This is a genomic window from Pseudomonas sp. S2_B07, from assembly GCF_054668435.1.
The window spans coordinates 112,851-167,978 of the sequence record NZ_CP162769.1 but is presented as its reverse complement, the minus strand read 5'-3'; the positions used below and the strand labels follow the sequence as shown (position 1 = coordinate 167,978).

The 55,128-nt window shown below is 57.3% G+C and carries 63 protein-coding genes, 1 tRNA gene and 1 pseudogene (2 of these 65 running past the window's edge); 14 read left to right on the top strand and 51 right to left on the bottom strand.

Going from position 1 to position 55,128, the window contains the following annotated elements; genetic code table 11:
- Window positions 1-233 carry the 5' portion of a hypothetical protein gene (locus AB4N43_RS00870; RefSeq protein ID WP_027922974.1) on the bottom strand. Its footprint begins 145 nt before the window's first position, so the window shows 233 of its 378 coding nt (coding positions 1-233); the start codon lies at window positions 231-233; the stop codon falls past the left edge of the window.
- 642 nt (window positions 234-875) lie between these two features.
- On the opposite strand from AB4N43_RS00870, the gene AB4N43_RS00865 reads away from it, so the two are divergent.
- Complete coding sequence (locus AB4N43_RS00865) at window positions 876-1,085, top strand: hypothetical protein (protein ID WP_027923854.1); 210 nt, start codon at window positions 876-878, stop codon at window positions 1,083-1,085.
- 225 nt (window positions 1,086-1,310) lie between these two features.
- Here the strand turns inward: AB4N43_RS00865 and arsN2 are convergent, their stop codons facing one another.
- The 9 genes from arsN2 to AB4N43_RS00820 all read right to left on the bottom strand — a co-directional run bounded on the left by arsN2 (window position 1,311) and on the right by AB4N43_RS00820 (window position 9,520).
- On the bottom strand, window positions 1,311-1,757 hold the full coding sequence (gene arsN2, locus AB4N43_RS00860) for an arsenic resistance N-acetyltransferase ArsN2 (RefSeq protein WP_081743961.1): 447 nt from the start codon (window positions 1,755-1,757) through the stop codon (window positions 1,311-1,313).
- Between the two features lie 160 nt (window positions 1,758-1,917).
- Window positions 1,918-2,664: a 2-keto-4-pentenoate hydratase gene (locus tag AB4N43_RS00855; protein WP_027923852.1), complete on the bottom strand. Its 747-nt coding sequence runs from the start codon at window positions 2,662-2,664 to the stop codon at window positions 1,918-1,920.
- Complete coding sequence (hydA, locus tag AB4N43_RS00850; protein WP_027923851.1) at window positions 2,661-4,097, bottom strand: dihydropyrimidinase; 1,437 nt, start codon at window positions 4,095-4,097, stop codon at window positions 2,661-2,663. Before hydA ends, AB4N43_RS00855 begins: the two co-directional genes overlap by 4 nt.
- Before the next feature lie 60 nt (window positions 4,098-4,157).
- Entirely contained in the window at window positions 4,158-5,054 is an 897-nt protein-coding gene (locus AB4N43_RS00845) for an allantoinase PuuE (protein ID WP_027923850.1), read from the bottom strand.
- A gap of 54 nt (window positions 5,055-5,108) precedes the next feature.
- Window positions 5,109-5,978 (bottom strand): MurR/RpiR family transcriptional regulator, encoded by an 870-nt coding sequence (locus AB4N43_RS00840; RefSeq protein ID WP_027923849.1) that lies wholly within the window; start codon window positions 5,976-5,978, stop codon window positions 5,109-5,111.
- A 36-nt stretch (window positions 5,979-6,014) separates the two neighbouring features.
- On the bottom strand, window positions 6,015-7,250 hold the full coding sequence (locus AB4N43_RS00835) for a cysteine desulfurase-like protein (protein WP_027923848.1): 1,236 nt from the start codon (window positions 7,248-7,250) through the stop codon (window positions 6,015-6,017).
- A gap of 20 nt (window positions 7,251-7,270) precedes the next feature.
- Entirely contained in the window at window positions 7,271-8,005 is a 735-nt protein-coding gene (locus tag AB4N43_RS00830) for an amino acid ABC transporter ATP-binding protein (protein ID WP_027923847.1), read from the bottom strand.
- On the bottom strand, window positions 8,002-8,679 hold the full coding sequence (locus AB4N43_RS00825) for an amino acid ABC transporter permease (RefSeq protein ID WP_027923846.1): 678 nt from the start codon (window positions 8,677-8,679) through the stop codon (window positions 8,002-8,004). The genes AB4N43_RS00830 and AB4N43_RS00825 overlap by 4 nt, the downstream gene beginning before the upstream one ends.
- A 64-nt stretch (window positions 8,680-8,743) precedes the next feature.
- Window positions 8,744-9,520: a transporter substrate-binding domain-containing protein gene (locus tag AB4N43_RS00820; protein WP_027923845.1), complete on the bottom strand. Its 777-nt coding sequence runs from the start codon at window positions 9,518-9,520 to the stop codon at window positions 8,744-8,746.
- A gap of 699 nt (window positions 9,521-10,219) precedes the next feature.
- Here AB4N43_RS00820 and AB4N43_RS00815 point away from each other — a divergent pair.
- Window positions 10,220-10,531 carry an addiction module antidote protein gene (locus tag AB4N43_RS00815; protein WP_050590199.1) on the top strand — a complete coding sequence of 104 codons (312 nt, stop codon included), beginning with the start codon at window positions 10,220-10,222 and terminating at the stop codon, window positions 10,529-10,531.
- A gap of 105 nt (window positions 10,532-10,636) precedes the next feature.
- Here AB4N43_RS00815 and AB4N43_RS00810 read toward each other — a convergent pair whose 3' ends face one another.
- The 30 genes and pseudogenes from AB4N43_RS00810 to AB4N43_RS00665 form a co-directional block, all read right to left on the bottom strand.
- Entirely contained in the window at window positions 10,637-11,431 is a 795-nt protein-coding gene (locus AB4N43_RS00810) for a DNA adenine methylase (protein WP_027923843.1), read from the bottom strand.
- Between the two features lie 201 nt (window positions 11,432-11,632).
- Window positions 11,633-12,667: a phage late control D family protein gene (locus AB4N43_RS00805; RefSeq protein WP_027923842.1), complete on the bottom strand. Its 1,035-nt coding sequence runs from the start codon at window positions 12,665-12,667 to the stop codon at window positions 11,633-11,635.
- A 52-nt stretch (window positions 12,668-12,719) separates the two neighbouring features.
- A complete protein-coding gene (locus tag AB4N43_RS00800) occupies window positions 12,720-12,926 on the bottom strand; it encodes a tail protein X (protein ID WP_027923855.1) in 207 nt (68 codons plus the stop codon).
- A complete protein-coding gene (locus tag AB4N43_RS00795) occupies window positions 12,901-13,758 on the bottom strand; it encodes a phage tail protein (RefSeq protein WP_027923841.1) in 858 nt (285 codons plus the stop codon). The genes AB4N43_RS00800 and AB4N43_RS00795 overlap by 26 nt, the downstream gene beginning before the upstream one ends.
- 9 nt (window positions 13,759-13,767) lie before the next feature.
- Window positions 13,768-16,113 carry a phage tail tape measure protein gene (locus AB4N43_RS00790; protein ID WP_027923840.1) on the bottom strand — a complete coding sequence of 782 codons (2,346 nt, stop codon included), beginning with the start codon at window positions 16,111-16,113 and terminating at the stop codon, window positions 13,768-13,770.
- A 141-nt stretch (window positions 16,114-16,254) separates the two neighbouring features.
- The gene (locus tag AB4N43_RS00785; RefSeq protein ID WP_410921711.1) at window positions 16,255-16,563 is read right to left on the bottom strand and encodes a phage tail assembly protein; all 309 of its coding nucleotides are present in this window, start codon (window positions 16,561-16,563) and stop codon (window positions 16,255-16,257) included.
- Window positions 16,564-16,574: 11 nt separating this feature from the next.
- Window positions 16,575-17,078, bottom strand: coding sequence for a phage major tail tube protein (locus tag AB4N43_RS00780; RefSeq protein ID WP_027923838.1), 504 nt, complete (start codon window positions 17,076-17,078; stop codon window positions 16,575-16,577).
- Window positions 17,079-17,090: 12 nt separating this feature from the next.
- The gene (locus tag AB4N43_RS00775) at window positions 17,091-18,254 is read right to left on the bottom strand and encodes a phage tail sheath subtilisin-like domain-containing protein (RefSeq protein ID WP_027923837.1); all 1,164 of its coding nucleotides are present in this window, start codon (window positions 18,252-18,254) and stop codon (window positions 17,091-17,093) included.
- A gap of 136 nt (window positions 18,255-18,390) precedes the next feature.
- Window positions 18,391-18,873, bottom strand: a complete 483-nt coding sequence (locus AB4N43_RS00770) for a phage tail assembly chaperone (RefSeq protein ID WP_155953729.1) — start codon at window positions 18,871-18,873, stop codon at window positions 18,391-18,393.
- Window positions 18,873-20,924, bottom strand: coding sequence for a phage tail-collar fiber domain-containing protein (locus AB4N43_RS00765; protein ID WP_460152827.1), 2,052 nt, complete (start codon window positions 20,922-20,924; stop codon window positions 18,873-18,875). Before AB4N43_RS00765 ends, AB4N43_RS00770 begins: the two co-directional genes overlap by 1 nt.
- The gene (locus AB4N43_RS00760) at window positions 20,917-21,528 is read right to left on the bottom strand and encodes a phage tail protein I (RefSeq protein WP_027923836.1); all 612 of its coding nucleotides are present in this window, start codon (window positions 21,526-21,528) and stop codon (window positions 20,917-20,919) included. The genes AB4N43_RS00765 and AB4N43_RS00760 overlap by 8 nt, the downstream gene beginning before the upstream one ends.
- Before the next feature lies 1 nt (window position 21,529).
- A complete protein-coding gene (locus tag AB4N43_RS00755; RefSeq protein ID WP_027923835.1) occupies window positions 21,530-22,408 on the bottom strand; it encodes a baseplate assembly protein in 879 nt (292 codons plus the stop codon).
- Window positions 22,405-22,731 carry a GPW/gp25 family protein gene (locus tag AB4N43_RS00750; RefSeq protein ID WP_027923834.1) on the bottom strand — a complete coding sequence of 109 codons (327 nt, stop codon included), beginning with the start codon at window positions 22,729-22,731 and terminating at the stop codon, window positions 22,405-22,407. Before AB4N43_RS00750 ends, AB4N43_RS00755 begins: the two co-directional genes overlap by 4 nt.
- A 13-nt stretch (window positions 22,732-22,744) precedes the next feature.
- Window positions 22,745-22,966 (bottom strand): hypothetical protein, encoded by a 222-nt coding sequence (locus AB4N43_RS00745; protein WP_032833526.1) that lies wholly within the window; start codon window positions 22,964-22,966, stop codon window positions 22,745-22,747.
- 57 nt (window positions 22,967-23,023) lie between these two features.
- Complete coding sequence (locus AB4N43_RS00740; RefSeq protein ID WP_027923833.1) at window positions 23,024-23,584, bottom strand: phage baseplate assembly protein V; 561 nt, start codon at window positions 23,582-23,584, stop codon at window positions 23,024-23,026.
- Window positions 23,551-24,114, bottom strand: coding sequence for a hypothetical protein (locus tag AB4N43_RS00735; RefSeq protein ID WP_050590201.1), 564 nt, complete (start codon window positions 24,112-24,114; stop codon window positions 23,551-23,553). Before AB4N43_RS00735 ends, AB4N43_RS00740 begins: the two co-directional genes overlap by 34 nt.
- Window positions 24,107-24,741, bottom strand: a pseudogene (locus AB4N43_RS00730) (phage tail protein). Before AB4N43_RS00730 ends, AB4N43_RS00735 begins: the two are co-directional and overlap by 8 nt.
- A complete protein-coding gene (locus AB4N43_RS00725) occupies window positions 24,738-25,052 on the bottom strand; it encodes a head-tail joining protein (protein ID WP_027923831.1) in 315 nt (104 codons plus the stop codon). Before AB4N43_RS00725 ends, AB4N43_RS00730 begins: the two are co-directional and overlap by 4 nt.
- A gap of 2 nt (window positions 25,053-25,054) precedes the next feature.
- Complete coding sequence (locus tag AB4N43_RS00720; protein WP_027923830.1) at window positions 25,055-26,050, bottom strand: major capsid protein; 996 nt, start codon at window positions 26,048-26,050, stop codon at window positions 25,055-25,057.
- Window positions 26,051-26,112: 62 nt separating this feature from the next.
- Window positions 26,113-26,457: a head decoration protein gene (locus AB4N43_RS00715; protein ID WP_027923829.1), complete on the bottom strand. Its 345-nt coding sequence runs from the start codon at window positions 26,455-26,457 to the stop codon at window positions 26,113-26,115.
- The gene (locus AB4N43_RS00710) at window positions 26,454-27,602 is read right to left on the bottom strand and encodes a head maturation protease, ClpP-related (RefSeq protein WP_027923828.1); all 1,149 of its coding nucleotides are present in this window, start codon (window positions 27,600-27,602) and stop codon (window positions 26,454-26,456) included. The genes AB4N43_RS00715 and AB4N43_RS00710 overlap by 4 nt, the downstream gene beginning before the upstream one ends.
- Complete coding sequence (locus tag AB4N43_RS00705; protein WP_027923827.1) at window positions 27,599-29,083, bottom strand: phage portal protein; 1,485 nt, start codon at window positions 29,081-29,083, stop codon at window positions 27,599-27,601. The genes AB4N43_RS00710 and AB4N43_RS00705 overlap by 4 nt, the downstream gene beginning before the upstream one ends.
- Window positions 29,083-29,289, bottom strand: coding sequence for a phage head-tail joining protein (locus AB4N43_RS00700; RefSeq protein WP_027923826.1), 207 nt, complete (start codon window positions 29,287-29,289; stop codon window positions 29,083-29,085). Before AB4N43_RS00700 ends, AB4N43_RS00705 begins: the two co-directional genes overlap by 1 nt.
- Window positions 29,290-29,340: 51 nt before the next feature.
- Window positions 29,341-31,350: a phage terminase large subunit family protein gene (locus AB4N43_RS00695; RefSeq protein ID WP_460152822.1), complete on the bottom strand. Its 2,010-nt coding sequence runs from the start codon at window positions 31,348-31,350 to the stop codon at window positions 29,341-29,343.
- A gap of 3 nt (window positions 31,351-31,353) precedes the next feature.
- Complete coding sequence (locus tag AB4N43_RS00690; RefSeq protein WP_460152820.1) at window positions 31,354-31,953, bottom strand: terminase small subunit; 600 nt, start codon at window positions 31,951-31,953, stop codon at window positions 31,354-31,356.
- 350 nt (window positions 31,954-32,303) lie between these two features.
- Complete coding sequence (locus tag AB4N43_RS00685; protein WP_460152818.1) at window positions 32,304-32,579, bottom strand: hypothetical protein; 276 nt, start codon at window positions 32,577-32,579, stop codon at window positions 32,304-32,306.
- A 60-nt stretch (window positions 32,580-32,639) separates the two neighbouring features.
- Window positions 32,640-33,083, bottom strand: a complete 444-nt coding sequence (locus AB4N43_RS00680) for a DUF1737 domain-containing protein (RefSeq protein WP_460152816.1) — start codon at window positions 33,081-33,083, stop codon at window positions 32,640-32,642.
- Between the two features lie 128 nt (window positions 33,084-33,211).
- Window positions 33,212-33,547 carry a phage holin, lambda family gene (locus AB4N43_RS00675; protein ID WP_460152815.1) on the bottom strand — a complete coding sequence of 112 codons (336 nt, stop codon included), beginning with the start codon at window positions 33,545-33,547 and terminating at the stop codon, window positions 33,212-33,214.
- Between the two features lie 394 nt (window positions 33,548-33,941).
- Window positions 33,942-34,913: an agmatinase gene (locus tag AB4N43_RS00670; RefSeq protein ID WP_460152813.1), complete on the bottom strand. Its 972-nt coding sequence runs from the start codon at window positions 34,911-34,913 to the stop codon at window positions 33,942-33,944.
- Between the two features lie 72 nt (window positions 34,914-34,985).
- Window positions 34,986-36,311: an MFS transporter gene (locus tag AB4N43_RS00665; protein WP_460152811.1), complete on the bottom strand. Its 1,326-nt coding sequence runs from the start codon at window positions 36,309-36,311 to the stop codon at window positions 34,986-34,988.
- 129 nt (window positions 36,312-36,440) lie between these two features.
- On the opposite strand from AB4N43_RS00665, the gene AB4N43_RS00660 reads away from it, so the two are divergent.
- Window positions 36,441-37,397: a LysR family transcriptional regulator gene (locus AB4N43_RS00660; RefSeq protein WP_460152809.1), complete on the top strand. Its 957-nt coding sequence runs from the start codon at window positions 36,441-36,443 to the stop codon at window positions 37,395-37,397.
- Window positions 37,398-37,530: 133 nt separating this feature from the next.
- Here the strand turns inward: AB4N43_RS00660 and AB4N43_RS00655 are convergent, their stop codons facing one another.
- The 7 genes from AB4N43_RS00655 to AB4N43_RS00625 are packed head-to-tail and all read right to left on the bottom strand — an operon-like array spanning window position 37,531 to window position 41,879.
- Complete coding sequence (locus AB4N43_RS00655) at window positions 37,531-37,917, bottom strand: antiterminator Q family protein (protein WP_460152807.1); 387 nt, start codon at window positions 37,915-37,917, stop codon at window positions 37,531-37,533.
- A gap of 4 nt (window positions 37,918-37,921) precedes the next feature.
- Window positions 37,922-38,242: a hypothetical protein gene (locus AB4N43_RS00650; RefSeq protein ID WP_460152805.1), complete on the bottom strand. Its 321-nt coding sequence runs from the start codon at window positions 38,240-38,242 to the stop codon at window positions 37,922-37,924.
- A gap of 4 nt (window positions 38,243-38,246) precedes the next feature.
- Window positions 38,247-39,542, bottom strand: a complete 1,296-nt coding sequence (locus AB4N43_RS00645; RefSeq protein WP_460152804.1) for a tyrosine-type recombinase/integrase — start codon at window positions 39,540-39,542, stop codon at window positions 38,247-38,249.
- Complete coding sequence (locus AB4N43_RS00640) at window positions 39,539-39,748, bottom strand: hypothetical protein (protein WP_460154187.1); 210 nt, start codon at window positions 39,746-39,748, stop codon at window positions 39,539-39,541. The genes AB4N43_RS00645 and AB4N43_RS00640 overlap by 4 nt, the downstream gene beginning before the upstream one ends.
- Window positions 39,749-39,765: 17 nt before the next feature.
- A complete protein-coding gene (locus tag AB4N43_RS00635; protein WP_460152802.1) occupies window positions 39,766-40,548 on the bottom strand; it encodes an ATP-binding protein in 783 nt (260 codons plus the stop codon).
- Complete coding sequence (locus AB4N43_RS00630) at window positions 40,529-41,383, bottom strand: hypothetical protein (protein ID WP_460152800.1); 855 nt, start codon at window positions 41,381-41,383, stop codon at window positions 40,529-40,531. The genes AB4N43_RS00635 and AB4N43_RS00630 overlap by 20 nt, the downstream gene beginning before the upstream one ends.
- A 1-nt stretch (window position 41,384) precedes the next feature.
- Window positions 41,385-41,879, bottom strand: coding sequence for a YmfL family putative regulatory protein (locus tag AB4N43_RS00625; protein WP_027923809.1), 495 nt, complete (start codon window positions 41,877-41,879; stop codon window positions 41,385-41,387).
- Between the two features lie 366 nt (window positions 41,880-42,245).
- Here AB4N43_RS00625 and AB4N43_RS00620 point away from each other — a divergent pair, with 366 nt between their 5' ends.
- The 3 genes from AB4N43_RS00620 (at window position 42,246) to AB4N43_RS00610 (ending at window position 44,755) form a co-directional block, all read left to right on the top strand.
- The gene (locus AB4N43_RS00620) at window positions 42,246-42,899 is read left to right on the top strand and encodes a LexA family protein (protein WP_460154186.1); all 654 of its coding nucleotides are present in this window, start codon (window positions 42,246-42,248) and stop codon (window positions 42,897-42,899) included.
- A 156-nt stretch (window positions 42,900-43,055) separates the two neighbouring features.
- Entirely contained in the window at window positions 43,056-43,307 is a 252-nt protein-coding gene (locus tag AB4N43_RS00615) for a DUF1654 domain-containing protein (protein WP_460152798.1), read from the top strand.
- A gap of 1,121 nt (window positions 43,308-44,428) precedes the next feature.
- Entirely contained in the window at window positions 44,429-44,755 is a 327-nt protein-coding gene (locus AB4N43_RS00610) for a hypothetical protein (RefSeq protein WP_460152796.1), read from the top strand.
- 135 nt (window positions 44,756-44,890) lie between these two features.
- On the opposite strand, the gene AB4N43_RS00605 is transcribed toward AB4N43_RS00610, so the two are convergent.
- Window positions 44,891-45,397 carry a hypothetical protein gene (locus tag AB4N43_RS00605; protein WP_460152794.1) on the bottom strand — a complete coding sequence of 169 codons (507 nt, stop codon included), beginning with the start codon at window positions 45,395-45,397 and terminating at the stop codon, window positions 44,891-44,893.
- Between the two features lie 512 nt (window positions 45,398-45,909).
- A complete protein-coding gene (locus AB4N43_RS00600; protein ID WP_460152793.1) occupies window positions 45,910-46,230 on the bottom strand; it encodes a hypothetical protein in 321 nt (106 codons plus the stop codon).
- Between the two features lie 398 nt (window positions 46,231-46,628).
- On the opposite strand from AB4N43_RS00600, the gene AB4N43_RS00595 reads away from it, so the two are divergent.
- On the top strand, window positions 46,629-47,552 hold the full coding sequence (locus AB4N43_RS00595) for a DNA cytosine methyltransferase (protein WP_460152791.1): 924 nt from the start codon (window positions 46,629-46,631) through the stop codon (window positions 47,550-47,552).
- A 10-nt stretch (window positions 47,553-47,562) separates the two neighbouring features.
- Here AB4N43_RS00595 and AB4N43_RS00590 read toward each other — a convergent pair whose 3' ends face one another.
- On the bottom strand, window positions 47,563-48,237 hold the full coding sequence (locus AB4N43_RS00590; RefSeq protein ID WP_460152789.1) for a hypothetical protein: 675 nt from the start codon (window positions 48,235-48,237) through the stop codon (window positions 47,563-47,565).
- A 54-nt stretch (window positions 48,238-48,291) separates the two neighbouring features.
- On the opposite strand from AB4N43_RS00590, the gene AB4N43_RS00585 reads away from it, so the two are divergent.
- The 4 genes from AB4N43_RS00585 (at window position 48,292) to AB4N43_RS00570 (ending at window position 50,223) form a co-directional block, all read left to right on the top strand.
- A complete protein-coding gene (locus tag AB4N43_RS00585; RefSeq protein WP_460152788.1) occupies window positions 48,292-48,639 on the top strand; it encodes a hypothetical protein in 348 nt (115 codons plus the stop codon).
- Window positions 48,640-48,717: 78 nt separating this feature from the next.
- On the top strand, window positions 48,718-48,927 hold the full coding sequence (locus tag AB4N43_RS00580) for a hypothetical protein (RefSeq protein ID WP_460152786.1): 210 nt from the start codon (window positions 48,718-48,720) through the stop codon (window positions 48,925-48,927).
- Window positions 48,928-48,983: 56 nt separating this feature from the next.
- Entirely contained in the window at window positions 48,984-49,190 is a 207-nt protein-coding gene (locus AB4N43_RS00575) for a DUF4224 domain-containing protein (protein ID WP_460152785.1), read from the top strand.
- A gap of 1 nt (window position 49,191) precedes the next feature.
- Entirely contained in the window at window positions 49,192-50,223 is a 1,032-nt protein-coding gene (locus AB4N43_RS00570) for a tyrosine-type recombinase/integrase (RefSeq protein ID WP_460152784.1), read from the top strand.
- Between the two features lie 82 nt (window positions 50,224-50,305).
- Here AB4N43_RS00570 and AB4N43_RS00565 read toward each other — a convergent pair.
- Window positions 50,306-50,392: transfer RNA gene (locus tag AB4N43_RS00565), tRNA-Leu, on the bottom strand.
- Window positions 50,393-50,888: 496 nt separating this feature from the next.
- Between AB4N43_RS00565 and AB4N43_RS00560 the strand changes: the two genes are divergently transcribed.
- From AB4N43_RS00560 to AB4N43_RS00550, 3 genes are all read left to right on the top strand, one after another.
- A complete protein-coding gene (locus AB4N43_RS00560) occupies window positions 50,889-51,503 on the top strand; it encodes a hypothetical protein (RefSeq protein WP_460152782.1) in 615 nt (204 codons plus the stop codon).
- Window positions 51,504-51,720: 217 nt separating this feature from the next.
- Window positions 51,721-52,599: a pPIWI-associating nuclease domain-containing protein gene (locus AB4N43_RS00555; protein ID WP_460152781.1), complete on the top strand. Its 879-nt coding sequence runs from the start codon at window positions 51,721-51,723 to the stop codon at window positions 52,597-52,599.
- Window positions 52,600-52,988: 389 nt separating this feature from the next.
- Window positions 52,989-55,128: the 5' portion of a type VI secretion system Vgr family protein gene (locus AB4N43_RS00550; protein WP_460152780.1), read on the top strand. The gene runs 206 nt beyond the window's last position; the window shows 2,140 of its 2,346 coding nt (coding positions 1-2,140); it begins with the start codon at window positions 52,989-52,991; its stop codon lies off the right edge, out of view.

The following is a 55,128-nucleotide window of genomic DNA, read 5'->3' as shown; positions in this document are numbered from 1 at the left end:
TCAACAACGCGGATACCGGGGCATCCAAGCATTGTGTATTTGATAATGGGGTTTGGTAGTGAAGCCTCACTCACCTGAATTTCCACATCAGAATCATATTGCCAAATTGTCAATTTCAGTCTGACAGTACCTTGCTCGATAACGTAACAGTGTGATGTTTCGAACTCATCCAGGGAGGGGAAGACGCCGAGTACGGCGATTAAATCAAAAGGATCCCACGTTAAAAGGGGCATAAAGCATCCTTTGCTGACATCACGGTGAATTTGATCCCATTCTAATCATCAGCCAATCTGTAACGCAGTTTTTCTCTAAGACTTGTTGGCCATAGGCAGGGCGATTTTTCGCAATCCATCACCAAACGAACATTCACGATCTGGAGGACTCTACGGTTTTTTCCCTCCGTCAGCTTTGGGTCGAATGCAGCCATTTAACTACCTTATCGAAGCCCACATTGCGATAGGCCTTCGAGTGCCTTTTCACATCCACGGGGATTTTAAGTCCCAAGAGAAAATCAATCAGGCTGCACCTTCCAATAGTTTTTCCGGGTCGCAATTACGCCTTTTTGGCTGCAATCCAACCCAATGTTTCCGCGTACCTTTCAGAGATTGCGGACCGGAAAAATCGTCCCATTTCAGCGTTAATGTATGCACTCACTCCGAACCAATCTACATCATGGTATGCCGATAACACATACCATAGCGCTCGCTGTGTGGCCCTTGGCCCCTAACACCCCATGCTGGGGCTGTAGGGAAACACGCGGCCTCCAGAGGAGGTTTTGCGCAGATCCCACCCTTGGCGTCCTGTCGACCATTCAACAATTATTCCAAGCTACGGATTTCACCTGCTACGCTGCTTCCATTCACGGAGGAAACGCGATGCCCAACAATGACCTGCTCCCTTCCCTGCTATTCAAGATCAACGAAAACCAACTCGCCCTGGAGGCTGCAATCATGGAGCTGACGCTTTGGGTAGAGCAGCGCGGTGCGACCGAGGTCGGTGGCAATGTTCGTGGCGCCTTGGAAACGATCGACAAGAACGAAGAGTTCATCAAAATGACACTCGCGGTACTTATGACACCAGAGTGATCGCTCATAAAGCTACCTCGTTTCCTGCGCCATCATCCCAACTTGAGCAGCCGCCCTCGCCCAGCCGGGTAACACTTCCATCGAACAGATGGCCCTCGGCAACCGATCATGTAAGACGTTAGAAAGCTACTGGCTTTGGGTCGACTGCGGCCCTTCGCGACAGGCAACAATCGGCCAAAAGCGGGCGTTCGCTAATAATGACCCAGTAGCGCCGCGATGACTCACTCAGCGCAGAGGGGATCTGCTTAACGTTTTCCGCAGGTAGCTTGCTGACGAAGGGCACAAATGCTTGAACTGAGCTGTCTGGGAAATTGCGACAGGTGCCTTATCCCTATCAAGCCGTTCGTACCCGTTGGCCGTGAAAAAATCAACAGCACTTTGGGTCAACAAATGCAGTCGGACTGCGCCTCGGGAGACCGCGTATTGTTCCAGTTCCGACAACACCGCCGAACCCAGTCCTGCTCCACGATGCTGCTCGCAAACGACCATAGATCGCAACAGGAGATCGGGACCAGTACCCTCCAACCCTCCATAAGCAACCAATTCCCCATCCACGTCGAATCGGTAAAACTGCCGCCCGCGATCGCTCACATCATCGTAGGGCAATCCAGCTTGACTCAGGGACGCACGGAGCTGATTCAAACCGCTCGCTTCTACTTCAATCATCTGCATTTTCAGTGCTCTTATAAGCTCTCTGATACTCAATGCTAGCAGGCTCAATCCTTATCGCCGATCAATCGACGACGGCACCTGAATTCGTCCGCTTTGGGTCGTTTTCAGCCGGTAGCGGGAGGGGCCTGGGGGAATGCCCAGAGCAAAGTCTTGAAACGCATCAAGTCGACAAGGTAACCCGTCCTATCCCGGCAAATTCAACTTCCACTCGCACCCCGGCTGGCGCCCAGTAGATACCGGTCCAGCTACCGCTAGCCACCAGGTCACCGGCACGCAAAGGGTTCCCCAGTGCTGCAGCGTGACGCGCCAGCCACGGCAGCGAACTCAGCGGCTCACCGAATGGATGGCTGCCAACGCCGACGAACTCAGGCTCCCCGGCCACCCGCAACGCCACCTGTTGCCTGGACCAGTCCGGCATGTCCCTAAGCGTTCGCGGTGCACCGAGTACCAGCGCGCGGTTGAGTTGCTGGTCGGCCAGCCGAAGCAGTGGCGAGGCCCGATCGCCCTGCAGCCAGCGCGTTCCACACAGTTCGATGCCCGGCATCCATACATCGACCGCCGCATAGGCCATGGCCAGATCAGTGTGCGGGTCGAGGTCACGCGACAGGCGCACGATCAGTTCTCCCTCGATCCCGAAACCGAAGGCATCGCCCGGCGGAACCTGCCAACCCGACGGGTGTACGGCCGTTGCCGGTACCCCGGCGGTGCTGATCAGCCCTCCCGGAGCGCCGCCCAGTTTCCACGCCGCCGGCGGCCCAGAGGCGAACCAGCCGAGGGCATCCGCCACCTGGTGCTGCACGGCATAGGCCTCGGCTTCGCTAGCCGGTTCCAGGGTTGGCAACGGTTGTTGCCGCCCCTCACGCCAACCACGAATCAGGGTCGCGGCCACCTGCGCAACCGCACTCACAATGACAACTCAGTCCTGCGTCGGCGCAGTTGCGCGGGCGCCGGGCGCTCGCACGGCAGAAACCGGCCGCGACCCGCCTCACCGCGCGGCTCGCCGTCCCAGACCACCTCACCGCGAGACAGGGTCATGGCCGGCCAGGCGCTCAGCGTCATGCCGGCGTAAGGCGTGTAATCGACGTTGTGGTGCAGCATTTCGTTGCACAGGTGCACCGGCTCACCTTCGTTCCAGATCACCAGGTCGGCATCACCACCAATAGCGATGCTGCCCTTGCGCGGATACAGCCCATACAGCTTGGCGGCATTAGTGGAGGTCAGCGCAACAAAGCTTTGCGGGGTGATACGCCCACTGCGCACGCCTTCGGACCAGAGCAGTGCCATGCGGGTTTCGACACCGGGAATGCCGTTGGCGATCTGGTCGAACGACACCTCTTCACCGTGGGCCTTCTTGCCATTGGGGCCATCGAAGCGAAAGGGTGCGTGGTCTGACGAGAAAATCTCGAACGAGCCGTTCTCCAGGCCATCCCAGATCACCTGCTGGTTTGCCGCATCGCGCGGCGGCGGGCTGCAGATGCACTTGGCACCTTCGAAACTGTCGTCACATCCCAGCGAGTCGGCGGTCAGGAACAGATACTGCGGGCAGGTTTCGGCGTACACCTTCAACCCCTGGCTCTGGGCCCAGCGAATCTGCTCCACAGCCTCGCGACCCGACACGTGCACGATCAGGATCGGCACGTCCACCAGCTCGGCAAGGGCGATGGCACGATGGGTCGCTTCACGCTCCACCAGCATCGGCCGCGACGCGGCGTGGTAGCGCGGCGCAGTCAGCCCGGCCGCCAGTAGTCGCTCGGTAAGCCAGGCGATGCAATCGCTGTTCTCGGCGTGGAGCATCACCATGGCGCCCTCACGGCGCGCGACTGACAACGTCTCGAGAGTCTCCCGGTCGCCCAGCTTCAGCGCATCATAGGTCATGTAGATCTTGAACGAGGTATAGCCTTCAGCAATCAAGGCCGGCAGTTCTTCACGCAGCACCTGCGGGGTGGGATCGGTGACGATCAGGTGGAAGGCATAATCGATCACCGGCTTGTTACCCGCCCGACGATGGTAGTCATCGACGGCAGCGCGCAGGCTTTCGCCCTTCTGCTGGCAGGCGAACGGGATGACGGTGGTGGTGCCGCCGCAGGCCGCCGAGACCGTGCCGCTGAAGAAGTCATCGGCCATTACCGAGCCGTCGCCCGTCGGCTGGTCGAGGTGCACGTGGCTGTCGACGCCACCGGGGGTGACATGCCGGCCTGCCGCGTCGATTTCCTGGTGACCTTGCGGCAGGTCCAGGCCAAGGGAGACGATGCGCCCATCACGAATACCGATATCGCTGGTGAACGTGTCCGCGGCGGTGACCACGCGGGCGTTGCGAATCACCGTGTCAAAAGGTTGCATATCAGGCCTCTTCCAGAAGTAACCGACCCAGCCGTGGGGACTAACGCATCAATTTTTTGATCAAGTTCGTTCAAGCCAGGCACGGGCGATTTCTTCGCGCGTAGCAAACCAGACACCGCCGTGTTGCTTGGCATACTCGATGAACTGCTTGATCGCCCTTACTCGCCCGGGACGGCCCACCATGCGTGGATGCAGCCCGATCGACATCATGCGTGGCCCTTCAGCCGACTCCTCATAAAGGACTTCAAAGCTTTCTTTCATGTACTCGAAAAAGTCCGATGCCTGCGACAGCCCCGGCGAATTCCAGTAGCGGAAATCGTTCACGTCGGCGGTGTAAGGCACCACGAGATGACGCTTGCCCTCGACCTCGACAAAGTAGGGAACATCGTCGTTGTAGGCATCGGAGTCGTAGAGAAAACCGCCCTCCTCAGCGACCAACCGCCGGGTACTGACGCTGGCACCGTACCGGCAATACCAGCCAACGGGACGCTTGCCGCAGGTGCGCTCGAATGACTCGATGGCCAGACGCATGTGTTCACGCTCTTGCTCTTCAGTCAGGCGAAACACTTCCTCCCAGCGATAACCGTGACTGCAAATTTCATGACCCCCTGCGACTGCAGCGCGTGCAACATCAGGGTTCTGTTCAAAGGCTACTGCGCAAGCATGGAAAGTCGCACGAACCGATTGCTGATCGAGAATATCCAGGATTCGCCAGATCCCGACGCGCGAGCCGTACTCGTACATCGATTCCATCGCCAGATTGCGTGTGCCATCGGGGATTGAATAACTGCCCCACTCGGTCATGGATTCCTGGTCCGGGTCGCCCATGGCGAGCGAGCGTTCGGAGCCTTCTTCGTAGTTGATCACCAGGCTGATGGCCAAACGTGCGCCATTCGGCCAAGTGCCTTGCGGGCGTTGTCTTGCGTAACCCACTAAATCGCGTGCAGGTGAAACCATCGGGATATTCTCCTGAAGTGACTGGTTAAATAAGAACGTGGCGAAAGTTGCGACTTAGCAGTCGATATCTTTCAATCGGTCATGGCTAAAGGTGCTATCCGCTTGCCAATCGCTGAAGGCCAGCCCCATGGCCAGGGTTTGCGCAATACAGAACGAAGCCGTGAGGGAGCGAAAGCCCAGTAATTCAGCGTCGTTGACCTCTATCACCGTATCGGCCATCTGCCCGATAGGACTCAGAACGCTGTCAGTGATCGCCACCAGCGTCACGCCTGCGGCCCGCGCCTGACGACATGCCTCAATGGTGTCATTGGCGTACGGCGGAAAGCTGACGGCTATCAACAAATCATCTTCGGCAATCGCGCTGACCTGCTCTGGCAACGTGCCGCCCGCACCGCTGATGTGCACGGCTCGCCGTCCCACACGACTCAACGCGTAGCTCAGATAGGCGGCAACCGGAAAGGCACGACGCATGCCGATGACGAAGGTGGTACGCGCAACTTGCAAATGGGCGATGGCGGCTTCGATATTGGCCTGTTCGCCGCCTTCGGCCAGGTGTTCCAGAGATACGATATTGGCCTGGCTGAACTCACGCAGAATTGCGCCGACATCACTTGGGTCCTCCAGCAACGTCTCGCCGCCGTAGTGCCGAATGCGCTCGCTTTGGGTGTCGGCAGCCTGCTGCAACGGTGCGCGAAACAGCCGCTGCAAATCCTTGAAACCTGCAAAACCAAGGGCCTGGGCCAACCGAATATAGGCTGAAGGCGCAATGCTTGAGCGCTTACCCAGTTCGGCCACCGTATTGAGTGCGATCTCATGCGGGTTGTCGATCAGGAATCGGGCAGCATCGCGCAGGCGACCGGTCAGTTGTTCGTGCTGGGCCGCTATACAGTCACGCAGCTCTGCAAGGGTTTCAGGTAAGGCCATAGTGAAGGCTCGTTAAATTAGAAGTGTGTACGCCGGTCAACGCAACGCATTGATTGCTTGATCCAGTGCAGTGATAAGGCGATCGACTTCTTCCAGCGTGTTGTAGTGCGCTAACGACACCCGCACCACCCCGCCAAACTGATCAAGCCCAAGGGCTTCAATAAGTCGCCGCGCATAGAAGTCACCAAATCGAATGCCGATCCGGTGCTCATCGACCCTGCGCACAACCTCCTCGGACTGAACGCCTTCAACCACGAAACTGATCGTTGGCACTCGATTGCGGGTGTCCTTTTTGCCAATGATCCGAACACCATCGCGCTCACGCAGGAATGCCAGCAGACGCTCGGCGAGCAAATCTTCCTGCACCTCGAAGGCATCGAACGCAGCCTGCATGCACTGGCGCTCGCTACCTTGTGCACCAAGTCGGGTGCTGATGTCGAGCAAGTAGTCGGTAATGCCGATGCAGCCGAATGACAATTCGTAGTTGACGTTGCCTGGCTGCAATTTGTAAGGCACCACATCCTGACCAATAAAGAAGTGGTTAAGACTCGGCAATTCCAGCAACAGATAGCGACGTCCCCAGAGTACGGCGAAGTGCGGACCGAACGTTTTATAGAAGCTATAGACGTAGAAATCGGCGCCGCTGGCCTGAACATCCACCAGGCGGTGTGGTGCATAAGCGACGGCGTCCACACACAGCTTGGCGCCCACCGCATGCACACGCCGCGCAACCTCGGCGACGGGATTGACCGAGCCGAGAATGTTCGAGGTGTGAGTCATCGCCACATAACGGGTGTTGTCATTGAGCAGGACCTGCAGGTCATCCAGCTCCAGCTCACAACTGTCGGGATTGACCTGCCACACGCGCAAGGTCGCACCACGGCTTTCGCACAGTTTGACCCATGGGCCGATGTTGGCCTCATGATCGCAATTGGTGACGATGATTTCATCGCCAGGGACGATTGATGGGGCGATGGCGCGACACAGAATTTGCAATAAGTGGGTAGTCGAGCCGCCCATGATCACTTCTTCGGGATGCTCGGCGTTGATCAACTGCATGACCGAGTGACGCGCCTGCATCACTCGCTCGCCAGCGACAACGGAAGGTTGATAGGACGCACCCAGTTGCACACTGTTGTTCAGCAGGTAATCACACACCCGCTCAGCCACAGTGCTCAACACCATCGAACCGCCGGCGTTATCCATGTAGGCATAACCATCGGCCAGACCTGGAAATTGCTTGCGAACGTAATCAATATCGAGAGGATTCACTCTACTTTCTCCAGCCGGATTCAATGGTGCAAGATGGCCTGCAGGAACGCTTTTGTACGAGGTTCCTTAGGTGCGGTAAAAAACGGTTCAGGGATGTTCTGCTCAACAATGCGTCCGCTTTCCATGAAGATCACCCGGTCGGCGACCCGACGGGCAAAGCCCATCTCATGGGTGACCACGACCATCGTGACGCCGGAGCGAGCGAGGTTTTGCATGACATCGAGTACTTCGCCAACCATTTCCGGGTCGAGAGCCGAAGTCGGTTCGTCGAACAGGATTGCGCGAGGTTCCATGGCCATGGTGCGGGCAATGGCAACTCGTTGCTGTTGACCACCGGACAATTGGCTGGGGTATTTGTGCGCGTGATCTCCCATGCCGACCTTGAGCAAAAGCTCCTTGGCCCTGGCATGCGCATCACGCCGACTCAGACCGCGAACACGGATCGGCGCCAGCGATACATTGTCAAGAACAGTGAGGTGCGGATAGAGGTTGAAGCTCTGAAACACCATGCCCACTTCGCTACGAATTGCGCTCAGTCGCGGACCGTTTTCAACCCGCTCACCGGCCACGCGGATATGGCCTTGCTGGTAGTCTTCGAGCAGATTGATGCAGCGGATCAAGGTCGATTTTCCCGAGCCGGACGGGCCAAGAATGACCACCACCTCACCTTCTTCAACCTGCAGGTTGATGTCGCTCAACGCTTTGAAATTGCCGTAGTACTTGTCGAGTTTTTCAATGTCGATCAACGTGCTCATGCGGTTTTTCCTCCAGAGGCGTTACGACGCTCAACCCAGCTGACCATTTGCACCAGCGGCAACAGCAGTAACAGATAGAGCAAGGCCGCCCCCACCAGCGGTGTCGGGTTGGCCGCCAGCGCCTGCGCCTGGGTTGCCTGCTTCAGCAAGTCAGGCATCGCTACGACTGAAGCGAGTGCCGTGTCTTTCATCACGTTGATGCAATTGCTGGTCATGGGCGGCATCACAATGCGGATAGCCTGCGGCAAAACCACGTCGCGCATGGTGTTGAAGAAACTCATGCCTTGAGAAGCCGATGCTTCGAACTGGCCACGGGGAATGGCCTCGATGCCTGACCGAAAAATCTCCGCACTGTAGGCACAAGAGACAAGCGAGAGCGCACTGGCAGCAGCCGCAAAAGACGACAGTCGAATGCCGACAAAGGGCAGCGCGTAATAGATGAGGACCAGCAAAACCAGTAATGGAATGGAGCGCATGATATCGATGTAGATACGCGCAAGCGCTCGAACAGGTGCGTAGGAGTACAACCGCAGCAATGCCAGCAACAGCCCGCCCACCAGGCCCAGGGCAATGCTCACCACCCCAAGCAAAATGGTCACGCCCAAACCGCGCATCATCAGCGGAAGCGAATCGACGAGCACGTTCCAGTTGAAGAATGTCTGCAAAAGATCCATGGGATACCTCGGTCAATACAAGTGGCGAACAGGTGTCGCCACTTACATGCATCATCAGCAGGGCTTACTTGAGGACGGCTGTCACTTTCAGGGTGCTCGAATCTTTATCGGCGTCGGCGCCGAACCACTGTTTGTGGATTTTTCCGAGCGTGCCGTCTTCTTTCATCTTGCTGATGATGTCGTTGACTTGATCGCTCATCGCCCAGCCTTTGGCATGCATCAGCGAGTAGCGCTCACCGGTAGGGATTCGAGCAATGATGGTGTATTGCGGCTTGTCCTTGATGTAGTAGAGCACTGCCGGAATGTCGCTGAGGTAGCCATCGATTCGCCCGGAAGCCAGATCGAGCATGGCTGGCGATAGCCCTTCATAACGCGAAACATCGGCAAACTTGTACTCATCCTTATGTTGGTTAATCCACATGTCACCCGTCGAGCCAGTGTCGACACCCACCACCTTGTCCTTCATGTCAGTCAGGCTTTTGACCTTGGAAGTAGTCAGTGCGGTGAGCGACTGGTCGCTGTCGAAGTAAGGCTGCGCAAAGGCTACCGACTCCAGGCGTTTCGGGGTAATGGTGATTGAGGAGATCGCGATATCGACACGGTTGGATTGCACGGCACTGAACAGGCCGTTGAAAGGAATATTGACGAACTCGACGCTTTTTCCGGCGCGCTTGGCCACCTCTTTTACAACATCAACTTCAAAGCCGACAAACTCACCTTTGGAATCCTGAAACTCCCAGGGCACGTTGCCAACGTTAGCACCTACGGTCCAGTCCGCGGCCCAGGCTGGCAGTGAAACTGCGGCCGTCATGAACAATCCCAACATCACTTTCGCTTTCATGTTTGCTCCCGATTGTTTGTTTTATTAGGTGCTAACAGCGGTGGATCTCGTACAACGTGGGATCGAGAGTAAATCAGTGGAGCATTTGTTTCAATACCTTTCGTCCGTGAATTTTTTGCTCCGAAACCGGCGTTCTCTTTCCCGAAAGGTGGCGTTCAAAGGCTTCTTGGCGCCATAGATGAATCCCCCCTCGCACAAAACCACCCTCCACAAAAAAGCCCACTGACAGTCACCGGTGTTGCCGCTTATGTAAAACAGGCCCCCCACCTCAGCCCGGTGCGGGGGCCTTTTTGATTGGCGGCGGAAATCACCACCGCCTAGACTGGTATACCGACCCCCGGCCCTCTGGTTTGACGCACCGTCGGCCGCTCATTCGCCTAGGAGCCTCCCCATGCCGCGCTCAAAAGAACCGTTGCCGGATGACCCGCTGCCGCTGCGCCTGCCGAATGGCCGCCCATGACCGCTTTCTGACCTTTGCGACTGAGCGAAATGGGGCCAAAACCGGGTAACAGCCCTCCGAATCTGATCAGTCATTAAGACCGAGGAACATCAGAACACTTAAATTTCAGAGTGCGGGATAGAAAGATCCAGCACATCGCGTTAATGCGTCCGGAATGGTCTAGATTTTCATATGAGCATCTTCACCGACTCTGGCGTAGCCATTGCTTTAGGAGACGCTTTTATCACGGGGAGGCTGCTATGCATTACACAGGTTTGGTTGAGTCGGACAGTCGAATCAGTGATAAGGATTTTGCCGCCCTTCTGGAGAGCGGTCTGATGGCGAATGATCCGAGCGTATTGATTGCTGCACTGGGCACAATTGCGCGAGACAAAGGAATGAGCCGGCTTTCTCGCGAGACCGGAATTAGTAGAGCCACGCTGTACCGGGCATTTTCTAAGGATGGTGATCCGAACCTTTCTATCGTTCTGAAAGTGGCCACGGCCTTAGGCATCAAAGTCAAGATCGTTGTCGCAACTGTTCCCAGAAATGGAGGCAGTTCACGGATATAAACACCACGGAAAAAAGCAGCTAAACGTGTGAGTCCGTCCGATGAACGTCGCCTATGGGCCGACTTCTGCCTCTCGTGATGGGCAGAAACGACCTAGGCTGTCACGTCAAAATAGTCCTCCCAACGCTGCTGGCTCCCAGTTCATGATCACCAGTTCGCCACTGACATCAGCCTTGCCTTGCCGCTGATTCGTCGTGGTGTAGCGGATGTCCAGCGTTTCGAAGTGAAAGCCTTCAAAGACCCGGCGAATGTCCGGATGATCGTTGATGCTGACCATCACCCTGCCCTTGCAGCGGCGCATGAAGTCGGCCATTCGCTCGTAGTTCTCAAACGGAAAATCCACCCCATACCCGGCGGTCTGCCAGTACGGCGGGTCCATATAATGGAAGGTGTGGGCACGGTCATAGCGTTCGGCACATTCCAGCCACGGCAGGTTCTCGACGTAGGTACCGGACAGGCGTTGCCAGGCAGCCGAGAGGTTTTCCTCAATCCGTAACAGGTTGATCGCTGGGCCGGTGGTGGCGGTACCGAACGTCTGCCCGGACACCTTGCCGGCGAAGGCATGGTGCTGCAGATAAAAGAATCGTGCAGCGCGTTGGATGTCGGTGAGGGTTTCAACGCGGGTCATTTTCTGCCATTCAAACACCTGACGCGAACTGAGCGCCCACTTGAACTGACGCACGAACTCCTCGAGATGGTTCTGCACCACGCGGTAAAGGGTCACCAAGTCGCCGTTGATGTCGTTGAGCACCTCCACCGGCGCGGCCTGGGGTCGCATAAAGTAAAGCGCAGCACCTCCGGCAAAGACCTCGACGTAGCATTCGTGAGGGGGAAACAGGGGGATGAGGCGATCGGCCAGACGGCGTTTGCCGCCCATCCAAGGGATAATAGGGGTAGACATAGATAGCAAGACCTTTACTGTATAAATAAACAGGTGCTAGGCTCGCTCCGCTTTGTGCACAGAGCGGGAGCCTTGGCGGGACTTGCAGGGACAATCTGCGGGGACGGTGGCCAGGCTGAATGTTGACGCATTCAGCTTGGCCGCTCCTTTACTTTGAAATTAAAACCTCGTTGACCTGGGACAACTCACGCGCCCGGGCCATCAAACTGGCACTTTTAGTACGACTTTCTGCGGCTTCCCTGACGCCTTGGCCTTGCCCTCCTTACCGCCGTTGCATTCCACCGACACCGTCCACCCGGATGGGGTGAAGGTGTGATCGACCGACTCCGCCAAATACTCACCATCGAGCCCACGCTTGAATCCCTGCGCTTCGATCATGCATTCGGCAAACAGGTCCGTCCGACCCGACAGGTCGAGGCGCACCGAGGCCGTCGAACGATTGAACGCCGCCAGGCGTGCCTTCGCCGCCTCATCGGCCGCCGTGCAGTCCGGGTAGAGATGGCGGTCGGTATGCACCGGCGGCAGGCCCTCGGGCACGTTGGGGTTGTCCAGGTGCGATACCATCAATTCACCGCTGGCCGGGTCCTGGTACTGGGTGCTTACGCCCTGATGGGCACTGCGATCGCTCAAGCGAAACTGCCAGCGGGTCACGTCATTGCGTTGCAAGGTGATCACACCCAAGGCCTTACCACTCGCACTCTGCCCACCTTGTCGCGGCAGAACCAACAGCTTGCCGTCGGCCACCTTGGCGGTGCAGTCGTGTTTCTTGGCCAGGCGGGTGATGAAGTTGAAATCGGATTCATTGAGCTGATCCATGCGCGGCACACGAGTTTCGACCGGGCACGACGGCTGCCAGCCATTTCGCGCGGCCACATCGCCGACGATCTGCGCCAGACTGACGTCTTCCCAACTGCCACTGCGGGTGGTCTTGCCGCTGCCGCGCATATCGCTGGCCTTGCCGCTGATCACCAGCGTGTCCGGCGGGCCGGAAACGGCCACCTCGTCCACGGTGTAGCGGCCCATGCGGGTCAGGTCGGCGCCGGCATAACCCAGGTAGACTTCGATACTCGCGCCCCGCACGGGCAGCGACACCGCGCCGTCCCGGTCATCAATGCGCAGCTCAAACGAATCTGAGGCCATACCGGGCCGATCGGAGAGCTGCAGCGAGACCAGCCGATCATTGATCAAGGTGGTGATGTCGGCACCGTCGGCGACGATGCGGAAAAGCGGTTGCATGTCGGCACTCCAGACAAGAAAAAGCCCGCACTGAGCGGGCTGAGTAATGGGATCAATCCCACAGGGAAATCACGCTGTCGGGCTCGATCACCAGATCCGGCAGCGTGATCAACACACCCGCCCGGAACGGCTGCGGCTCATCGGCCAGGCCCTGATTGGCCGCCAGCACCGCTTCGACGCTGCGGTTCAGGTGGCCGTAATAGTGGTGGCACAGGGTGTCGAGTAGATCCCCGTCAGCTGTTCTGCAAGTCATCGCCATAACGGACAAACTCCAGTGAAAAGCCCTGCTTGCGCGGGATCGCCCCAGGCAGCAAAGCGCTTTGTTCTTCGTCGATGTTGGTCAGGCACCAGTTGCCCAGCACCTCGCCGTAACCGGTGGTCAAGTTCAGCGGCAACAACTTCGCGCCGATGCTGCGCAGCGTATCCAGTTGCTTCAGTCCGCCTTTGTAGCTTGGGTAGATCGCACCCTTGATCGTGATTTTCTCCTCGCCCTGACCCACGGCCTGCTGCGCCGGACGCCGGGTCAGGCGTTCCTGCGCGGCCCAGCGAAACGACGTCTGCCGACGCAGCTCGTCAAAGGCCGCCGTGTCCAGGTTGAAGTAATACGGCCGCTCGTTGGCCTTGAGCGGATAGATGATCAGCAGATGCGGGAACGGCTTCACCGCGTCGGGAATCGGCGACATGTCGCCGGCAAACCATTCCGTAGGGAAGATATTGCCCAGCGCGGCATTGGCCTTGCCGGCGACCTTATTGAACGCCGCGCCAAAGCGGCCAATCTGCTCAGTCAGCGCGGAAAAGTGTTGCTCGAACTGCGCTAGGGATCGTTGAGTCTGGTTATAGAAACTCGCGACTTTGCCGATCTTGGCCTGCGCCGAGTTGATCGCACTTTGCAGGCGGCGGGTTTTGTCACTGAGGTCTTCGCTGATAAAAGGCAAGCCTTCCAGCGCATCCGCCGCCCCGCTGATTTCGTTGAGCGCGCCATTCATGGGCCCGGTCATCGACTCCAGGTCAGTGCGGCCGGCCTCGCCGGCGTCGACCATGTACTTCAGCCCGCCCTGCAAGTGTTGCAGGTAGGTTTTTTCATCCGACATAACATTTCCTCAACCCACATGGGGCGCATCAAACAACTGGCGGGCGCGCGCCTCCCGGGCGAAGTCCTCAAACTGGCGCTGCAGGTGCGGCATCAACGCTTGGGCCAACTGCGCCGGGTCTTTCACATCGCCCTGCACGGTAATGACCGGGGCCGGGGCGAAAGTAAATTGTTGATCGACCTTCGGCCATTCGGCTGCCTTTGCCGCAGGGGTCGCCATCAATGCCGCCGCCGTCACCGGCGCGGCGGGAGCGTTTTCCATCGAGCGCACGACCGCGCCCACTTCCTGGCCGGCAGCCATGGGCAAGATGCCGATCGGCGCTTTGGCCGGCGTGTCCGGCCCGCCAAACAACGCCTTACCCATGGTCGCGCCCAGCTCACCGCCGCCCCACGCGCCGACGATGCCACCGATCACTCCGCCAATCGCGGTGCCGAGCAGCGGAATGACCGAACCAATGGCCGCACCGGCTGCTGCACCCGCCAAACCACCGGCCAGCCCACCCGCTGCCTCACCGTAGCCCGCGGCCTTTTCATCAAGGGTGGTCGCATTCTGGTACGTGTCCAATGCCTGAACGCCGGCACCGACCACCGCCAGCGCCCCGCCCACTTTCATGCCACGGGACATTCGACTTGCAGGGCTTTTGCCCTTTCCGCCCTTCCCTTCTTTGCCGTGATCCAGCCCGTCGTCTTCGTCGTCATTCGCGTTGGTCACGAACACCCGCTGCACGATGTTGGACCGGTCGCCAGCCGAACCTCGCGCGATGTTGGCCAGGCCCCGGCCAATCTTCAGCGTGGCCCAGGCTTTGCCCAGCACCAATGCCCCGGCACTCACTGCCGCCAGGCCCAGCACCACTTGGGGCGCTTGCTCGGACAACGCGGTCAAGCCCCGCGCCGCGCCGGCGATACCGGTGGCCAGCGCATCCGTCGCCGGTCGCAGGGCGTCACCAATGGCCCGCAGCGAATCGTTGAACGCTTGACCGGTTTCGGCCCAGCGTTGCGACGAGCTCTCGCGACGTTCGCTCAGGTTTTTGTCGAGAATGTCCTTGCGCGGGCCGCTGGGGTCCGAGGCGCCCTTTTTCAGGTCCGCGTAGAATTTTTTGTTCTGGGTGTACGCCATCAGGGCGGTCTTGACCTGCATGTCGGCAAACAGATCGCCGGTCCGCAGGGTGGCGGCCAAGGCATCGGCCATCGCTTGCGCCTTGGCCGGGTCCGTCTCCTGGCTGATCTGGGTCAACCCCTGATCCAACTGCTTTGACTTTTTCGGGTCGGTCTTTTCCACATACCGGCGCGCCAGTTCGAAGCTGGCCTCGAAGGTCGACAAGCCCTTGCCAATGGCGGCGTTCATCGAGCCCTGATAATCAATCCCGGCATCGGCATACCCTTTGACCGTTTCCTCCGAACCGATTTTTGCGACCCAGTTTTTTAGGTTGTTCGCCGCTTCATCCGCACTGCCGGCGCTCTTAATCTGCACCTGCAGCATCGCCCCCAGTTGCGTGACCGCCTCCTGGCCGGTGATGCCGGTGCCGGCCATTTGCGCCAACAGCTCTGGAAACCACTTGGCCATGTCGGCCGCCTCGAAGCTGCCTTGCTGACCCAGCAGGGCGACCGAGGCCAAGGCCTGTTCCATTTTCTGCGGGTCGGTGATCTTGGCGTTGTTCTGCATCGCCAGAATCATCTTCGCCGTATCGGCACCCGAAGCGCCCTGCCCGACCGCAAACTTGGCGGCCACCGGAGCGTATTTCAGCGCTTCGGTCAGATCCATGCCGCCACCGACCAACTGGTTCACCAGCTCGGCCACTTGGGTGTTGGCCATACCGGTGTCCTTTGAGGTCTGGACAATGTCGCGGGCGGTGTTTACTTCCTGCTGCGTGTTCGCGGTACCGGACTTGATCGCGATGTCGCGAATGATCGCCTGAAAGTCCGCACTGATTTTGGTCGGCACGGCCGCCAGGGTGGTACCGGCCACCGCCGTACCGAATCCACTGCGCAGGCTCTCCTGCCCGTCCTGCACCTGGCCCATACCTTTGGCCTTGAACTCGGCACTGCGCACCACCTTGCCCAGCGCCAGGTACTCCTGACGCAGGCGCCCGACTTCAACACCCTGCTTGCGCAGGCTGCTGGTGTTGGCTTCCAGCTTTTTGAGCAAGGCGCCGGCATTGGCCGCGCCGCTGTCGTGGGCTTTTTTCCATTCCTCGCGCAGGCGCATGGTCTCGCCGATGACTTTCTGCAAGCCCTTGGCGCGCGTGGTTTGCGCCTCGAGCTTTTTCATTTCACCGCTGACGTTCTTGAAGGCCGCGCCGAGGGATGAATCGACAGCACCGCCAATCACCAGCCCGAGCGAGAGTTTGTTCGACATGGTTTTCACCTACGTGCGACGGGATGGGCTCAGTCCGTGAGCCACCAGACCATCTCGGAAAACGACAGCCCCTGAATCTCGGCCGCCGAAAAATTCAGCTCGACGGCCAAGCGTTTGGCCAGGGCTTTTTGCAGTTTTGGGTTAAACCCCGTCGTCTGCTCCCAGACGAAAATAGGCGGTCTGCAGACGACGGTAATCACGCATTAGCAGCCCCTCCAGATCGCCCCGGCCGATGCTCGCCAGGCTGCAGAACAGAACCATTTCCTGTTCTTCTTCATTGGTACCGCCCTGTAATGTGGCGGCGCGCATTTCGCGTACCGTTGGCTCGCGCAGGGTCAGCTTGTCGACCTTGATACCGTTGGCCTCGCTCGGTCGAGACAGGACTACGGTGGCAATGCCATCACCCAGTTGCAGCCACTTGGGCAGGACGTTGTCTTTTGCATTACTCATGGTGTGGCTCCTTACATGCCCAGGGCAGACCGCACGGCGGCCAGTTGGTCGACGCCGTCAATGACACGAATCGAGTTAAGGGGATCGATTTCAAACATTACGCTGCCGTCGATTTCCAGCTTGTAATAGGTCACCGCGACGGCGTACTTGAACTCACCTTTTTCGCCCGCTTTCCAGTCCCCGGGATCGACTTCCTTGAGGCCCCCTCGCAGGGTGGCAACCACCGCCTTGACCGAACCTTTCTCGCCCTTGAAGGCCCCCCGAAACGACGCGTTGAACCCGGTCATATCGGCCTGACCGAAGAACTTCAGCACCTCGCGACGCACGCCGTTGGTGATGAAGCTGGCCTCGAGCTTTTCCATCCCCACGTCGAGCTCGACCGCCGCGTCCATGCCGCCCGCACGGTACTCGTCGGTTTTGAGGGTCAGCTTGGGCAGGGTCAGGCTCGGCACGTCGCCTTGCAGGCTGATACCGTCGACAAACAGGTTGGTGTTGTAGAGCACTTCCGGAATCATAAAGCGGCCTCCTTAGGCGGCGGTGTCCAGCACTTCAGTGATCCACTGATCGGTCACCTCCACGCGGAAGTTCGGGTTTTCGGCCGGCGGCACATCGGTGAAACGGATGTTCCAGTACACCTTGCCGTCGCTCAGTTCGCTGGAAGTGTTCAGCTCTTCGTCGGCATACACCTCGAAGTTGATGATTGCGCCCTGATTCTTCAGGTCGCGCATGAACGCCTGCAGGCCTTCGGTCACGTCCTTGACGTAGGTCGCGGTGATCGAGCGGTCCACCGCCCACTTGTGTGCGTAGAGGATGGCGTCCATGACGATGTCCAGCGTGCGCACGCGGGTGACGAACTTCCATTTCGCGTCGCTGGACAGCGTGCGGTTGCCCCACAAGCGATAGCCGTCATCACGAATGATCGTGGTGATATTCGCGTTATTCAGCACGTTGGCCCGACAGGAAGGATCGCCGTCGAGAAACTCGATCGGACGCGTAGTGCCGGTGATGCCGACAAACTCCTTGTTCGACGGCGAGGCCCAGAAACCGTAGGTGGCATCGGTCCAGGCAAACAGGCCAGCAGTCCAGGCCGAAGCCGGCGCGTTGATCGTGGCACTGGTCGTGGTGTCCCAGAACTGCACGCCCGGATCGACCATATAAGCGTGTTTGCTGCCGAAATTGGCGGCATAGGCAATCGCCGCTTCGTCGGTGGTGTTCGGCCCGTCGATGATGGCCATGGCGCGCATCTTGTCGCCCAACGCCACCAGCTCGGTGCCCACCGCCAGTGTCGACGAGTACCCCGGCGTCACCAACAATCGCGGCTGGGCGTTGAACTTGCTTTTGCCGTTGAGCAACGCCTGCATGCCGGTACGGGTGCCGTCGGCCCAAACGCCGCCGATGATCGCGGACAGTTGCTCGGCCGCGTCGTCCAGCAACGGCACACCGACGGCGACAATCACCGCCTTGGCCCGCTTGAAAATAGCCTTACAGTCCTTGGTGATCGCGGCGTCCGGCCCCCACGCCGCGACTGCCTCGCTTTCGCGGGTGATCAGCAGCAATTCATTGGCAGCGGCAGTGGCCGGCGGGCCCACGGTGAAGGTGTTGCACAGGCCGATGATCGACGCGGACGGGGTGGCGATGTGGCGTGCCCCGGTGTCCACCAGGGTCACGGTGACGCCGTGAAAGAAACTCATTGAGTGATACTCCAAAACGAAAAAGCCCCGCTTAAGCGAGGCTATGAGGGACGTGACGCGTAATCGAAAAGGAAACGCCCCGGCAATGCGGGGCGTCAGGGGGTCTGCTGATCCGGTTTATCCGGCCATCTAATCGTTAAGCGGTCGGCCTCACTGGACGCAGGGTGGAATCCGGAAAGTCTGGCGACTGGGGCCAGTTGCGAAGGTCCACGCGGTACTGCCGCCACTGCGCAGGCGTACTCACAAAAGCAGGATCACCGTCCTCAGCTTTCAGCAGTTCCACGTCCGCAACTGTCAGCTCTTGATCACGCCACGAACGCTCAGCATGTTCAGCATGGACAGCGATTGCGGGGCTTACTGGCAGGGCACCAACATCGACGCTGTATTCCTCAATATAATTGAATACCGCTACAGTGGCCGGAGCGTCATCACCTTTAACTGCCGTAAATGGAATCCAACCGTACACTTCGTGAAGAACTTCACAGTCAATAGCCCCATCCTTAAACTGCTTCAGGTTTTTGACTTCATAAACCCACGGTGCAGGTGGCTCAGGTGGCGGTGGTATATCCGGTGGAACAAATTCAGGAATAACGTGTGGTTCAATAACTTCGCCAAGCATTAAGCGACCCTTTTACAAATAGTTGTTGAAAAGACATTTCCCGCAGAACTATTTGAAACGCCCCCGCATACCATCCAAGTACCGCCGGGAGCCCCGTAGTTCTCGCCACCCGCGTTTGACCAACCCAGATACCCCCCTTCCACTAATGTTCCCGGTGGTATTGCGCCCGAGTTTATATTCTTAACAACAATAAACATCCCATAGGTGCCCACGCCGCCGATCGGTTGCGCGGCTATTTGGGACATCAAATTCCAGTAAGCGATATAGTTGGCGGCGATCCAGCTACTTAAATAGCCGCCCCAAATTGGCCCGTAACTGTTGCCATCAGTGCCAAACATGGCAACACCGGAGCCGGAATAACAACCGCCACCGGCGTAAAGTCCTGCGTTGGCTGTAATGTTGCCGTAGGACAACACGCCCGCCGCGTAAGCCGTACCTCCGATAGATATGTCAGTGCCAACGTTTGCCGTGTTCAAGAGGTTGGCGTGACCGGAAACCTGTATGCCATTGACGAAAGCCGGAGCACTCAGCGCTGCGTACAAGGCAGGGTCAAAATTTGATGTATCCCAGACGGTTTCCCATTCGTCCCAAACACCGGCAATCAAGGCCCGGCGGTATAGGGTCTGGTCGTTAAACCCATATAGCTCCTGAAAGGCGTATTGCCCCGGTGTAATAACCGAGACGCGAACCCAACCCTCATAGAGTTCACCATCTGGCGCTCCCGTAGCACCACCGACGTAATAGAGGGCGGACACCGTGTTCAGGTCGCCGATATCTACAGCACCCGCCATATAGGCGGGCCCGCCCAAGCCGAACGCTCCGACCTTCATCAGCGCATCAGCGGTTACATCGTGTAAGTTGGTTTGAGCATCGAGGTATGCGGCGGTTCCTAACCCCAGGTCATCGCCTGTCAGCTGATCACCGCCTGTCACCAAACCTTGGGCATTCACGCTGACGGTGGAATAGCTGCCCGCTGCAACGCCGCTGTCGGCCAAAGTGATCGCTATGTCAGCGTTGGCGGTACCATCGAACGACACGCTGCCGCTAGCCGCCCCGGATACGCTCAGCGTGCGCGCTGTTTCCAATTGGGTGGCCGCCACCGCGGTTCCGTCGACGGGCAAAGCATCGGTGATGCCGTAGCCATCCAGAGTGGTCGGGTTGGTACCGGCGACCACCCGCCCAAGGGCATCGACGGTGACACTGCGAAAGGTCCCTACGCCTGCCCCACTGCCACCCGCGATCATGTCGAACTGCAAACTGGTGGTACCGAGGTTGATCGGCGCGTCGGTGACCAACTGCCAGAGGCTGTCGCCGTTGGTCGTGCCCTGCTCGACGTGGATAAACAGCCCCGGGGTCACTTCCAGGCTGTTGTCGGCATCGGCGGCCCGCGTCCAGCTGTCGGCGCTGGCGACATAGATCCCGTTGTCCTGTGCCAGCGCCTGAGCGGTGACCAGCACTCGGTCACCGGTGGCCACAGCCACGTCATCGACCGTCTGCAGATTGCTGAGGGTAATGGCGGCGGTCGCTGCCACTCGCGCCGATTGTTTGTGATCCAGCTTGGCCAGTTCCTCCTGAATCTTGAGGTCCACGTATTCACGCGTGGCCAGCACGACGGCTGGGTCAATCTTCAGCACGATGTTCGCCGAGCTGCTGACGATGAAATTCATCCGCACAACCTGAGTCTTGCCGCTGCCCTGGTCGAGCAACGGTTTATAGCTCGGCGCACAGTTGGCCACCGCCACCAGGTCGCCGTCGACGTCATATAGACCGATCTCGCGAATCCACTCGCCGCCTACTTCGGGCGGAATGATTTGCTCGGTGATCACTGTGTTGGGGTTGGCCGGATCGACTCGGATCTGATTGATCGGCGCCCGGCGCCATTCGTTGATCAACTGAGTTTGCAGGCGGTCGGGAATCGGGTCGGTGCCGTTGGCATCGCCCAGGCCCATCTCGGTAAACATCCAGTCCTGGCCCATGGCGATGGCATTGGCGTGCTTGGCTTCGCCCACGGCGGTGAGGATGGCAAAAAACTGACTGGTCTTATCAATCATAGGGATAAACGTCCAAGGTATCGGTTTCATCGACGCAGAGCGCCGGGCCAAAAGTGCCGGTCACGTCGATGTCTTTCGGGGCTGGTGGGAATACGTCGATCTCTTCGCCTTCTTGCACGCACACAGCTATGCCCAGTACGCCCTCGGTCTGCAGACTGAGCGCCAGGTTGGTCATGTGCCGGCTAACCGGGCGGGCGTCGTCGATCAACCACGCCAGTTCCTCGTACAGCTCCTCGGTGATGCCCGAGTCATTCAGCCCGACCTCCAGGGCAAAGGTGCCGGGAACGCCTTCCGGCACGGTGTCGAACCACTCGACCACGTCGATCAGGTAGCCCAAGGGCTCTACTACTCGGCGCAACGCACCAATGGTGCCTTTGCGCGCATGCACGTCGTACGCCGAACGGATCGCCGTGCGCTTGGCCTCCTGGGTCCAGTTGTTGTTCCAGCGGTCCACCGACCAGGACCAGGCCAGATACGGCAGCAAGTGCTCAGGACACGAGTCGGCGTCATACAAGTTGCGTAGCGGAATCAATGTGTTTTCGTAGTTGGCCGCTTCCACGGCCAGTTCCAGCGGCGTGCTGTTGAGCGGTAACTGACTGCTCATGTCAGGCCCCCAAGGTCACGGTGTATCCAGTGCAATACGCTGCCTCGGCCTTGCTGGGTTTGAGATCGGTCCAGCCCAGCAGCTCGACCCGGGCGATGCCGGGAATGTGCAGCTGTGCATCGACGCCCGAGCGCGCGACTTCCAGCCCCAGACGGCGACGTGGGTTGATCCACTCGCTCAGGCGCTTCTGGCTTTCAGCCAGGTAGGCTTCGTTTTCCGGCCCCGGGGCCTGCGGATACAACACCGCCTCGATGCGGTAGTCGATCACCGCCGCACTCTGCACCGTGAGCCGATCGGCCACTGGCCGCACATCTTCGTCATTCAGGTGCAACCGAACCTGTTCGAGTAACTCGGGCGAAGCGGTGCCGCTGCCTTCGAGGCTGAGCACGGTGACCACCACCACGGCCGGCGATGGGCTTTCTGCCGTGGCATCGGCCACCAGCCCGGAGGCGTTGCGCGCATGCAGGATGTAGCTGTTACGCGGCCCTGCCGTGGTCAGCCCCTCATACGACAACTGCACCCGCTCGCGCAGGGCATCGTCCTCTTCGAGCACCTGCGGCGTCGGCGGTACCGTGCTCGGATCTCCGGCCTGAATCACCAGACGCTGCAGGTTGACGTTGGCAGCCAGGTGATCGAGGTCGGCCCGCTCGGCATGGGCTAGCAACAGCGCCTTGCCGGCATCGTTGACTCGCGCCCGGTTCTGCAAGGCGCCATACGCGGCCTGCTCGATCAGCTTGAGCACCGGATCACTTTCCAGCTCCGCGCTCCAGTTGTCGCCCATGCTCAGGCGGAAGGCTTCAAGTTTCTCTTGGTAGACCGCCTCAAAGTCGAGGTCTTCCAGCACTTGCGGCGGCGGCAGAGCCGCCAGTTCCATGGTCATGCGGACACCTCCAAAATCACGTCGCTGCCGAGGTACTGCCCGATCAGCTCAAAGGTGATACGCCCTTCGAGAATGGCCACGGCGCGCACCCGGCCCAGTTTCAAGCGCGGCTCCCAACGCCCGAGCGTGCTGGCCACTTCCGCTTGCACGGCACTTTTCCAGCCGTCATTCACCGGCAAGTCGACAAAGCGCCGCAGCTTGCTGCCGTACTCCGGGCGCATGCGGCGGCTGCCCAAGGGCGTGGACAAGATGTCCTCGATGGACTGGCGCAGGTGATCGAGGCCGGAGATGAGTTGGCCGGTGCGGCGGTCCAGTCCGATCATCCCGATCACTCGATCAGCCCTCGACCGCGACAAAGTCCTTGCGACCGTGCAAATACTCGATCGCCACCGTGTCATCCGAGGCCACCACAACCTGGCCCTTTTCCACTTTCAAGGTGCGCTCGGCGTCCAGCAGGATCAGCACCCGCGAGGTGAACAGCGTGTCGCGAAAGAAGCTCAGCGTGGCCGGCGCGGGTGCAACCGTGGCGGCCGGAACTGGCGTGGATTTACTCGTCATGATTTTTTCTCCAGACATAAAAAAGCCCGCACGAGGCGGGCTGAAGATGATGTGCACTCAATGCGAGTGGTTGCTGCTGTTGCCTCCGGCATCCATGATCGTGCCGGCGCCGGTGATGTCGCCGGATACGCTCAGCGCACCGTCGATGTTCACCTCACCCGCCAGCGTGATCTGGCTGGCCGTCACCCGGACTTGAGACGGCGTCACTTCAAACTGCGAGCCACCGACCGCGATGGTCGCGCGGCTGCCGTCGGGTAACGCGATGCTGTAGCTGCCGGCTTGCCAGTCGTAGACCAGTGAGCCGCCATCGTCGAAGTACCAGGCCTCGACGTGATCGCGGTTGTCCGGCGGGGCCCCGGCGTTGCCATACAGCCCCGGGATGAACGTGCCCATCGCCGGATCACCGCTGGGGCTGAACAGCGCGCCCTGCTCATTCAGGCTCGGCGCGCGCCAATGACGGGCCTTGCCCGCCGCCAGACTGTGCCAACGCACCCAGGCACTGACCCAAGTACCGGCCTTGACCCGCACTCGCCCGGCCATCAGATCAATGCCGACCACCACACAGGGCATCAGCATCGCAGCGATCATCCGGTCATGTTCGGCGCTGGCGTATCCCATGCCAGATCCTCCGGCTGAAAGTAGTGATCTTCATTGCCGGTACCGGTGCAGCCATCGACGTTCAGGTACAGCGTGCCAGGAGGCTCGACTGGCCACTGCCACTCGACTTCGCCAAGGTAGATCTGCTGAGTCCATTCCACCACCCACACGGTGTAGCCATCCAGTTCGGGCTTGGTCCAGTCTTGGCGCGAGGCCACGAATTGCGCCTGCTCGACATTGTCCAGACCCCAGGTCTGCCCCCGAAGGAGGATTGCTATTTGCGCCGCCAATTGGGCACCGAGTTGCTGATGCCGGCCCAACTCGGGCGCGACAATAATTCGCGCTTCAAAACGTTGGACCAGCACCGTTTCACCGGTACCGATGTCTTGCCCGGGCTCAAACTCCACCGGTTCCAGGAACACCGCCGGCAGCGCTACCCGGTCCTGAATGTCTGGACAGGTCGCGACAAATCGCACAGAGGGCAGCGCTTGGCGGAGGTGTTCCTCTATGGCGGCGTACAGCGCGTCCAGCGAAAAAGCAGGATCAGACACGGGCGCTCCCCTTCAGGTACTTATGCAGTTCAAAGTTCATTTCCTGCTTGAACACGATCAGCAGGCGCTCATCGGCTTTGTTGGCCCAGGTGTAAAAAGGCTCTTCGGCGTCTTCGAGCGAAACCGTGGCCTTGGCGAGCGGAAAACGATTGTCGTTTTCCGCGATCCAACCCGAGCTCTTACCCCCTGTCGCGGATGCGCCGCCGGGATAGTCGTCCGGGTTGAAATGTTTGCTGGAGGTACGAATCCAGATATCCGCCTTGTTGCCATACACACGCTTGTAAAAAGCGCCCTGATACCGTCGTCCCGCCACCGAGACACCGGCCTTGCCCTGACGGGGATTCCCTACCCGGCTGGCGTCCATTGGGTTGGTGCCGAACCAAAGTTTGCCCGGTTGCCCCTGGCCTTTGATGGGATAACAACGCAGACGCTGCCGCACTGCCCGCACGGCAATCCGCTCCTGCTTGCTGACATCGCGCGCCATGTGTGTGTGGCCAGCCACCCCAACGTCTTGTTAATCGCCCGTCGTTGCGCCGCGGCCACGGCCTTGGGCATCACCTTGGCCAGTTGTTCAAAAGCCTGCACATCGTCAGCCGAAAGCTGCAGCGACACCGGCACAGCACTCATGCTTTTAACCTCAGCGACAAGGCCACCAGCCCATCACCCGCTGGTTCCAGGTGCGTCAGGGTGTACTCGCCACCGCCGTCCAGGGCGGGCAACTCGATGAGCACCGTTTGCGTTTTTTCCACGCCCGCGGCATCGGCGACCCGAATGTGAAAACACGGCTCGCGCAGACCGGTGTTCAAGCGACCGATCTTGGGTTGCAACCAGGGTGCCGAAAACATGCCCAGCACCCGCCGACCTTCGATGTAGCCAACGTCGGCCAGGGTGTCGAACACCACGCTGTCGATTTCCGCGACCAGCTCTCGAAAGGCCATGATCAGAGCGTCAGCAGGATCTGCGCCCGCGGACGCGTACACAGGTGCAATGGGTTGGACTGGGCTTCGCCGGCCATGCCCTTGTTGAACGGCAGTGGTTCCAGCTTGCTGTAATACGGCAGGCCTTGGGTATTGGCGGTCTCCATGTAGTCCGCAGGGGCAAAGCAGGAGATGTACAGCTCCGGCACGCCTTCAGGAATCAATAACGCCTGATCGTCGTGGATAAACGATACGCCAGCGATGCGCCCCCGGTAGCGCTCCCAGACGATGCCACCCAGCTCGAAACTGTCCCGCGCATCGCCACGCAATTCCGCGGCCTGGATCGTATTGAGGTAGGTTTCCTCAACCGATTTGTGCGTGATCAGCTTGTTCCAGAAATTCTTGCCACAGAAGGCTCGCGCGCCCGAGCTGGTCACGCTGCCCAGCTCATCGTCTTGCATGTCCAGCGCTTCGGCGCACTTGACTCGGATCTTCGTCGCCGAGTCGTTCAGGCCCATGGACAGGCGTTGTTGCTCCACACCAAATGCCTGATAGATGTTCAGCAGGACCGTTGAGCCATCCGCGTCCAGCACCAGACCATTGAGCGCACCCATGCGCTGAAATTCATGGGTGGCATCGAGTTGACGCTTGGCTTTGCTCAGGCGCGTGTTTACTACGCCCTGCACCGCCTGCAGTTCGGTGGTCGTACCAAAGGCGCGAATGCCTTGAATCTCGTCGGCCTTTATGGTGAAACGCTGCGGCAGGTGCACGGTGTTGAACGGAATCATCTGCCGCTTGCTGGCACCCACGACCAGCCCCGAGGTGCCGCGCTCACCCGCCGGCACCAGCGCCAGGGTGTTACCGTCCTTTTCGATCTGGACGGTCAGGGTGCTGATGCCTTCCTCGCGAAACAGGCCCAGACTGCTGATGCGCCCCGGCAAATATTCCTGTTCGTTGATCGCTGCGGTCAGCGAGGACACCGAAAATACATCGTCGTTAAAAATGCCAATATCGGCCATAAAGAGGCTCTCCAGAAATGCAAAACCCCGCACAGGGCGGGGTTGGGGAAAAGGGAACTGACTTAGCGGGCAATCACAAACTGAGTCGCCAAGGCTGCTTCAGCGTCAGCGTCGAAACCAGTCAAATGCACCTCGCTGACCTCGGCCAGTCGCACCACCGCACTGGCTCGACGCTCCTCGGTCGATTCGCCCAGTGGCCCGTACAGGATGCACGTCGCCACTTCCGTGCCGTCGGTGGCGACGGGATCGTAAGGCGCAAACTCATTGGTCGCGGTGACCAGTCCCAGCACCTGGCCGGCATTCAATGCGGGGCCAGCGGCCACCAGAATGGATTCACGAGAGATCTTCCCGGCCCCTTCGGAGAGCAGAAACTCGCCAGCGTGTAGCGTTTCGTACTTTACGGTCATGCTCGTGCTCCTTTTGCACTGTTGGATTGCCCGGCATGGGCCGCCGAACGGGCGGCCCAGATCGAAGAAGGATTCGGTTGTTTCGCCTGCACCTTCGGCGCGGGGTCATCGTCGAGGGGCACGCTGTTGTCGATTTCGAAACCGTTGCCGCTGCTGACGATCTTGTCGAACAGCCGCGCCCGCACCGCGGGCTCATCCAGCCCCGCGGCCACGTAATCGGCGCTGAGCTCTGGAAGGCGTGCTGCGACGCACAGGTCATGCACCGCCTTGGCCCGGGTTAGCCCCGCCAGGACGATCTCCTCGCTTTCAAGCTGGGTCGAACTGAGCAACGGCGCGACCAGGTTGCTGATCCCTGACTCGGCACAACGCTGAGTGATCAACAACGCCAGCTTGGCCGAGTCGACCACGGGCGCGGGTGGATCGTGTGGCTCCAACTTCGGATCCGGTTCGGGTGCCTCATCAAGTTGGGCCAGCAGTTCGGCCGGTGCGTGCTGGTAACGCTGGAGCACCGCGCCCTGTCCCAAACACGCTTTGACCTGAACCCCGTCGCCGACCTCATCGGCCAAGCCCAGGGCCACTGCTTCATTGGCAGTGAGCCAGGTTTCAGCGGCGACCATGCGCCGCAGCTCAGCTTCATCGATGTTCGGTGCCTTGGCCATGTAGGCCGCGATGATTGCCTCCATGGTTTGGTCGAGGACATCGGCCACTTTACGAAAGCTGTCGGCATCGCCGGCCGCATAGGTCCACGGATTGTGGATCATGTACATGGCATTGGCCGCGATCACCACCTTGTGGGCACCGCACACCGCGACACTGGCCGCGCTCGCAGCCAACGCGTCGATGCGAGCCGTGCAACGCTCGCCCAACCGCGACAAGGTGTTGTGCATGGCCAACCCGTCGAACAGGTCGCCGCCGATGCTGTTGAACGCCGCGATGACCGGTGACACGCCGTCATCGACGGCGCGCAGATCCTGCATGAACTGACTGGCGGTAATGCCCCAGGTACCGATCTCGCCATACACAAAGACTTCGATCACGCGCTCGGTGGCTTCGCCGCTGGCGTGCACGGCGTACCAGCTTTTGTCCTGCACTGGCACGTGTTCGCCGGCCCTGTTGTAAATGCGCGGAGTCGCGTTTTTGCTCATGTTTGCTCCTGGTCGTCGAGCGCCTGAAGCAGTTCGACGAGCGTGCTGTAATTAAGACCTTTGCCCCGAGCCCGCTCGGCATCGGCGGCGTTTTCTTCGTCCACCGTTTCGGCGTCATAACCGGTGCGCAAGACCATCTCGCTGCGCGAGGCGAAGCCGGCGTTGACTTCCATCGTGCGGGACTGAACATCCTGAACCGGATGGATATAGGCCCAGCCTTGTGGCACCCAGCGCGTGCGCAGGTACTCACGTCGGCGCTGGGCATAGTCCGGCAACAGCACGGCGCCACTGAGCACCGCCATGTCCATCCAGGCGGCCCGCACCGGGCGACACAACTGGTGCACATACACACCAAATTGCAGTTGCTCCAGGCGACGCCGGAACTCAGTGAGTACCACGCGCAGTGCGCGGTCATTCACCCCGCGCATGTCGCCCGTGAGAATTTCGTAGGGCATCCCGGCACCGGCGGCCGCGGCCATCAGTTGCTGACGCATGAAGTCCGCGTAGTTGTTACCCGCGTCCGGTGGCGTGGAAAACTCAACCTCCTCGCCCGGTAACAGCTCCTGCATGGTCCCGGGTTCCAGGGCGACCATGGGCGTGAATCCATCCGAGGCAAGGTTCAACGGCGCACCGGTCACCGGGTCCACTGGAGTCTGGATGTCATCCGGCGATGGCTTTTTGATGAAACCGGCGAACAGATTCGCCACCTCCTGACGGAACAGCACCGCATCGTCGTAATTGTCCAGGCTGCGCAAGCGTTTGAGGACCGGCGACAAGCGTGGCAAGCCGCGCAACTGTCCCGGCTCGACCGGCTCAAAAATGTGCAGCACCTGGCTGGCCGGCACCCGCACCAGCTGGTTGTAGCCACTGTTCAAGGACGAGGCATCTCCGGGATGCGAACGGTACATCCAATACGCTACCCGACGGCTGTCCGGAGTGAACTCGATCCCGGCGCGGATAACGTTGCCATTGCGCGCCGCCTCGAACTTGTCGTGCGGCACAAATTCCGGGGCCAGCACCTGAAGCTGCAACGGCACCACCAAGCCTTCGTCGAGGCTGCGCGGACGCAAGCGAACAAAACATTCACCGGCCGTTTCCACGGTCCGCGCGATCAGGGCCTGTTGTCCGTAGAAGTCAGTCAGACCATCGGCATCTGACTCTTCTGCCCAATCGGCCCAGAGTTCCTGTAGCAGGTGCCGAAGTTCATCGTCTTGGGTTTTGGGCCGCGGCGTGATGCCGGTGCCGATCAGATTGCTGACCCGTTTATCGATGACGTTGAAGGCGTACGGGTCATTGCGCACCGCTGCGCGGGAACGTGAGCGCAGGTTGCGCAACGCCGGAATCGCAATGCTGTTGAAGCCGGCGTCGGGTGCATCCCAACTCGCGGAACGACGCCCTTCGGCGGCCCCTTCGTAACTGGCCTTGATGTTCGACGGAATCAGGAAACCGCTGCGGCCCAAGGTGGGAAAGTGACGAGCCATTACAGTCCCTTGCCTCCATGATAAAGCCGTACGATGCGCGACCGAGGACCAGCCGCCGCAATCAGCGAGCTGCGAATTTCATCGCGTGCCCTGAGCAGTTCGTCGATGTCGCGGTACTCAACGTTGCGATCCGCGTAGCGCACGATTTTTTCGCCGCGCGCGATTGCCTTCTCGACCGCATCGAGTTGCTGTTGGGTAAAGGCCATGGGATCGCTCTAAAGTAAAAGACAACGGGGTGTGCAACTGAGCGTTTTCACTCAGCGTCGTTTTTTCAGGTAGCCGCTGTTGGAGGTGCGACGCTGTGGGGGGCGTGCAATCAGCACCGGTGCTCCGGCTGACTTGACCGGTGGCGGTGCGGGATCTGCAGTTGGCTGCCGTGATATCTCCGGAGCGCTGACACGCTCAAACGTGACAGCTTTCTCGCCCAGTGGCGCCGCCTGAAACAGAGCATTTCTCACCCGCTCCCAGTCGTGTTCCTTGTAGCGATTCAAGCCCAAGTAATGCGCCATCGCCAGGCTGTACACCATCAAATCGAGGGCTTCGTTACGCTCCGCTTTGCCCTTGACCCATTCAATTTTTTTGTAGCCTTTGACGTAACGGGTCACCTTGCGTTCGGCGACACATTGGGCAAAAAAATCATCGGGCAGGTCGTTGGCAAAGTGCAATGCACCGGGACCGTCCTCCACTGGATAGCGGTTGTAGATCCAATCTTTGGCGGTGTCAGTGCCGACGAACCACAGCTCGACGCCCTTACGTTCGGTCTGACCTTTCCAAGTGACATCCATCATCGATGGCCGCTGCGCAATGACCGGTCGACCCGGCTTGCTCGCGCCCTTGACGGCGAAGATGTTGCGCCAACGCCGCAGCCGGCAGAACTGGTAAACCTCGTCGGTGTGGTTACCACCGGAGTCGATGCCGGCCGCCCGGATCGTCAGCTCCACACCACACGGGTGGGGGTAACGCGCCTTGAGTTTGTCATCGAGCACCGACCAGGTGCGGTCGTCGGACGGATCGCCCCAGATCACCTGGTAGTCGATGATCCAACGCTCCATGCCGGCGCCCCAACCGACCACCATGAACTCCAGCCGGTTGGCTTGGACATCCACCGAAGCCGTGAGCATCAACACAGCAAACGGCATCGAACCCAGCCCATAGCTTTCCAGGCGTGCCCGCGCCATCAGGACATCCGCTTTGGTTTGCTCCTGGGCACTGTCCCAAACCTTCGCCAGACGGGTGTTGTAGAACACCTGCATGGGTTCCAAATCGCCGCGAGACATGGCGGTTTTGGCCTTCTCGAACTGCTTGGCCAGTGATGCCCAACCGGTCCAGCCGGGAGGCGAGTACAACGCATTGAGGTTGAAGCCGACGGTTTCGCCATCACCTGTGGCATGCGCGCGCCACTCGCCCTTGGTCAACATCTCGCCCTTGTGATGTTCTTCGATCAGCACGTCACAGTCGGGCCCGGCGCACTCGTAGTGCGCCAGTTGGCAATCCGCCGAGTAATGCAGGCGCTCCCATTCCAAGACTTGCATGTGCCCGCAAGTCGGGCATGGCACGTAGTAAAAACGCTGGTCGCTGGTCTCGAACAGATCGGCAATACGCGAAGCCCCTCTGATCGTCGGCGAACTGGAAAAGTAAAACTTGGCGTTACGGCCAAACGTACTGCCCCGGGTTTCAGCCAGCTCGATCGGGTCGCCCTCCTCGCCCACGTCCACAACCCAGCGATCCACTTCATCGCCGTAGATATAACGGGCCGACAACTCTGACAGGTTCGCCGCCGAGCCGGCGGTGGTGACATACAACGAACCACCCTCGAACTCTTTGGTGTCCATGGTGTTGCGTGCAGAACGCGAACGGTTCGCCGCCACCCGTTCGCGTAGCACCGGGGTGGCCTTGATGGTCTTGCCGATGCGCGACGAGACTCGCTTGGCCAATCCCAGGCTGGGCAATAGTGTGAGAATGTTAGACGGTGCCATATGGATCAGACCGCCAATCCAGTTCAAGGCGATCTGGGTTTTCATCAACTGCGAAGCCACCATGGTCACCACGCGCTTGCACGGATGTGCCGGCGATAGGCAACGCATGGGCTCGCGGGCATAGGGTGTTCGCGCTGTGCGGTACTGCCCAGGTTCGGCAGCCCCTGCATCACGCGGAATGCGCATGAACTCGTCAGCCCATTGATCGATCCAGACATCCGGCTCGGGTCGCAGCCCGCGAAAGTACGCCTCCCGGTACACCGCTGCACCGTCGGGCATTTCCGCTGACATGGATTAACTCGCTGCAGTCAAAGAATGGATGAGGTCTGTCGAGGCCATCCGTTCTGCATCGTCCAGCACCCGGCGCAATGCGGCAGTGAGGTGCTTCTCGATTTGCCAATGATCACTCATGGCCGCCAATTCGGGTGCCAGCTGTGGCGGCATGCCGAGCAACAGATCTCGCAACATCCGCCCCGTCGTGTACGCCGCCGTTTTAACGGCCTCCAACTCAACATGAGCGCCGCGATTTTTATGAAACTCGCTCTCTGTCAGGCGTGACTCATAAAATTCGCGGTAGGCACGAGACACCTGAAAATCCGGGATGCCTTCGACAGGCAAAGGCGCCTGGAGTGGAGCAGTGTTTGGTGGTTCGTATGCGATGTGAGTGGCCGGGGTATTTCCGTCGGGCCTGCGCTGAATTCGTTCACGCTCGTGCCGCGCCGCCACGTTGGCTTTGCTCGGATCCGCGGTGCTGAACAGGAGTCGATCCGTAGCCTCGACATCCACCATGCCATCCGCCATCAACACCAAGCGTCCTGCCTTAGCCAACTTCGACACGTAGGGTTTCGACCACCCTTGGCGAGTGGCGAACTCCGCTTTGGTGAGTGCTGTCATGTCGATACCTTACGGTTAACCCGGCGGGGCCGAGAGTTAACCGAGTAAATTAGTCGGTTAACTCCTAGGTTAACCACCTCAACGCCACGGTCTGCTTGGCTTTCAACCAAATTCATGGCCGTTTTTTCAATCGCTTAGTTAACACCTGGTTAACTGCCTTAGTTAACCGCTCTGCAGGCCGCGGCCCGCATGGCTTACAGACGAATCAGGGGATAGTCGAGTTAACTAGGTTAACTCCTAAGTTAACCGCCCTGTATGCCGCAGCCCACAAGGCTTTCAGCCCAGTTAACCAATGGAGTTAACCAGTTAACTAACTTTGGTGGGGTGCCGCTAACGCGTTCGCGCGAGTCTTATGCCCCGTGTTCCTTGGAAGTTGCCAGGGTCCCCGTCGCTCCTGTTCTGCACACCGAAACACTGCCACGCCCTAGCATGCTTTCCAGCGCCTGCGAGTTCTGTAGCACTGCATCGGTGCAATCATCCTCGCAGCTACGCTCTGCATGAGCATGATCAAGCGCACGCTGCAAAGCATCGATGATCCTTTCAATCGTTCCATCCTGGCGGAAGGACAGGTTTGTCACACCGCCGGTCTCTGTCTTAACCCAGAGCACGTCCAATTCTTCGTTCAACACCCGTACTTGCATAAATCCCCCGCTCTATAGCTTCCACAAAAAGACTCCAACTGGCTATCAAGGTATTGCTGCAACCTGGCGGGTAATCTCGTCATAAATCGTTTTGGCTGACCAGGTATGCGCCACGAGGTCAGTGCCAGATTGAAGCAATGCAGCATCACCCTCAGCAGGAATGGCCGGTTTGTCACTCAGGTCGTTGTAGCTACCCGAGAAGTCCGAAGTCCCACCGCCAATTGCGGTACGAGCAGCCGCGGCATCGACACTCACCAGCACCGCCTTACCGACATCCGACGCATCCGTGATGCTATCTGCGGTGATGTCGCCTGGCACACTACCGACATTGCTCGATCCCTTCACCACAGCCTGGAGCACTTGAAAGCCTTCAGTGATGGAGATAGGGCTGCCGTATGGCTGCCAGCCATCGGCAATAGCTTGTGCCAGCTTGGCTGTCAGCTCCTCGGGAGTGTTGGCAACGACAGTTTCGTATTGGGTGTAGGCCATTCTCTAAACCTCAAAATTCAGTGATTGAGCGGCGAGTGGCTGACATGCAGGCGACTCGCCGCAGTGGATGTGGCCCGTGATGGCATAGGCCGTTAGGAGCACAAGAGGTAGCACCCAGGCGCAGCGCTTCATGGCGAGGAATCTGGTTTAGGAAACTTGAAGTCGGCGAACCGATCAGCCAGATCGGCAATCTTCTTCACGCCAAGGAAACCGATGAACACACCAGCAGCCGTCGCGAAGTTCTGAGGTAAACCGAAGTATTCCAGCAGCGGAATCAAGCCAATGGTGATCAGCGTGCAAAGCGAAGCTTCAAGCAGCGCCTGTCGCCGCGTACCGCCGCCATAAATGATGCGCAAAGCACCGACCACAAATGACAATGCTCCGGCGTAGATCGTCGACGCGTGCTGCCCCAGCCACGCGAGAACGAGCAGCCAGGTGTCTGGTTTGTCGGGCATTTTAGTCATCCGGTTTCCCCCCTTTCGGGAGGGCAATAGATCCGACTCCGGCAGCACTCCCAGCTTGGCGCGATGGGCGCGGCGGAATCGAAAAAGAAAAAGCCCTGCTCGATGGCAGGGCTTGTAATAGGACAGAAAAAACCCGACTCCATGGTTGGGTTCTTAAAAGGCGTCTCGCTGCGTTGACAGCAACACACGCTGCTATAAAAGCAGGTCTATTCCGCGCGGAAAAGGCTTTTTCGTAGTAAATACGAAATTGCACCCGATTTGACCTCACGACCAAAAAAAAGCTCGCCAGTGTGATAGCGAGCAAGGACTAACGAGATCTACTAGTGACCAGCTAGCGTCCACGTTAGCTCAACAGCTGAAGGGTGAGATCAGCTGCAAATAAACCAAGGCATAATTACTCGGCCAGTGGCGCATCAAAATAGTCAGCACGTACAGCCGCGCCGATCAAGTTAACGATTAGCCGTCCAGCAGTGATGGACGTAATATTATTAACATCCATGGACGGTGTGATCTCAACAATGTCCATACCAACTACGCGTCCTTTCTTTACCAAGCCATGAATGAGCTGGCGCATCTGGACGTAAGTAATTCCACCCAGAGCCGGTCCTGCCACACCCGGTGCAATCGAAGGATCCAAGCCGTCAGCATCAATGGTCAGATAGTAGCGACCACCATCATCTATTCGATCCAGCACCGATAGCATACCTTTTTCATGTACCTCATATGCAGGGATTAAGTTCGAGCCATAGGCTATCGCTGCGTCATAGTCAGTCTGACGACCGCTCCCCTGAGCACGAAGCCCGATCTGGTAGATCTGGCCGATGTGCTCCATTTCAGATGCGCGGCGAATTGTGCTGGACAAGCCTTCACGTACTCCATTGACTTCTTCACGCCAGTCCAGATGAGCATCGATGTGAATGAGGGTAATGGGCCCATCCTCGCCGTCATAGGCCCGCAACACTGGAATCGGAATGGCATGATCTCCACCCAGGATGATTGGCATCGCTCCAGCCTTAAGAATTTTACGCACAGCCATTTCGGAACGTGGGCCGTGTGTGCTGAGATCACGAGGATCTGCAGGCACGTTTCCGCAATCAACCACTTTAAGGGCTCGGTTATCGTAGATTGGGCCGCCTACGTCGAAATCGTAGTGATGCAGTGCACGGCAGATGCGATCGCTCATAGCACGAATCGCGTCGGGTGCTTTGCTTTGGTCATTGCTGATATGTTCCGCAGCGTAGGCCTGGCCAAAAGGAATACCTAGAATTGCCACATGCGCATCTAACTGATCAAGGTCGGTACAAATTGGCGACCATAGAAAACTTTGATGCTTTTTGGACGGCGGAACTGTGAGGGGAAAGTTCATTTTCTACTCCTTTTGCGCAGCAAGGAACTTAGAAATATCTTATTGATATTTCGACTTTAAATTAAACAAGTATTACTTGGTTCTTTCTTCGACGGCGTGTGTAAACACATCCGACTTTATCGGACCAAGCATAAATACGTAGATCAAACAGCCCAACAGAGCTACAGCGGACGCTGACAACAACCCTGGAGCGAACGAACCAGTTTGATCTTTAAGATACCCAATGACTATAGGGCTAGCGATTCCCGCAAAGTTTGCGACGCTATTTTGAAAACCAGCAATAGTCCCGACAATCGATTTTGAACCCGACGGAGACATATCAGCTGGTAATGCCAACATGCTGGATGTTGCCGCTGATACGCCGAAGAAGGCGAGTGACAGCAAGGCAAGAGCCAGCCACGCCTGGGCTGCAAACCCCGCCAAGCCGATAGACGCCCCCAGTACCATGCCCACCACGATGCAAACCTTACGGCCAACGCTGACGCCGTAACCGCTATTTGCGATCTTGTCCGATGCCCAGCCCCCGGTAAATGAGCCGATTAATCCTGCGATTCCTGGTAGCACGCCGAAGAATCCAAGCTGAAGTAGAGAGAACCCCCTCTCGTTGACGAGGTAGGTTGGATACCATGTAATGAAAAAATAGATCACGTAGCTTTGGCATGCCAAGCCTAGTGCCATAGCCCAGATTTGGCGTGTTTTCAGCAGCGCTTTCCAGCGAACTCGAACGGTAGAGATACGCTCATCCTTCGCTCCGCCCAAGATATGCTCAACTTCGGCCTTGTTAACATTTTTGCTTTGCGATGGATATTCTGTTGCGGCAAATTTCCAGACAACAACCCAAATAATCCCAATCAGCCCCGTCACGATAAAAGATGCTTTCCAGCCCCAGGCACCAATGATTGCGGTGCAAAGGGGAAGTGCGATCAAGGTTCCTCCCCTCGCCCCGCTATCGTATATACCGGTGGCTGTACCTCGCTCAGAGCGAGGAAACCAACGCTCAACAAATTTGGTTGCGGCAGGAAATGCACCAGCTTCTCCGACTCCCAACATCAACCGAAGTCCCAGAAGCCCTGCTCCGCTTCGTACCAGACTCGTTGCTATTGTGAATGCGGACCACCAAACTACCGCGACACCTAGAACAACTTTTGCTCCAAAGCGATCAACGAGCATACCTGCCGGAATTTGAAATAATGCGTAGGTCCAAAAAAACGCACCTAATATAAATCCCGCTTCTGAAGAGGATAAATTCAGGTCCGCCTTCATATAGGGCAGAGCGATTGATAGGTTTGCCCTATCCATATAGTTGGTAATGATAGCCAGAAAGGCCAAAGTAACCAAAAACCATCTGTAGCGAGTTGGTTTTTCTGTTGCTGATGCTGCTAATAGAGTAGTACTCATCGCGCCTCCTATACTTCTTTATTTTTAGTGAGATCAGGCTGACGTTCTTCTTTCAATGCTGGACAGATGTTCCAGATATTCCGCTGGTATTACGTGTAGCCTCCCTTACTTCACACCACAGCGTGGAATATGTACTACTCTATCTCCATAAAAACACCGTTAAAACCACCAAAATCCTTAAGCATGATTACAGAAACTGAAACCACCATGTCTGATATAGAAGAGTCACTGGTAGAGAAAGATCTCAAGGGGTTGCGGATTTTCCGCGCTGCTGCGGAGGCTGGTGGCTTCGGCGCCGCCGAACAGCGCCTACGTATGAGTCGGGCGACTATAAGCAGGCGGATCAAAGACGTTGAGTCCAAGCTGGGTACGCCACTTTGCACGCGAGGCCCCCAAGGCTTTGAGCTGACTGAAGCAGGACGAGCGGTCTTAGGATTAACTTCCGAGGCGTTGGATGCTTTGGATCGTATCAAGCCTCATGTCGACGCGTTGAGAGGGTTGGTCACTGGCGATCTGGCGATTGGGATCACTGATAACGCTTTTAGTAATCCCAACTGCCGGGTAGGTGAGGCCCTCCGCCAACTGGGACAGACGGCGAGCGGCTTACATCTAGAAATCCATACTCTCACTCTCACCGAACTTACCCGGGCGTTGGTGGAACGTCGTATTCATGTGGCAATCCAGGGCACTCATGAACGCTCAGCCTCTCTACACTACGTCGAGCTTTTCGACGAGGTTCATTTGATATACGCCTCGGGTGCGACACTCGATACAGGGGGTTCAATGCCGCTGGTAAATCGTCTAGGACAGCCGTTTGTATCTCAGGCACTCGGAAACCATAATTTCAGCCGAGGACCAGATGCAATTGGGCTAGATTCTGTAGCTTTGCTCATCCGATCTGGTCAATTCTGTGGGATTCTTCCCCGTCACTATGCCGAGCTATTCCCCCAGAGCTGGGATTTTCGGATCGTTCCCGATACTCAGAGCTACTCTGCCAAATTCTGTGCAGTCACAGACACAACCCGCCCATTACCGCCGAGTGGCATGAGGTTCCTTGAGCTTCTGAAAATTTTGCATAGCAAATAAGACTTGTAGGAGGAAAAAAATAGAGCGCTCGAACCAATCGCTCTGATTGTCGCTGCTGTATTGGGGCGTTTTGCGCCGGGTAATGCATCGAAGCTTCTCGTTCAACTTCGTTACAAACTGGTGCTCGGGTTGATCAAGCGGCTTGGCGTATTGCATCGACAGCACAATCGATCCATGCCGCTCCTGCTCTCGCCAGCTCCCGCGCTTTCCCTTCGCTTATACCGTAATGCTTGCCTACCCGTACCATGGGCCATTTAGCACCGTAATAGAGCCAGATAATGTCTCCCATTTGGCGATCACGGTGTAAGAGGCGCGCAACGGCGTGATCAATAGCGCCGGCCCATTCATCTGTAATGCAATAGTTACTGCTCGGCGACTGCGGCATCGCCTGACGCATTAGCGCAAATGTCGGTGAGATGTAGTTGGGAACGCCTGCCCCATCCATCCACCACCATCCCCACTGTTCCAATAGGTATTCGGTATCGCCCAATGGGCGGCCGGCTGGTTTTCGAATCATCATGCTCTCAATCCCCTGTGTAATTTGATCCGCCGGCACCGCGACGGTTGTTCGCTTGGTAGTACTCGGCCGGGCCAGATACTGATGAGCGCTGCTGCAGCACTTCAATTTCGCGCTGAGCCTGCTGCAATTTAAAGCTCAATTGAGTCACCAACTCGTCCGAAGAAAGCACCAACCTGCTACCTCGAACAACCCAACCGGAGCCGTTGCAATCGGTGCAAATCAATTCGTAAGAGATCCCCTGCACTACCGCTTCGCCCTTGCAGACCAGACATGGCTCCAACTCGATCCGCTCCCTCTTAAAACCATGGGCCTTGGCTTTTTTCATGTTTTCAAACCTCGCCCTTAACAAATTGCGGAATGGACTCGCAGGCCGCGCTATTCAAGGCGTCTACGAGGTTTTGCGATTCTTCATATCTAACGTCTGTCTGCTGGTGGATCGCCTTGAAGCCGCGCTCATCTAACCAGTTGTGCCACTTCACCAGAGCCAGTCGACGCTGCTCCTTAGCCTGGGTGTTGATGTAGGTCGAAGCGATCTTGCCCAGCGAATGGTTCAACAACATCTCGCCGATGTGGCCGTCTACACCGAGGTCTGTCCATGCAGTACGGGCCACCTTGCGCAGGTCATGACTGGTCCACGCGCCCTGCCCCAGTCGGGTAAACACGGCACTGGCCTGGTTATCGCTCAGCGCCTTGCCTCGGCGAGACGGGAACAGGAACGGCCCCTCGTAGCCTTGGACGGTCTGTCGATCACGGTAGCGGCGCAGCAATGCGCAGACTTGATCGGTCAGCGGCACGCGCAGCTCGGTCTTGCTCTTGGTGTGCTCGGCCGGCAGGAACCACTCACGCTCCATCAGCGCAATGTCGGCCCAACGGGACTGGCGGGTTTCGCCGATGCGAGTGCCGTGGCACAGCATCATCAGGGCCAGCATGGCGTCACCTGGCGTACTGTCGAAACGCTCGATCAGCTGCGTCACCAGCTCGGGCAATTGGACGTCGCGCAGGCGCGCGGCTTTGGGCAGGATGCGCGCTGTCGTGAAGTTGCCGAACTTGAGCTCGGCCATCGGGTTGATCGGGATCAGGTCCAGCTTGCGGGCCTGCCGGAAGGCCATGGCCAGCAGGCGGTAGAGCTGCTGGACGTATGACAGCGACAGCTCTGCCTGAGCCGGCCACATCAGCAGTTTGTCCAATGTCTGGGCGTTGACGTCACCAATGAGCAGATCATCCAGGCGTGGCTTGAGCTGGCAGTTGATGGCTGACTTGATGGCTGACCGGCGCTTGGCCGACAGCGAACGGGAGCGCGACATGCGATCAGCAAACCAGTCGAGCAGCTCGCCGACAGTGACCCAACCCGAAACACTGGCAGCGCCATCGGCTGCCACGCGCAAGCGCACCGCCGGCAACGCCGCGACCACCTGCTTGGTGGACAGGTCGGGAAAGGCGCCGATGCGGTGCCACTGGCGTTTGTTCAGCAGGTACCAGGAGCCACGCGCGCGATTCTTCGCAAATCGAAAGTGCAAAGCGGGATGACTGGCGTCCCGCAGGTCGCGCACATGCTCAAGTTTGGCATTGCGCTGAATTTCGGCGTCCGACAGTTTTACGGTCAGGGTCTTGATCAGGGCGTTCAATCGGTCGCCTCCGCTTGGACGAAACGGTCCACCACCTCGAACGTTGTAGGCCACATCCACGCGCCATACCGCTTGGCCATGGCCTGACTCGCGAACAGTGCCAACGCGTGGTCCGGTGTATCACTCAGGTCCAACTTGAAAGAGCAACAGAACACGGCAAACCGATAGTTTGCCGGATCCGGAACAGCCAAGCGGCGATCAGATATTTCCAAGCTGATCCCCATCAGAAGCCCTCCTTACCGCGTTGAGATTCCCACTCGAATGCCACGCCAATGCACCCGTTTTCGCGGATGCGGTCGACACAGCGCGTGCCAATGGCATCGTTCAACTCGGCAGGAGACAGGTTACTGACGATGATCGTCGGACGGCATTGCTCGTAACGACCGTTGATGATGCTGAACAGCGTGGCCAGCTCAAACTCGCTCTGCTTGGTCGCGCCGACTTCATCAAGTACCAACAGGTCCGCGCCGATCACCTCTCGTAAAATGTGCGCCTCGGACTCGCCAGAGCGATCATTGAACGTCGCCCGGATTTCGCCAATGAGCGTGCCCACCGTGCGGTAGATCGCCTTGACCATGCATTCGTTGATCAGGTGATTGGCCGAGGCAATGGCCAGATGGGTCTTACCGGTGCCGACCTTACCCAGCAGCAACATGCAGCGACCTTCCCGGCGATGCTTCGAAAAGTTGTCGACATAGTCGGTGCACGCATCCAGGGCAATCTGCTGCGCCGGGTTCGATACGGCGAAGTCGGCGAATGTCTTTTCCGCAAAACGCTTCGGAATCCGGGCGCTAGACTGCTGGACAATCCGAAACTGAAAACGCTTGCGCTCAAGCTCTTGCAAGTCGCGTTGGTTACTTGCGCAGATAGGACAGCCAGACAGGATGCCGCCCTTGAGGATAACCGCCGAGTAATCGCCATGATCGCAGCAGCTCGCTGGTTGACGGCCAATAACGCGGAATTTGCGGTCAATCTCAGCGCCGAGATTAGAGACGGAAGGTGCCATTGGCGTTCTCCTTGGTGCCAGCCTTGTAATCGCGAGTGTCGAAGCCGGAGTGGCGACTGACTGGAAGTGAATGTGCGGGGCCGACCGGCTTGTAAGGGAAGATCCCTGTCCATCCGTTGCTGATCGAAAGGGCCAGCACGGAATCGGGGGCTGGGTGTCTCGCCAAGGCCTTGGCTTGTTGTTCGCAGCTTTTGGCGGTGAGGGGTTTGTGGATTTCCTTGCGGTGCTGGCACCAGTCAGCCCACACCTCGACGCTGACGTTTTCCGGTTTGGCCATCAACGGATCAAACTTTGACGATTTGCGGGGCGCGTCAGCGCCCTGCTTCTCCTGATTACTGGTTACCTGATTGGTGCCCTGATTACTGGTACCCTGATTTGTCGGAAATTTTTCCGACCCTTCTCGGATTTTTTTCCGACCCTGCTCGGAAATCTTTCCGACCTTGCTCGGAGATTTTTCCGAGGCAGATCGGATTTTTTTCCGACCCTCACATACATTCGAGGTCGGATATTTTTCCGACCCGTCCAACTTGCGATTCCACTCTTTGGCCTTCTCGGTCAAGCGAAACAAACTGATGTTTGAAGTGTGGGATAGCTCGATCAGCCCGGCGGTTTCGAGTCCTTTGAGAAGTCGGTACGCGGTGTCTGGTTTGTCGGTGAGCAGGGGCAATTCCTCCACGATCTTTGCCTTACTCAAGGCAAAGAAAACCCCGTGATCGGTCTTGATTGGCCTTGCCCAGCTAGGGCACTCGTAGACAAACGAAAACAACAACGCCTGCTGCGAGTTCAACCCCCACTCCAGCGCTTTCACTTGGTTGATCGTGATCGTGAACTGCATATCAATCCTTTCCGCCTAGCGGTCGGGCTGGGCGCTTCGACTTGTGCAACTCGATCAGTGCGGTCACCTCCTCGTGCCGCGCAGCCAGGTGCTTGGCATGCAAGGCCAAAATCTCCGATGCTTCCACGGCAGTGATTTCGCCGTCCTCCAGCGCGAGGGCAAGAAACTGGTCAACCCGTCCGCGCTTCACAGAAGTACGCAAAGAGCGCTGGTGCATGTCTACGTTGTCGAGATCGCCGACTTCAGGCAGGCGGACAAATACACCGCCGTACATCGCGCAGATGTAGTCCGGTAAGCGCGTGGTGCCCTGCTCGCTTTCGAGGACGTAAACCTCCTCATCGCTAAGAGGAACAACACCGCCACTCTCATAAACCTGATTCTTAAAACGCTTCAGTTCGAGGCTGAGGCGAGCTGAAGCGCATACCTGGCCGCCTGGGTATTTCTTTGCAACCTCGATCACCACTGCGCGACGGGTTTCTAGTACTGGCGATTTCATTGTCTAGTTTTCTCTCGGCGCCTTTGCGCTAAAAATGGCTACAGCTAATCGCTGTGATGTCCGCTAGGTACTCAACTCGGCCCAAGGAAATGACGGACAAAGAGTTTCTTTTTTGAATACACCACCGGTTAAGGCTTCAGCTCGTTTGGCAACCACCGGAGACATCCCGTGCTTTTCACGAACCCAACCGGAAACGGTGCTTTGATCAACTCTGAGCTTCTCTGCAGTGGCCTCTTGCGTCCCGAAGAAGGCAACGAGGTCTTTAAAGATTGTCTTCATACCGCCCCTAAATATGTGATTGCCCATATCGTAGATCATAGGCATACCACTTTGCAACGATATGGGTTCGCCAGTAATAATCGGAAGATGGAATATAAAGAACGAATCAAGGCCGCTCGACGGCACGCCGGATTTACCCAGGCCCAGCTAGCGAAGCTTGTAGGGATCGATCAGGCGTCTATTTCTGACCTTGAACGAGGGAGATCACAGCGCTCCTCCTATAACGCCTCCATTGCGAAGGCGTGCGGAGTTTCGGCTATATGGGTTGAGAGTGGGTCTGGCCCGATGGTTTCAGAAACGACCGAACAGTCCAACGTAAAAGATGTAGTTCAACCTCAGTTGCTTTATCGATATCCAGTGATCAGCTGGGTTTCAGCCGGGTCTTGGGAGGAAGCTGTGCAGCCATATCCGGACGGTTTTTCTGACAGATATGAAGTTTCTGACTACGACTCCAAAGGACCTGCCTTTTGGCTTGAGGTTAAAGGCGACTCTATGACCGCCCCCGCTGGCGTCAGCGTTCCTGAAGGAATGATGATCCTGGTAGACACCGAGGCAGATGTGAAACCTGGCAAGCTGGTTGTTGCCAAACTGCCTGCGAGCAATGAGGCGACATTCAAGAAGCTTGTGGAAGATGGCGGCATACGTTATTTGAAGCCGCTGAACCCGTCTTACAAAATGGTCGAGTGTGATGAGCACTGCCGCATCATTGGAGTAGCGGTGCGTATGACCGGAAAGCTTTAGTGCGCCGCTCACTGCTACCCAAGTGATGAACAAACCCGCTAAGCGGGTTTTTTTTCGGATTCGACTTGAAAGAGTACAAACGTGCTCTTTCCGGATTGCTGCCTTTTCATGAACTAAATACTGTCTATCCATATAAAAAACAAAGGAACGACAGGAATGAATATTGGCGCTACCGGCAATACCCAAACGCTTAATACCTACGAACAAGTCGGCCGCCGCATTCAACGCTTGGTGTCCGATCCAAACGTGCAAAAGGTACAGACAATCGAAATTGCCAGACGCAATGACGAATCTCCCTCGGCATGGGAACGAGTCATCCAAGAACTCGATGAGACAGACGGGATAACTGTCGAGCGCTTAGAAGACGACAGCGTGAGAATTGGCTGGCATAAATACGTCGACCTGTAGAAGGAGCCCGCGATTTGCGGGCTTTTTTACGCCCACACAAAATTTTATGGGCAAACCCATTGACTCTAATTATGTGTACACCTATATTTTGCCCATGCCAGCACATAACCGGCCCAGCAGCGAAAGCCGCGCCACTCTTTAACAATCAGTGCAAAAAGCAACAGACCGCATTGCCTCTACCGGCGCCCGGCAGCAGACAGGCCCGAAAGCCTGCCAACGACAGGAACAACCTAGTCGGCTGATCGATGGTGAAACGCCAGAACCGTGTGAATGACCCGGCAAGCAATGCGCCCCGCCCCTCCCGGCGGAAATAGGACGAACTGCATCACTGCACGTCAGCCTGACGATAACTGCCCGAGCACTTGGTACTCCCCAGCACCAGGCTGCATCGGTGAGCTCTGAAGCACAACGATTGTTGGATGGTCCCTGCGCCATCGCATCAGAGCTCACCGATGCGGACGAAATTCCGGCTTATGCAATAAACCAGAGAACGGCGAGCGCACGCCATGATGCCAACGGCGCGCATTGGAGGATAAACATAATGAAATAGACCATAACCCAAAGATCACTGCATCTGCGAAAGGCCCGAACGTCCAACGGGCCTTTCTTTTTCACGCCTTTATCCGTCAGCTCTCTCCCTTGCGCCTAACGGCAACCAGCAGGTACGCCGAGTGCTGACGAATACATGCAACCCACACTGAGGAATAGTCATGAACCAAACGATCAGACAGAGCCAAGCAATCCTCCAAAGGTTGCGTCTCAAGACGTCCCTGGCCACCACCGAAATGTACCAACGCATAGGTCGGGATGAACCCATTCGCATACTACAGTACACAGTTGTGCCACACGGAGGCATCACAGTTGAAGTAATCGAGCGATCCACTGGGACGGCAAAGGGTGAGTCGTTTGGTCATGACAATGTCCGGCAGTTCGCTGCCTGCCACAAACCAGCGAAAGCATTCGCTCGCACGCTTCTACGCTGGACTACTGGTTCGACGCTGCTGTTGATCTTGTTCGCTTATTTTGGAGCAGGACATTGAGACAAATCCGCAAGTTAGTGCGCCAGCGACGACGACAGACATGGCTGGATCTACCGGTCCACGGAATTGAAGAGGTTATCCATGGCCAAGAGCGGGCAAGAGCGATCGGCGAAGGCCGCCGAGAAACGAATCCGGTACGACGAGAAGGAACTGCGCCACCGGGTCAGGCTTGGAACCCGGCAGAAGCTTGACGAGTTGATGGCTTGGAATGGCATCGAGGAAATCAACGAGGCGGTACAGAACCTTATTCTGAACGCACATGCGCTCGGGCCAACCCTTTCATTCCAAGCGATTGAAAGTCCGCGCCACAAAGTGAAGATAAGCGAAAACGTGGCGCGGATGTTTCGGCATGAGAGCCTTCGTGAGCTCAACAAAGATCCCGGCGATGAGATCATCAGCCCTACCTGATTCTGGAGAGGTTATTTGTCCTTTTTAGGGGGCTTAACTTTTGGCATTGGCAGGGTGCTCTGAACAGGCGGAAGCCCACGATCGTGGGCAATTTCGACATGACCACGATCAGTGCTTGGTGCAGGTTTTTTCGTATTAGACATCGATCACCTCTGGATAATGACTCTTGAAATATACGTGCATCTGGTCCACAGCCTTCGACATCAACTTCTGATTCTCTGGGAGTACCATTCCAGAAAAAGCAGATTTCATGACGGCAGATTTTTTCTTGCGAATCGCAAATTTTTTTTCGTTGATCTCTTTTTCGGTCAGATTGCCCTCAGAAACATCAAACCACCCCTTTTCTGCATCATCGGACAAAACAGAAAGCTCTATTCCGGCAGTGCTCAGTGGCTTTATACGGGCCTTGAAGGGCAGGAACTTGTAAACGACAGAAATCACCTGCGTAATCATTATGAGCAAAGCCCAGACGAATGCGTAATCCTTCCAAATCACCCAACCACCTATGCTAGCGGACGACGCCACTGCGAGGGTGATTCCGATCCATCGTTCGATCGACTCAGACCCAAGCTGGTAAAGCTCCAAATAATAGACATGCGCCTTCAGGTTCTGCATCTCAACCCAATACTGTAATTGGTACATCTGAAGTCCCTTCTCGGCCAATTCCCGACTATATCAAAGCGCCATACATTGTCGATGGCGAAACTTGCAGTTCCCAAACCCAGCTGTCGCATCCGGTCACAAAGGGCGGCGCCTACTGGAGAGAGCCAGCGCCGCAAACAGGCATGGATGGATCCACCGGCCCACGGAATCGAAAAGGCACGCCATGGCTAAAGACAATGCACAGATCTAGCGGGACAAGCGTACGAAGGAGAGATTCCTGTTGGATCGGATCGGCACCGAGAAGCGTCGTTGATAGTGTCGAGGCGCTGGCTGATGCGCTCCAGGTACTGGGCGAACGTCACGACTTCGAGGAATGGCAGAAGACGGTACGACCTTACTCATTGACCTCGCCAGCGCAACAGCCTATGAGTCCGGTCGATTTGCCAACATGTCGCGACCTGAAATCGTGGTTACGGAAAAACAGTCGCGACAACTTGAGGCGTTTGCCAAAACGGGTATTGAGGCATAACTCCAAGGCCATCTCGACTCGCTCAGTTCCCGATGCCTTTGCCGATAATCGCGGCGACGTAATCTCTATGAGCAGCAGCTTGCATCTCCTGCCAGCTCTCAAAATCGGTATTTTCCTTGATAAAAATGTCCCACTCATCATCGGGAATGGCTTTGAAATCCTCTGCTGTTTCGACCTTAAAGCCAGAGCCATTGACTAGGTCATCAAGATTCGCAAAAGAGCTGTGAGCAGAAACGAAGGCCGGATTCATCATGTCCCCCAGCTTTACTTCCGTGGTTGCAGCCAACGTCTCAATGTTCTGCTTGAGCTTGTCAAAACCCGATAGATCAATTTTAAACGACATTGTGTTCATGTCCTTTTCTGGTGAGCACCAAGTAAGGCACATAGAATTGAGGGCTGCCAGTTTCGTGACTCTCTGCCGCGCACTGGTGGGGGCCACCCCCCACATTAGACGCATATAGCCAATGGGGGTGTGCTGATTGCTAGATCTGACGACCCGCGCGGATAGCCTCACGCATCTCAGGCGGGAATCTCCATAGACCGATAGCGGTGAATGTCGTGTTTCGGTGGCTGCGTTCCGTGACTCTCACGTACTCCACCGTCGCACCGCCTGAAGCTTTCATGGTTCGCAGTTCGTATTTCGTAAACACCTCCACTTTTGAATAGCAGCCCGATGTTACTGCGCTGCCACGCGAAAAACTTTCCACTCATCCGAATAACGCCAACCGGCGAGGATCCTCTATGTTCACAGCAATCGATTTGTTCTCCGGTTTTGGCGGATGGACCCGCGGCGGTGTTGATGCCGGATTGAAAGTGCTCTGGGCCGCTAACCACTGGCCAGCCGCTGTTGAGTGGCACACAAAGAACAACCCAGATACGCAGCACGTCTGCCAGGACTTGCACCAGGCTGATTGGTCGAAGGTGCCCAAGCATGACGTCATGCTGGCCTCGCCTTGCTGCCAAGGACATACCAAGGCCCGCGGCAAGGCATCTGGAAATCCACAGCACGACAACTCACGATCGACAGCCTGGGCGCCGGTTGCGAATGCTGAGGTGAATCGGCCCGACTTCGCGGTGATCGAAAACGTACCGGAGTTCATGGACTGGATTTTGTATCCAGCATGGGCAGATGCGATGCAACGTCTGGGCTACACGCTGGCGCCACACATCGTGGACTGCGCCGACCTGGGCGTCCCGCAGCACCGCGTGCGCCTGTTCATGGTCTGCTCCCGCAGTAAGGCGCCACTGCACCTACAGCTACCGCGCTACCAGCATGTGCCCGCCCGCGAGATCATTGAATTTGACGCCGGCAAGTGGTCGCCGATCAACAAGCCAGGCCGCGCCGCATCGACACTGACCCGAGTAGCGAACGGTCGCAAGCGTTTCGGCGAGCGCTTCGTGATGCCCTACTACGGTTCAGGATCTGGCCTTACCGGTCGCAGCCTGGATCGCCCGATCGGCACCATCACAACGCTGGACCGCTGGGCAGTGGTCGACGGCGATCGGATGCGCATGATCACCGCCAACGAAGCGATGGCCGCACAATCCTTCCCCGCCGATACCCTGCGTCCGGACAACCACCGATTGACCATGCACATGACCGGCAACGCGGTACCGCCACTAGCTGGTCAGCGAATCATTGAAGCAATGAAAACAGCCGCCTGACCCTACTTAACTATTCGCCGCTTGCTTCATCCTGCGCGAGAAATATTTTCGAAATCTCTTTTTCGTAATAATCGCGCATATCTTTTATAGAAAAGTAGTCAGCAAGCGAAATAGTCTCATACAGTCCCAGCAAGGCTAGTATCGTAGCCCTAAGCTCAACGTTGTTATCGAACAGTTTTTGCGCCTGCTCTGGCTTTACGTGATCGCTGCCAGCCACTACCCAGTTACCAATATGATTCAACCCAGCAGTAGATCGATCAAGCTTTTTCTCAACCATTTGAATCCAGCGATCAATCAATTGCAATATCGCCAACCTTGCTCTTTCGATAGCATCAGCATTGGCTTGCTGCATCGTGTTATTTATTTGGATTTGCTGAGAGTCGAATGTGTCTCTTTGAAGCTGATGCATCCGCTCAAACTCAACACCCTGAGCATCTAATAGCTCTCGCTGAAGAAACACTGTCTTTAACACGGCAAGTAATGTAACAAACGAAACTAACGGACCAAAGACACCTCCAACATAACTCCCGAAATTTGACCAGTCGCTAGACTGTCCGGATAGCGAGCCGCCAAACTTATACCGATATATGTATATCGCTATGGCAAAAGCTATCAAAATAGAAGCGCACGAAAAAACCAAAAAATTGGTCAGTGCATTTGAAGATTTTTCTTTTTTAGAGTCCATACATCCCCTTCCTTTTCCAAATGATCGCACGAAGCCAAAAAGCGAGGTATCCCCATGCCCACAGAAAACAAACCGGCCGAGCCGCTGCCGGAAGTGATCCGTTACATCGTGAACCACAGCGACCGCAGCGAACGCATGGTTCTCGCTTCCGATTACGACGCCGCCCAGTCCGAACTGGCTGCGTTGCGGGAAGAGCTGGCAGAGCTTAAGGCCCTTGGCCCCCTCCCGGAACTCGGTGCCTACGGTGTCGAGCTTTCAACGCAGAAGTGGGAAAGCATTTACCAACACGCCTTTGAACTTGGCGGAACTAACGGCGGCGAATTCCTGCTCGATGAATCCGACATAAATGAGCTGATTTCCTTCTCCGTCGAACTGATGCGCCCACAACCCACCGAATCATGAGCAAGCGGGCGGAGTCATGAAATACCCGGCACATCCGGACAGCGCCTTAACCAGCTCGCCAACGAGGGCGAATAAGCCATGAGCAAGCCAACAATGAAAGAACTGGCCGAGGCTGTGAAGGCTCAGAACAAGCTGGCCACCGAAAACGTGCAGAGCCACACCCAGCAGGCCAAGTTTCACCAGGAGCAGGCCGAGTATTGGCAGCGTCAGGCAGATGCAGCCCGGACGCTGAGCTTTCGCCTGAGTACGGAAGCAATGAAAGAGGCAGACGCCGCCGAACAGCAGTAACTCCCTCCCCCTTCAAAGTCAGCCGCTATAGCGGCAACGGACAGGTATCGCAACTCATGAGCATCCAGTTTCTGTCCCACGAGGAGGTTTGCGAGCTCACCGGCGCGCGGACCAAGGCAGGTCAAATCCTCAATCTGAAAAAGAACGGCGTCAGACACACCATCAAGGTGAATGGCTGGCCAAGCGTGACGGCCATGGCCGTGACTGCGGTCGGTATGTTTGAAGCAGAAAAACCCGCATGGAAACCACGCAAGGCTAGCTGATATGGGACGAAGACCAAGTAAACCCGGCTCAATAGCCCGGCTACGAGAACGCAAGAAAGCAAGCGGCCGGGTTTTCTATTACTACGAGATGGGCGGCAAGGACCGCAAAGAAATCGCACTGGGTAGCGATTACGGCCTGGCGATCATGGAGTACGCCAAGCTAGAGCGCGACCGCACTGCGACAAACCTGGTCGCCAAGGTGATCACGTTTCGGTACGTGGCCGAGAAGTATATGCGCGACGTCGTGCCGTCGAAAAAACCCGCCACCCAGAAGGACAACATCCGCGAGTTGAAAAACCTGATGTCATTTTTCGACGATCCGCCGGCGCCCCTTGAGACAATCCAACCGCTACACGTTCGACAGTATCTGACCTGGCGCAAGGCCGCGCCTGTTCGGGCAAACCGCGAGAAGGCCTTGCTCAGTGCAATCTGGAACTTTGCGAGGGATGTTGGATACACAGCCTTGGCCAACCCATGTGCAGGGATCAAGGGCAACAAGGAGACTGGTCGGGACATCTACATTGAGGATGCATTGTTCAAGCGCGTGTACGAAAAAGCAGATGTTGGCCTTCGGGATGCGATGGACCTCGCTTATCTGACTGGCCAACGTGTAACCGATACCCGATTGCTCGACGAGCGGGATGTCCGCGACGGTCAAATTTGGGTGCTGCAGGGCAAGACGAATGCAAAACGTCGGATCGAAATAACTGGCGAACTGAAGGATTTGATTGATCGAATTATGTCCAGGAAGGCAGGACACAAGGTCCGCTCGACGCGGATGATCGTTACGGAGGATGGCACACCGATGTCGGTGGCGATGTTGCGGGGAAGGTTTGACTTGGCCAGAGAGGCAGCCGGTGTCGCGAAGTCCGAGTTTCAGATGCGTGATTTACGCGCTAAAGCTGGCACGGACAAAGCCGAATCAAGTGGGGATATCATGCAGGCGAGAGATCAACTTGGGCATACGACCGTCGTTATGACCGAGCAATACATCCGCAATCGGAAAGGTAAGAAAGTCTCGCCGACCAAGTGAATTGCGACCCAACTCTAATATTGCGACCCAGAAACGAACAAGGGCTTGCATCAGCTTTCGCCCGCAAACCCTTGATTTTAAATGGTGCCCGAAGCCGGAATCGAACCGGCACGCCCTTACGAGCGGGGGATTTTAAGTCCCATGCGTCTACCAGTTTCGCCATTCGGGCGGTAGCGCGGTGAAGCAGTCTGAAGGCTGACAAATGACGACCTGGCAGTTCTGACGCTTGTGCAACAGAGGGGGAAATATATACACCCCGCCCCGGTGAAGCAAGTTCGCAGTTGACCTTTTCAAGACAAAATCTTGCAGGGCTGCGGAAATAAAAAAGCTCCGTAAATCATAGATCTACGGAGCTTGTTTATAGTGGAGGCCGAGGTCGGAATCGAACCGGCGTAGGTGGATTTGCAATCCATCCACAAAACAAGCTATTTCAATAGGTTAGCAGCTTTACCGTTCCGCAAGCTACTGATTTTTAACGGCCTGCATCCCACGGCTTTCAAGAGGCCCGTTTTGGGTTGCGGAACGTATTTTTGTCGCTTTCCCTCCGACATCCATGGATGTGTTGCGCCTGGTCCAGCGTTCGCTTAGGACGTGAATGACGCCTGACATCCACGTGCAACGGGTATAACTAGAGACCCGGTGTGTGAATACCTAGGAGAAAACTTGTGGCGAGCGTTGGAGCTTCGGTGAGAAAGGCGATTGAAGACTGGACTAATGGAGATTATGAGTTTGCCATGCTCCATGCCTGCAACGCAGTAGACGGGACTGCAGGCAAATTACATCCCAACCTAGGCAGCAATGCCCGCTTCACGGGGCTACTGCGTGATAACTATGAGATATTCGGCCCTATGGGATTGCCTGGGGTTGATTTGGTAAATACCCGATGGCCGGTAACGGTCGAGCGCCCAAAAGCCTCAGGTGGCTTACCGGACATAGCGGACGTAATTTATGGAATTCATCGATGCTCCCATGGTCATGGTAATGAGCTCCCTGATGGATTCGAACTCTGGCCTGACGCCGCCGGACCAGATAGGCAAACAACTTTCAGCGTCGAAAGGGGCAAGCTACAGCTATCCGACCGAGTCATATTTGGACTTCTTGGCGTTGCCGTTTTTTCTCCGGCCAATATTGGCCAAAAGGTTCCAGACGGGTACTACCTGAAATTTGCCAGCATCGTTTTACCGATAAATGATTGGTGGGGTCGCGGGTCGGATTTTCTTAAGCTCGCAGCAATGGAACCAATGCCCTCTCTCACAATAGATTTCAAACACTGGCGATAGTATTTTGGGCACACTCACACGCCAATTGTGCTGGAGTATTGCAGTCACTAAGCCCCAACCCCATGTGTTTATTGAGGCTCGGCGCATATCGCCACTGCATGCACAAACGCATGATTGGCATCGAATGGCATGGATTGGCGTACGGTTTGCCCCATTTTTGCCCCATCGTCAGCTACGCAGCCCTAGTTCACGGTCACGCCAGAGCGGAGGTAGATACATGAACGAAAAAATTGCGGAGTTGATTGGCGATAATGCCTTTGAGCTAGACCTTTACGAAGCGGCCGCGCGAAACCTCACGGACGAAGAAAACAAACTTCGATTCAACAACTTCGCTTACGCCGTACGAGAACTAAGTCGTCATATTCTTCACCGCCTCGCCCCGGACAGCGAGGTTTTGCAGTGCGGTTGGTACAAAAACGTCACTAACCGTGCTGACGGAATTTCCCGTGTCCAACGTGCAATCTACGCCACGCAAGGTGGCCTATTAGATGATTACGTGCGGAACACACTTCACCTCGATCCAACTGCTGCGCATAAAGCGCTACAGACTGCGATTGACGGACTAAGTCGCTACACCCACATAGAACTGGACGTATTTGATCTAGCGCCAGAAGAAGTTGAGAGGCTTGCCCAAGAAACGACTGAGGCAATCGCCGGTTTGGCCGATGCAATAAAGGCCTGTCGAAACAACGTCATAGATGGGCTGGAGGATGCAATTCAGGAAGGAGCAATTCAGGAGGTTGTTGGAGACTCTCTTCCCTCCGTGGACGAATTGGCGACTCATTTCTCTCTTGAGGACGTCTATGTCGATTCCTCAGTTATCACCGACATAACCCACGACACCATCCACTTTCTAGTTACGGGTTCAATCTCCGTAATCCTACAGTGGGGATCGAATTCCGACGTGCGAAACGGTGATGGGGCGGAGCTGGCACAGGACTTCAACTTCACCTGCTTACTAACCTGCCCAACGGCCGCACCCGAGCCTGGGGAGCTTGAATTTGTTGAGGACTCTGTCATGGTCGACACTGGCGCTTGGCGCGATGATCCTAGAGATGAAGAGTGGGACGATATCGCCCAATCTGCCGGCCGCTGATGACGTCTGATTGCCCCTATAAGCTCGTTAATGGGCATCCGAGGACAACACTCCGCTCCAGCTCCCAAGCTGATAACGAGGGTTCGATTCCCTTCACCCGCGCCACTATTTTCAAGGCCTCCAACCTCCTCCGCTACTCCAAGGTGTCTGTCAAGGTGTCTGTTTCTGGTTTTCACAGAATCCGAACGATCTCAAACAGACACCAACGCTTCAACAACACCAAAAAGCAACAACAAGATGAAATCCCCCGTAGCCACTGGCCGAAACCGTGCCACTAAGGGTTTTCCCGATACCCTAAGTCCCCCGCACCTACGCCATTTGCGCCTTGAACGAGGCCGTTTAATCCTGCACCATCCGCCCCAGCTTATCCAAAGGACGGAATTCAAGGCATGCTGGACGCTAACGCAACCCATATTTCCCTCACGCTGGAAGGCGTTTCCGCCGACCTGCAAGTCCTCAGTTTCGTCGGCCGTGAAGCCATCAACCAGCCGTTCTGTTTCGACATCGAACTGGTCAGCGCCCGCCCAGACCTGAAACTCGAAGACATCCTGCACAAACCCGGTTGCCTGACCTTCGGCGCAACCGGCAAAGGCCTCATCCACGGTCTGGTCTATCGCATCGAGCAAGGCGACTCGGGTAAGAAGCTGACCCGCTACAGCATCAGCCTGTGCCCGCAACTGGCCTACCTGCGCCACAACCACGACCAGCAAATCTTCCAACAGTTAAGCGTGCCGAAGATCATCGCGCAGGTCCTGGAAGCGCGCGGCATCCTCGCTGACGCCTACAGCTTCCAGCTAGGCGCGGTTTACCCGGACCGCGACTACTGCGTGCAGTACAACGAATCCGACCTGCATTTCATCCAGCGCCTCTGCGAAGAAGAAGGCATTCACTTCCACTTCCAGCACAGTGCCAGCGGCCACAAACTGGTGTTCGGCGACGATCAGACCGTGTTCCGCAAACTCTCGCCCGTGGCCTACCAGCAAGACTCCGGCATGGCCGCCGAGAAACCGGTGATCAAGCGCTTTAACCTGCGCCTGGAAACCCGCACCAGCCGCGTCAGCCGCCGCGACTACGACTTCGAGAAGCCACGCATCCTGCCCGAAGGTACCGCCAAGAGCGGAGTCGCCCCGGACCTCGAAGATTACGACTACCCCGGCCGCTTCCTATCCCGCGAGCGCGGCAAGCAACTGGCGACCCGCGCGCTGGAACGTCATCGCAGCGATTACAAACTCGCCGAAGGCAACGGTGACGAGCCGACGTTGGTCAGCGGCCACTTCCTGGCCCTCAACGAACACCCGCGCGCCGAGTGGAACGACCTCTGGCTGCTGCTGGAGGTCATCCACGAAGGCAAACAACCGCAAGTGCTCGGCGAGAACATCAGCAGCGACGTCACCCACAACAAAGACGATTTCCACCAGGGCTACCGCAACCGCTTCCTCGCCACGCCGTGGGACGCCCACTACCGCCCTGCCCTCGAACACCCGAAACCGCAAGTCCTCGGCAGCCAGACCGCCATCGTCACCGGCCCGCCGGGCGAAGAAATCCATTGCGACGAATACGGTCGCGTCAAAGTGCAATTCTTCTGGGACCGCGACGGCCAGGCCAACGACAAAACCAGCTGCTGGCTGCGCGTCGCCACTGGCTGGGCCGGCAGAGCCTACGGCGGCATCGCCATCCCGCGCGTCGGCATGGAAGTGCTGGTGACTTTCCTTGAGGGGGACGCCGACCAGCCGCTGGTCACCGGCTGCTTGTTTCACAAAGAAAACGTCGTCCCCTACGACCTGCCGGCGAACAAGACCCGCAGCACCTTTAAGACCCTCAGTTCACCGGGCGGCCAGGGCTACAACGAGTTTCGCATCGAAGACAAAAAAGGCGCGGAACAGATCTACCTGCATGCCCAGCGCGACTGGGATGAAAACATCGAACACGACCAGAAAATCCGCATCGGCAATGAGCGGCACGACACGGTCGAGGGCAATGTCTTCAGCGAGTTCAAGGTTGAAGAACACCGCATCACCCATCTGGACCGCAAGACAGAAGCGCGGGCCGATGATCACCTGACGGCGACGACCCAGCATGTGAAGGTCGGCACGGCGCAGTTTGTCGAGGCGGGTGAAGAGATACACTATCACGCAGGGGTAAAAGTTGTGGTTGAAGGCGGGATGGAGCTCACGGCCAAGGCTGGCGGGAGTTTCGTCAAGGTGGATGCGGGAGGCGTGACGATCAGTGGGGCTGATGTGAAGGTCAACTCGGGGGGAGCTCCGACCCAAGGCTCCGAAAATGCAGCATTACTGCCTGTCATTCCGTTACCCGTGGATATGGCCAAAGCCGGCCACCTTTTGGAGCGCGGGTTTTCGCAGCCTGCCCCGGATGTCATCCACAAGCTGAGTGCGGTCGTGAGTCCGTTACCAGGAATGCCTGGGTATATCGATGAGCCCTATACGCTGTTCGCCGATGGCGCCGTGATCCAGGAAGGGCTCACCGGCGCGGATGGGGTGATCAGGTTCAAGCATGTGCCCGGTACTCAAA

Bases quoted from the DNA above. Each gene is read 5' to 3' on its own strand.
- AB4N43_RS00830 (WP_027923847.1), bottom strand. From the start codon at position 8,005: ATGAGCACGTTGATCGACATTGAAAAACTCGACAAGTACTACGGCAAT.
- AB4N43_RS00750 (WP_027923834.1), bottom strand. From the start codon at position 22,731: ATGATCGGACTGGACCGCCGCACCGGCCAACTCATCTCCGGCCTCGAT.
- AB4N43_RS00745 (WP_032833526.1), bottom strand. From the start codon at position 22,966: ATGACGAGTAAATCCACGCCAGTTCCGGCCGCCACGGTTGCACCCGCG.
- AB4N43_RS00785 (WP_410921711.1), bottom strand. From the start codon at position 16,563: ATGAGTAATGCAAAAGACAACGTCCTGCCCAAGTGGCTGCAACTGGGT.
- AB4N43_RS00680 (WP_460152816.1), bottom strand. From the start codon at position 33,083: ATGGCCTACACCCAATACGAAACTGTCGTTGCCAACACTCCCGAGGAG.
- AB4N43_RS00660 (WP_460152809.1), top strand. From the start codon at position 36,441: ATGTACTACTCTATCTCCATAAAAACACCGTTAAAACCACCAAAATCC.
- AB4N43_RS00655 (WP_460152807.1), bottom strand. From the start codon at position 37,917: ATGATGATTCGAAAACCAGCCGGCCGCCCATTGGGCGATACCGAATAC.
- AB4N43_RS00580 (WP_460152786.1), top strand. From the start codon at position 48,718: ATGAGCAAGCCAACAATGAAAGAACTGGCCGAGGCTGTGAAGGCTCAG.
- AB4N43_RS00725 (WP_027923831.1), bottom strand. From the start codon at position 25,052: ATGGCCTTTCGAGAGCTGGTCGCGGAAATCGACAGCGTGGTGTTCGAC.
- AB4N43_RS00595 (WP_460152791.1), top strand. From the start codon at position 46,629: ATGTTCACAGCAATCGATTTGTTCTCCGGTTTTGGCGGATGGACCCGC.
- AB4N43_RS00840 (WP_027923849.1), bottom strand. From the start codon at position 5,978: ATGGCCTTACCTGAAACCCTTGCAGAGCTGCGTGACTGTATAGCGGCC.
- AB4N43_RS00620 (WP_460154186.1), top strand. From the start codon at position 42,246: ATGGAATATAAAGAACGAATCAAGGCCGCTCGACGGCACGCCGGATTT.
- AB4N43_RS00675 (WP_460152815.1), bottom strand. From the start codon at position 33,547: ATGACTAAAATGCCCGACAAACCAGACACCTGGCTGCTCGTTCTCGCG.
- AB4N43_RS00720 (WP_027923830.1), bottom strand. From the start codon at position 26,050: ATGGCCGATATTGGCATTTTTAACGACGATGTATTTTCGGTGTCCTCG.
- AB4N43_RS00615 (WP_460152798.1), top strand. From the start codon at position 43,056: ATGAATATTGGCGCTACCGGCAATACCCAAACGCTTAATACCTACGAA.
- AB4N43_RS00755 (WP_027923835.1), bottom strand. From the start codon at position 22,408: ATGACCATGGAACTGGCGGCTCTGCCGCCGCCGCAAGTGCTGGAAGAC.
- AB4N43_RS00710 (WP_027923828.1), bottom strand. From the start codon at position 27,602: ATGAGCAAAAACGCGACTCCGCGCATTTACAACAGGGCCGGCGAACAC.
- AB4N43_RS00780 (WP_027923838.1), bottom strand. From the start codon at position 17,078: ATGATTCCGGAAGTGCTCTACAACACCAACCTGTTTGTCGACGGTATC.
- AB4N43_RS00825 (WP_027923846.1), bottom strand. From the start codon at position 8,679: ATGGATCTTTTGCAGACATTCTTCAACTGGAACGTGCTCGTCGATTCG.
- AB4N43_RS00805 (WP_027923842.1), bottom strand. From the start codon at position 12,667: ATGCAACCGCTTTTCCGCATCGTCGCCGACGGTGCCGACATCACCACC.
- AB4N43_RS00610 (WP_460152796.1), top strand. From the start codon at position 44,429: ATGGCCAAGAGCGGGCAAGAGCGATCGGCGAAGGCCGCCGAGAAACGA.
- AB4N43_RS00715 (WP_027923829.1), bottom strand. From the start codon at position 26,457: ATGACCGTAAAGTACGAAACGCTACACGCTGGCGAGTTTCTGCTCTCC.
- AB4N43_RS00700 (WP_027923826.1), bottom strand. From the start codon at position 29,289: ATGGCCTTTACCCAACAGCAACTCGATGCGGTCGAGAAGGCAATCGCG.
- AB4N43_RS00775 (WP_027923837.1), bottom strand. From the start codon at position 18,254: ATGAGTTTCTTTCACGGCGTCACCGTGACCCTGGTGGACACCGGGGCA.
- AB4N43_RS00815 (WP_050590199.1), top strand. From the start codon at position 10,220: ATGCATTACACAGGTTTGGTTGAGTCGGACAGTCGAATCAGTGATAAG.
- AB4N43_RS00690 (WP_460152820.1), bottom strand. From the start codon at position 31,953: ATGACAGCACTCACCAAAGCGGAGTTCGCCACTCGCCAAGGGTGGTCG.
- AB4N43_RS00570 (WP_460152784.1), top strand. From the start codon at position 49,192: ATGGGACGAAGACCAAGTAAACCCGGCTCAATAGCCCGGCTACGAGAA.
- AB4N43_RS00555 (WP_460152781.1), top strand. From the start codon at position 51,721: ATGAACGAAAAAATTGCGGAGTTGATTGGCGATAATGCCTTTGAGCTA.
- hydA (WP_027923851.1), bottom strand. From the start codon at position 4,097: ATGCAACCTTTTGACACGGTGATTCGCAACGCCCGCGTGGTCACCGCC.
- AB4N43_RS00670 (WP_460152813.1), bottom strand. From the start codon at position 34,913: ATGAACTTTCCCCTCACAGTTCCGCCGTCCAAAAAGCATCAAAGTTTT.
- AB4N43_RS00600 (WP_460152793.1), bottom strand. From the start codon at position 46,230: ATGTCGTTTAAAATTGATCTATCGGGTTTTGACAAGCTCAAGCAGAAC.
- AB4N43_RS00575 (WP_460152785.1), top strand. From the start codon at position 48,984: ATGAGCATCCAGTTTCTGTCCCACGAGGAGGTTTGCGAGCTCACCGGC.
- AB4N43_RS00820 (WP_027923845.1), bottom strand. From the start codon at position 9,520: ATGAAAGCGAAAGTGATGTTGGGATTGTTCATGACGGCCGCAGTTTCA.
- AB4N43_RS00865 (WP_027923854.1), top strand. From the start codon at position 876: ATGCCCAACAATGACCTGCTCCCTTCCCTGCTATTCAAGATCAACGAA.
- AB4N43_RS00845 (WP_027923850.1), bottom strand. From the start codon at position 5,054: ATGGTTTCACCTGCACGCGATTTAGTGGGTTACGCAAGACAACGCCCG.
- AB4N43_RS00800 (WP_027923855.1), bottom strand. From the start codon at position 12,926: ATGGCGATGACTTGCAGAACAGCTGACGGGGATCTACTCGACACCCTG.
- AB4N43_RS00770 (WP_155953729.1), bottom strand. From the start codon at position 18,873: ATGCTTGGCGAAGTTATTGAACCACACGTTATTCCTGAATTTGTTCCA.
- AB4N43_RS00810 (WP_027923843.1), bottom strand. From the start codon at position 11,431: ATGTCTACCCCTATTATCCCTTGGATGGGCGGCAAACGCCGTCTGGCC.
- AB4N43_RS00630 (WP_460152800.1), bottom strand. From the start codon at position 41,383: ATGCAGTTCACGATCACGATCAACCAAGTGAAAGCGCTGGAGTGGGGG.
- AB4N43_RS00790 (WP_027923840.1), bottom strand. From the start codon at position 16,113: ATGTCGAACAAACTCTCGCTCGGGCTGGTGATTGGCGGTGCTGTCGAT.
- AB4N43_RS00635 (WP_460152802.1), bottom strand. From the start codon at position 40,548: ATGGCACCTTCCGTCTCTAATCTCGGCGCTGAGATTGACCGCAAATTC.
- AB4N43_RS00705 (WP_027923827.1), bottom strand. From the start codon at position 29,083: ATGGCTCGTCACTTTCCCACCTTGGGCCGCAGCGGTTTCCTGATTCCG.
- arsN2 (WP_081743961.1), bottom strand. From the start codon at position 1,757: ATGCAGATGATTGAAGTAGAAGCGAGCGGTTTGAATCAGCTCCGTGCG.
- AB4N43_RS00590 (WP_460152789.1), bottom strand. From the start codon at position 48,237: ATGGACTCTAAAAAAGAAAAATCTTCAAATGCACTGACCAATTTTTTG.
- AB4N43_RS00625 (WP_027923809.1), bottom strand. From the start codon at position 41,879: ATGAAATCGCCAGTACTAGAAACCCGTCGCGCAGTGGTGATCGAGGTT.
- AB4N43_RS00695 (WP_460152822.1), bottom strand. From the start codon at position 31,350: ATGTCAGCGGAAATGCCCGACGGTGCAGCGGTGTACCGGGAGGCGTAC.
- AB4N43_RS00605 (WP_460152794.1), bottom strand. From the start codon at position 45,397: ATGTACCAATTACAGTATTGGGTTGAGATGCAGAACCTGAAGGCGCAT.
- AB4N43_RS00740 (WP_027923833.1), bottom strand. From the start codon at position 23,584: ATGGGATACGCCAGCGCCGAACATGACCGGATGATCGCTGCGATGCTG.
- AB4N43_RS00650 (WP_460152805.1), bottom strand. From the start codon at position 38,242: ATGAAAAAAGCCAAGGCCCATGGTTTTAAGAGGGAGCGGATCGAGTTG.
- AB4N43_RS00765 (WP_460152827.1), bottom strand. From the start codon at position 20,924: ATGATTGATAAGACCAGTCAGTTTTTTGCCATCCTCACCGCCGTGGGC.
- AB4N43_RS00585 (WP_460152788.1), top strand. From the start codon at position 48,292: ATGCCCACAGAAAACAAACCGGCCGAGCCGCTGCCGGAAGTGATCCGT.
- AB4N43_RS00760 (WP_027923836.1), bottom strand. From the start codon at position 21,528: ATGAGCAGTCAGTTACCGCTCAACAGCACGCCGCTGGAACTGGCCGTG.
- AB4N43_RS00795 (WP_027923841.1), bottom strand. From the start codon at position 13,758: ATGTCGGATGAAAAAACCTACCTGCAACACTTGCAGGGCGGGCTGAAG.
- AB4N43_RS00665 (WP_460152811.1), bottom strand. From the start codon at position 36,311: ATGAGTACTACTCTATTAGCAGCATCAGCAACAGAAAAACCAACTCGC.